Origin of the sequence: Enterobacter sp. RHBSTW-00175 (genome assembly GCF_013927005.1) — a bacterium.
Taxonomy (GTDB): domain Bacteria; phylum Pseudomonadota; class Gammaproteobacteria; order Enterobacterales; family Enterobacteriaceae; genus Enterobacter.
The window spans coordinates 4135449-4189896 of sequence record NZ_CP055930.1; the positions used below are offsets into that span (position 1 = coordinate 4135449).

At 52.0% G+C, this 54448-nt stretch carries 64 protein-coding genes and 2 pseudogenes (2 of these 66 only partly in view); 47 read left to right on the top strand and 19 right to left on the bottom strand.

Annotated elements, in window-relative coordinates:
• A protein-coding gene (locus HV107_RS19750) for a glycine zipper 2TM domain-containing protein (RefSeq protein WP_182060479.1) crosses the window boundary here: on the top strand, positions 1-157 show its 3' portion. Its footprint begins 383 nt before the window's first position; the window shows 157 of its 540 coding nt (coding positions 384-540); the start codon falls outside the window, past its left edge; it ends in the stop codon at positions 155-157.
• Between the two features lie 62 nt (positions 158-219).
• Here the strand turns inward: HV107_RS19750 and HV107_RS19755 are convergent, their stop codons facing one another.
• Positions 220-2418 carry a TonB-dependent siderophore receptor gene (locus HV107_RS19755; protein ID WP_182060480.1) on the bottom strand — a complete coding sequence of 733 codons (2199 nt, stop codon included), beginning with the start codon at positions 2416-2418 and terminating at the stop codon, positions 220-222.
• Between the two features lie 205 nt (positions 2419-2623).
• On the bottom strand, positions 2624-3259 hold the full coding sequence (locus tag HV107_RS19760) for a TetR/AcrR family transcriptional regulator (protein ID WP_182060481.1): 636 nt from the start codon (positions 3257-3259) through the stop codon (positions 2624-2626).
• Positions 3260-3504: 245 nt separating this feature from the next.
• Between HV107_RS19760 and bhsA the strand changes: the two genes are divergently transcribed.
• Entirely contained in the window at positions 3505-3762 is a 258-nt protein-coding gene (gene bhsA / locus HV107_RS19765) for a multiple stress resistance protein BhsA (RefSeq protein ID WP_182060482.1), read from the top strand.
• A gap of 76 nt (positions 3763-3838) precedes the next feature.
• Here bhsA and HV107_RS19770 read toward each other — a convergent pair whose 3' ends face one another.
• The 3 genes from HV107_RS19770 to HV107_RS19780 all read right to left on the bottom strand — a co-directional run bounded on the left by HV107_RS19770 (position 3839) and on the right by HV107_RS19780 (position 9622).
• On the bottom strand, positions 3839-4804 hold the full coding sequence (locus HV107_RS19770) for a L,D-transpeptidase family protein (protein ID WP_182060483.1): 966 nt from the start codon (positions 4802-4804) through the stop codon (positions 3839-3841).
• Between the two features lie 152 nt (positions 4805-4956).
• Positions 4957-8403 (bottom strand): transcription-repair coupling factor, encoded by a 3447-nt coding sequence (gene mfd / locus HV107_RS19775; protein ID WP_182060484.1) that lies wholly within the window; start codon positions 8401-8403, stop codon positions 4957-4959.
• 145 nt (positions 8404-8548) lie between these two features.
• On the bottom strand, positions 8549-9622 hold the full coding sequence (locus HV107_RS19780) for an acyltransferase family protein (RefSeq protein ID WP_182060485.1): 1074 nt from the start codon (positions 9620-9622) through the stop codon (positions 8549-8551).
• Between the two features lie 257 nt (positions 9623-9879).
• Between HV107_RS19780 and lolC the strand changes: the two genes are divergently transcribed.
• From lolC to cobB, 5 genes are read left to right on the top strand one after another with little or no spacing between them, the layout of a single operon-like run.
• The gene (gene lolC / locus HV107_RS19785) at positions 9880-11079 is read left to right on the top strand and encodes a lipoprotein-releasing ABC transporter permease subunit LolC (protein WP_182060486.1); all 1200 of its coding nucleotides are present in this window, start codon (positions 9880-9882) and stop codon (positions 11077-11079) included.
• On the top strand, positions 11072-11773 hold the full coding sequence (lolD, locus tag HV107_RS19790) for a lipoprotein-releasing ABC transporter ATP-binding protein LolD (protein WP_010429765.1): 702 nt from the start codon (positions 11072-11074) through the stop codon (positions 11771-11773). Before lolC ends, lolD begins: the two co-directional genes overlap by 8 nt.
• A complete protein-coding gene (gene lolE / locus HV107_RS19795; protein WP_166716935.1) occupies positions 11773-13017 on the top strand; it encodes a lipoprotein-releasing ABC transporter permease subunit LolE in 1245 nt (414 codons plus the stop codon). The genes lolD and lolE overlap by 1 nt, the downstream gene beginning before the upstream one ends.
• 54 nt (positions 13018-13071) lie before the next feature.
• Complete coding sequence (nagK, locus tag HV107_RS19800) at positions 13072-13983, top strand: N-acetylglucosamine kinase (protein ID WP_182060487.1); 912 nt, start codon at positions 13072-13074, stop codon at positions 13981-13983.
• 14 nt (positions 13984-13997) lie between these two features.
• Positions 13998-14819 carry a Sir2 family NAD+-dependent deacetylase gene (gene cobB / locus HV107_RS19805; RefSeq protein ID WP_182060488.1) on the top strand — a complete coding sequence of 274 codons (822 nt, stop codon included), beginning with the start codon at positions 13998-14000 and terminating at the stop codon, positions 14817-14819.
• 59 nt (positions 14820-14878) lie between these two features.
• Here cobB and HV107_RS19810 read toward each other — a convergent pair whose 3' ends face one another.
• Entirely contained in the window at positions 14879-16810 is a 1932-nt protein-coding gene (locus tag HV107_RS19810; RefSeq protein WP_182060489.1) for a methyl-accepting chemotaxis protein, read from the bottom strand.
• A gap of 238 nt (positions 16811-17048) precedes the next feature.
• On the opposite strand from HV107_RS19810, the gene HV107_RS19815 reads away from it, so the two are divergent.
• Positions 17049-18278: an EAL and HDOD domain-containing protein gene (locus tag HV107_RS19815; RefSeq protein ID WP_182060490.1), complete on the top strand. Its 1230-nt coding sequence runs from the start codon at positions 17049-17051 to the stop codon at positions 18276-18278.
• A 47-nt stretch (positions 18279-18325) separates the two neighbouring features.
• Here the strand turns inward: HV107_RS19815 and potD are convergent, their stop codons facing one another.
• From potD to HV107_RS19850, 7 genes are all read right to left on the bottom strand, one after another.
• Positions 18326-19366, bottom strand: a complete 1041-nt coding sequence (potD, locus tag HV107_RS19820) for a spermidine/putrescine ABC transporter substrate-binding protein PotD (RefSeq protein WP_182060491.1) — start codon at positions 19364-19366, stop codon at positions 18326-18328.
• On the bottom strand, positions 19363-20154 hold the full coding sequence (gene potC / locus HV107_RS19825; protein ID WP_182060492.1) for a spermidine/putrescine ABC transporter permease PotC: 792 nt from the start codon (positions 20152-20154) through the stop codon (positions 19363-19365). Before potC ends, potD begins: the two co-directional genes overlap by 4 nt.
• A gap of 189 nt (positions 20155-20343) precedes the next feature.
• Complete coding sequence (locus HV107_RS19830) at positions 20344-21462, bottom strand: phage integrase Arm DNA-binding domain-containing protein (protein WP_182060493.1); 1119 nt, start codon at positions 21460-21462, stop codon at positions 20344-20346.
• On the bottom strand, positions 21437-21700 hold the full coding sequence (locus HV107_RS19835) for an excisionase (RefSeq protein ID WP_182060494.1): 264 nt from the start codon (positions 21698-21700) through the stop codon (positions 21437-21439). The genes HV107_RS19830 and HV107_RS19835 overlap by 26 nt, the downstream gene beginning before the upstream one ends.
• 68 nt (positions 21701-21768) lie before the next feature.
• Positions 21769-24213, bottom strand: coding sequence for an exonuclease (locus tag HV107_RS19840; protein WP_182060495.1), 2445 nt, complete (start codon positions 24211-24213; stop codon positions 21769-21771).
• Between the two features lie 437 nt (positions 24214-24650).
• Positions 24651-24917 carry a hypothetical protein gene (locus HV107_RS19845; RefSeq protein ID WP_182060496.1) on the bottom strand — a complete coding sequence of 89 codons (267 nt, stop codon included), beginning with the start codon at positions 24915-24917 and terminating at the stop codon, positions 24651-24653.
• Positions 24918-25240: 323 nt separating this feature from the next.
• Positions 25241-25669 (bottom strand): helix-turn-helix domain-containing protein, encoded by a 429-nt coding sequence (locus HV107_RS19850; RefSeq protein ID WP_182060497.1) that lies wholly within the window; start codon positions 25667-25669, stop codon positions 25241-25243.
• An 89-nt stretch (positions 25670-25758) separates the two neighbouring features.
• On the opposite strand from HV107_RS19850, the gene HV107_RS19855 reads away from it, so the two are divergent.
• From HV107_RS19855 to arsC, 11 genes are all read left to right on the top strand, one after another.
• Positions 25759-25989 carry a YdaS family helix-turn-helix protein gene (locus HV107_RS19855; RefSeq protein ID WP_182060498.1) on the top strand — a complete coding sequence of 77 codons (231 nt, stop codon included), beginning with the start codon at positions 25759-25761 and terminating at the stop codon, positions 25987-25989.
• A gap of 2 nt (positions 25990-25991) precedes the next feature.
• Positions 25992-26546: a toxin YdaT family protein gene (locus HV107_RS19860; RefSeq protein WP_182060499.1), complete on the top strand. Its 555-nt coding sequence runs from the start codon at positions 25992-25994 to the stop codon at positions 26544-26546.
• A 36-nt stretch (positions 26547-26582) separates the two neighbouring features.
• Positions 26583-27641, top strand: a complete 1059-nt coding sequence (locus HV107_RS27355) for a DnaT-like ssDNA-binding domain-containing protein (RefSeq protein ID WP_259349639.1) — start codon at positions 26583-26585, stop codon at positions 27639-27641.
• On the top strand, positions 27553-28098 hold the full coding sequence (locus HV107_RS19865) for a replication protein P (RefSeq protein WP_259349640.1): 546 nt from the start codon (positions 27553-27555) through the stop codon (positions 28096-28098). Before HV107_RS27355 ends, HV107_RS19865 begins: the two co-directional genes overlap by 89 nt.
• A 14-nt stretch (positions 28099-28112) precedes the next feature.
• Positions 28113-28532: a PerC family transcriptional regulator gene (locus HV107_RS19870; protein WP_182060501.1), complete on the top strand. Its 420-nt coding sequence runs from the start codon at positions 28113-28115 to the stop codon at positions 28530-28532.
• A gap of 3 nt (positions 28533-28535) precedes the next feature.
• Positions 28536-28796 carry a DUF977 family protein gene (locus tag HV107_RS19875; RefSeq protein WP_182060502.1) on the top strand — a complete coding sequence of 87 codons (261 nt, stop codon included), beginning with the start codon at positions 28536-28538 and terminating at the stop codon, positions 28794-28796.
• A 168-nt stretch (positions 28797-28964) separates the two neighbouring features.
• Positions 28965-29315 (top strand): As(III)-sensing metalloregulatory transcriptional repressor ArsR, encoded by a 351-nt coding sequence (arsR, locus tag HV107_RS19880; protein ID WP_182060503.1) that lies wholly within the window; start codon positions 28965-28967, stop codon positions 29313-29315.
• A 46-nt stretch (positions 29316-29361) separates the two neighbouring features.
• The gene (gene arsD / locus HV107_RS19885) at positions 29362-29724 is read left to right on the top strand and encodes an arsenite efflux transporter metallochaperone ArsD (protein WP_182060504.1); all 363 of its coding nucleotides are present in this window, start codon (positions 29362-29364) and stop codon (positions 29722-29724) included.
• 17 nt (positions 29725-29741) lie between these two features.
• A complete protein-coding gene (gene arsA / locus HV107_RS19890; RefSeq protein ID WP_182060505.1) occupies positions 29742-31493 on the top strand; it encodes an arsenite efflux transporter ATPase subunit ArsA in 1752 nt (583 codons plus the stop codon).
• 45 nt (positions 31494-31538) lie between these two features.
• Entirely contained in the window at positions 31539-32828 is a 1290-nt protein-coding gene (gene arsB, locus HV107_RS19895; protein WP_182060506.1) for an arsenite efflux transporter membrane subunit ArsB, read from the top strand.
• Positions 32829-32840: 12 nt separating this feature from the next.
• Positions 32841-33266 carry a glutaredoxin-dependent arsenate reductase gene (gene arsC, locus HV107_RS19900; RefSeq protein WP_182060507.1) on the top strand — a complete coding sequence of 142 codons (426 nt, stop codon included), beginning with the start codon at positions 32841-32843 and terminating at the stop codon, positions 33264-33266.
• A gap of 34 nt (positions 33267-33300) precedes the next feature.
• On the opposite strand, the gene HV107_RS19905 is transcribed toward arsC, so the two are convergent.
• The 5 genes and pseudogenes from HV107_RS19905 to HV107_RS19925 form a co-directional block, all read right to left on the bottom strand.
• Positions 33301-33837: a GNAT family N-acetyltransferase gene (locus tag HV107_RS19905; protein ID WP_182060508.1), complete on the bottom strand. Its 537-nt coding sequence runs from the start codon at positions 33835-33837 to the stop codon at positions 33301-33303.
• A 124-nt stretch (positions 33838-33961) separates the two neighbouring features.
• Positions 33962-34375: pseudogene (locus HV107_RS19910) on the bottom strand (ArsA-related P-loop ATPase); the annotation flags it as partial.
• Positions 34375-34713 (bottom strand): annotated as a pseudogene (locus HV107_RS19915) (sigma factor); the annotation flags it as partial. The pseudogenes HV107_RS19910 and HV107_RS19915, both read right to left, overlap by 1 nt.
• An 8-nt stretch (positions 34714-34721) precedes the next feature.
• Positions 34722-35435, bottom strand: coding sequence for an arsenical resistance protein ArsH (arsH, locus tag HV107_RS19920; protein ID WP_182060509.1), 714 nt, complete (start codon positions 35433-35435; stop codon positions 34722-34724).
• Positions 35425-35760, bottom strand: coding sequence for a helix-turn-helix transcriptional regulator (locus HV107_RS19925; RefSeq protein ID WP_182060510.1), 336 nt, complete (start codon positions 35758-35760; stop codon positions 35425-35427). Before HV107_RS19925 ends, arsH begins: the two co-directional genes overlap by 11 nt.
• 208 nt (positions 35761-35968) lie before the next feature.
• Here HV107_RS19925 and HV107_RS19930 point away from each other — a divergent pair, with 208 nt between their 5' ends.
• The 9 genes from HV107_RS19930 (at position 35969) to HV107_RS19965 (ending at position 40787) form a co-directional block, all read left to right on the top strand.
• A complete protein-coding gene (locus HV107_RS19930) occupies positions 35969-36202 on the top strand; it encodes a DinI-like family protein (RefSeq protein WP_182060511.1) in 234 nt (77 codons plus the stop codon).
• 39 nt (positions 36203-36241) lie between these two features.
• Complete coding sequence (locus HV107_RS19935) at positions 36242-36487, top strand: hypothetical protein (RefSeq protein ID WP_182060512.1); 246 nt, start codon at positions 36242-36244, stop codon at positions 36485-36487.
• A 130-nt stretch (positions 36488-36617) separates the two neighbouring features.
• On the top strand, positions 36618-36824 hold the full coding sequence (locus HV107_RS19940; protein ID WP_182060513.1) for a hypothetical protein: 207 nt from the start codon (positions 36618-36620) through the stop codon (positions 36822-36824).
• A complete protein-coding gene (locus HV107_RS19945; RefSeq protein WP_409050230.1) occupies positions 36809-37177 on the top strand; it encodes a RusA family crossover junction endodeoxyribonuclease in 369 nt (122 codons plus the stop codon). Before HV107_RS19940 ends, HV107_RS19945 begins: the two co-directional genes overlap by 16 nt.
• Positions 37177-38196, top strand: a complete 1020-nt coding sequence (locus tag HV107_RS19950; RefSeq protein WP_182060515.1) for a DUF968 domain-containing protein — start codon at positions 37177-37179, stop codon at positions 38194-38196. Before HV107_RS19945 ends, HV107_RS19950 begins: the two co-directional genes overlap by 1 nt.
• Before the next feature lie 12 nt (positions 38197-38208).
• Positions 38209-38814 carry a hypothetical protein gene (locus HV107_RS19955; protein ID WP_182060516.1) on the top strand — a complete coding sequence of 202 codons (606 nt, stop codon included), beginning with the start codon at positions 38209-38211 and terminating at the stop codon, positions 38812-38814.
• A gap of 310 nt (positions 38815-39124) precedes the next feature.
• Positions 39125-39328, top strand: coding sequence for a hypothetical protein (locus HV107_RS19960; protein ID WP_182063553.1), 204 nt, complete (start codon positions 39125-39127; stop codon positions 39326-39328).
• A gap of 67 nt (positions 39329-39395) precedes the next feature.
• The gene (locus HV107_RS27360) at positions 39396-39587 is read left to right on the top strand and encodes a TrmB family transcriptional regulator (RefSeq protein WP_259349641.1); all 192 of its coding nucleotides are present in this window, start codon (positions 39396-39398) and stop codon (positions 39585-39587) included.
• Between the two features lie 147 nt (positions 39588-39734).
• Positions 39735-40787, top strand: coding sequence for a site-specific DNA-methyltransferase (locus HV107_RS19965; protein WP_182060517.1), 1053 nt, complete (start codon positions 39735-39737; stop codon positions 40785-40787).
• Positions 40788-41108: 321 nt separating this feature from the next.
• Here the strand turns inward: HV107_RS19965 and uspF are convergent, their stop codons facing one another.
• Positions 41109-41543 carry a universal stress protein UspF gene (gene uspF / locus HV107_RS19970; protein ID WP_182060518.1) on the bottom strand — a complete coding sequence of 145 codons (435 nt, stop codon included), beginning with the start codon at positions 41541-41543 and terminating at the stop codon, positions 41109-41111.
• A 645-nt stretch (positions 41544-42188) separates the two neighbouring features.
• Here uspF and HV107_RS19975 point away from each other — a divergent pair.
• The 19 genes from HV107_RS19975 to HV107_RS20060 all read left to right on the top strand — a co-directional run.
• Positions 42189-42530: a phage holin, lambda family gene (locus HV107_RS19975; protein ID WP_014071190.1), complete on the top strand. Its 342-nt coding sequence runs from the start codon at positions 42189-42191 to the stop codon at positions 42528-42530.
• Positions 42514-42957 carry a lysozyme gene (locus HV107_RS19980; RefSeq protein WP_182060519.1) on the top strand — a complete coding sequence of 148 codons (444 nt, stop codon included), beginning with the start codon at positions 42514-42516 and terminating at the stop codon, positions 42955-42957. Before HV107_RS19975 ends, HV107_RS19980 begins: the two co-directional genes overlap by 17 nt.
• A 14-nt stretch (positions 42958-42971) precedes the next feature.
• Positions 42972-43499 (top strand): hypothetical protein, encoded by a 528-nt coding sequence (locus HV107_RS19985; protein ID WP_182060520.1) that lies wholly within the window; start codon positions 42972-42974, stop codon positions 43497-43499.
• A 225-nt stretch (positions 43500-43724) separates the two neighbouring features.
• A complete protein-coding gene (locus HV107_RS27120; protein ID WP_220458414.1) occupies positions 43725-43889 on the top strand; it encodes a YnfU family zinc-binding protein in 165 nt (54 codons plus the stop codon).
• 379 nt (positions 43890-44268) lie between these two features.
• The gene (locus tag HV107_RS19990) at positions 44269-44631 is read left to right on the top strand and encodes an HNH endonuclease (RefSeq protein WP_182063554.1); all 363 of its coding nucleotides are present in this window, start codon (positions 44269-44271) and stop codon (positions 44629-44631) included.
• Positions 44632-44976: 345 nt separating this feature from the next.
• A complete protein-coding gene (locus HV107_RS19995) occupies positions 44977-45411 on the top strand; it encodes a P27 family phage terminase small subunit (protein WP_182060521.1) in 435 nt (144 codons plus the stop codon).
• A gap of 33 nt (positions 45412-45444) precedes the next feature.
• Entirely contained in the window at positions 45445-47160 is a 1716-nt protein-coding gene (locus HV107_RS20000) for a terminase large subunit (RefSeq protein ID WP_182060522.1), read from the top strand.
• Entirely contained in the window at positions 47154-47333 is a 180-nt protein-coding gene (locus HV107_RS20005; RefSeq protein ID WP_182060523.1) for a hypothetical protein, read from the top strand. Before HV107_RS20000 ends, HV107_RS20005 begins: the two co-directional genes overlap by 7 nt.
• Positions 47333-48592, top strand: coding sequence for a phage portal protein (locus HV107_RS20010; protein WP_182060524.1), 1260 nt, complete (start codon positions 47333-47335; stop codon positions 48590-48592). Before HV107_RS20005 ends, HV107_RS20010 begins: the two co-directional genes overlap by 1 nt.
• 32 nt (positions 48593-48624) lie before the next feature.
• Positions 48625-49542 carry a S49 family peptidase gene (locus HV107_RS20015; RefSeq protein ID WP_182060525.1) on the top strand — a complete coding sequence of 306 codons (918 nt, stop codon included), beginning with the start codon at positions 48625-48627 and terminating at the stop codon, positions 49540-49542.
• Between the two features lie 68 nt (positions 49543-49610).
• On the top strand, positions 49611-50906 hold the full coding sequence (locus tag HV107_RS20020; RefSeq protein WP_182060526.1) for a phage major capsid protein: 1296 nt from the start codon (positions 49611-49613) through the stop codon (positions 50904-50906).
• 57 nt (positions 50907-50963) lie between these two features.
• A complete protein-coding gene (locus HV107_RS20025) occupies positions 50964-51416 on the top strand; it encodes a hypothetical protein (protein ID WP_182060527.1) in 453 nt (150 codons plus the stop codon).
• Complete coding sequence (locus HV107_RS20030) at positions 51397-51720, top strand: head-tail connector protein (protein ID WP_182060528.1); 324 nt, start codon at positions 51397-51399, stop codon at positions 51718-51720. Before HV107_RS20025 ends, HV107_RS20030 begins: the two co-directional genes overlap by 20 nt.
• Positions 51717-52058 carry a head-tail adaptor protein gene (locus tag HV107_RS20035; RefSeq protein WP_182060529.1) on the top strand — a complete coding sequence of 114 codons (342 nt, stop codon included), beginning with the start codon at positions 51717-51719 and terminating at the stop codon, positions 52056-52058. The genes HV107_RS20030 and HV107_RS20035 overlap by 4 nt, the downstream gene beginning before the upstream one ends.
• Positions 52039-52419, top strand: a complete 381-nt coding sequence (locus tag HV107_RS20040) for a hypothetical protein (RefSeq protein ID WP_182060530.1) — start codon at positions 52039-52041, stop codon at positions 52417-52419. The genes HV107_RS20035 and HV107_RS20040 overlap by 20 nt, the downstream gene beginning before the upstream one ends.
• 5 nt (positions 52420-52424) lie before the next feature.
• Positions 52425-52835, top strand: coding sequence for an HK97-gp10 family putative phage morphogenesis protein (locus HV107_RS20045; protein WP_259349642.1), 411 nt, complete (start codon positions 52425-52427; stop codon positions 52833-52835).
• Between the two features lie 17 nt (positions 52836-52852).
• The gene (locus tag HV107_RS20050; RefSeq protein WP_182060531.1) at positions 52853-53326 is read left to right on the top strand and encodes a phage tail protein; all 474 of its coding nucleotides are present in this window, start codon (positions 52853-52855) and stop codon (positions 53324-53326) included.
• A 57-nt stretch (positions 53327-53383) separates the two neighbouring features.
• A complete protein-coding gene (locus HV107_RS20055; protein WP_182060532.1) occupies positions 53384-53728 on the top strand; it encodes a phage tail protein in 345 nt (114 codons plus the stop codon).
• A gap of 228 nt (positions 53729-53956) precedes the next feature.
• Positions 53957-54448, top strand: the start of a protein-coding gene (locus HV107_RS20060) for a phage tail tape measure C-terminal domain-containing protein (RefSeq protein ID WP_182060533.1). The gene runs 2481 nt beyond the window's last position; only the first 492 of its 2973 coding nucleotides appear in the window; its start codon is at positions 53957-53959; the stop codon falls past the right edge of the window.

Genomic DNA, 54448 nt, shown 5'->3' on the forward strand with positions numbered 1-54448 from the left:
CTGCAAAACCGTCTATGACAAGTCAGAAAAAATGCTGGGTTATGACGTGACGTACAAAATTGGTGACCAGCAGGGCAAAATCCGTATGGATAAAGACCCTGGCAGCCAAATTCCGCTGGACGGAAATGGTCAGCTGGTCCTGAATAACAAAGTGTAAAAAAGACGTTCTCTGAATTTAGCTCCTCAAGCGCTCAGGCTGAGGAGCTTTTTTTTTGGCAATCAGAAGGTCAGAGCATAGTTAAGCCCAAAGGTACGACCGCGCCCTTTGTACTCGTACAATGCGGCATTGCCGTAAGTTGGGCTGTAGAGCAACGGTGCACGCTGGCCCCAGACGGTGGTGTACTGTTTATCCAGCAGGTTTTCGATGCTGAACGACAGTTTACCCAGCGGCAACTGATAGCTGCTGAGGAAATCGACGGTGTTATAACCCTCAATTTCATTGCCTGCGGCGTCCGTCAGGTCAAAAGTTTGCTGAGTCTGAACACGCAGTGACCAGGGTTCAGGCGCCCAGCCTACATAGGCCGTAGCTTTCGACGGCGAGGCCTGAGTCACATCCCATTTTTCCCATGAACCGTTAGTTTTTATCTCTGATTTCAGGATGTTGAAATTACCACCCACGCTCCAGACGCTATCAGGGATAACGTAATCCACCGCACCTTCCACGCCATAGATCCGGCGTTCCTGCGGGTTAACGTCAATGGTCATGTCGCTACGGTTGATGTCGATGGATTTATCCGAGAGAGAGTAATAGGCCGCAATTTGCGTGCGCAGGTTATCTCCGGTATAGCGCCAGCCCAGCTCATAGGAATCGACTTTGATCCCTTCAAGCTTCGCGTCATTCGGGTTAACGCTTTTCAGCAGCGCCAGGTGGCCTTGTGCATCGGCTTTTGCGTACGCGCCGTTCCCGTAATATTTGCCCGGATCCGGCAGTTCAACACCCTGAGAGAAGTTAAACCAGAGCTGCTGGCGTGCCGTAATGTGTGCAAGAATGCCGGCGTTAAACAGCAGGTTATCGTAATCCGTTTTACCGCCCGGGATTGCATCTGCTGAGGTAGCTTTGCCATTCGCAATCGCCTGCTGCTGCGAATAGCCAATAAAGTCATCAACGCGGTTCTCAGTCCATTGATAGCGAACCCCGCCACTTAAGGTGAAGATGTCATTGATGTCATAGCTGTTTTGCAGGAAGGGCGCGAAGTTGGTAATGCTGTAACCCGGATAACGACCAGTGGTGTAGGCAGAGTGGTTATTCATCCCGCCTGATGGCACTGACTTCGCCAGGTCAAAGAACATCTGGTTGGAATCGAATGTTTCATGGTCGGCATCGATACCCCAGGTCACCTGCCAGCTGTCGAGCAGCCTGCTGTTCAGGGTCAGTTTTGCGCCGTACTGATCGGTGTTTTGCTCAGAAGCCGCGAAGCTAGTGATGGTTTTGGTTTTTTGATCCACAGTCGGGAAGGGATAGAAACGCAAGGATTCATCACGGTAGTAAATTTGCCCTACCAGCTCTTGCCCCCAGAAGTCGGAATCGGAATATTGCAGGCTGATGAGATGGCGCTCTGTACCCGGAATACGATCAGAACTGAACCCGCTACGGGTCCGGGCGGTGCCACTTCCGGTCACGGCACTCATGTTTTTATCGAGATAAAGCCCGTAATCATCGTCACCCTGGCTTTTGTAATACTGCGTCACCACCTGCAACTGACGGGTATCGCTGATGTCGATTGTGCCTGTACCCATCACATCCAGACGATCAGAATGTTGTAATCCTGTCTGGGTGTTATCGAAGGTGAGGGCATCCCCGTTGCCGTCATACCAGCCGCCAAAACGTTGATAGGCCACCGAGAGGCGACCCGATGCATGGTCATTCCCTCCGCTGACGGCTGTTGCCACGCGCTCGTCATGGTCGTTGCTGTTGTTAAAGCCTGTCTTGCTGCCAAGCTCCAGATCAACCTGCGTTTCTGGCTGACCTTTTTTGGTCACGATATTAATCAGACCACCGGTGCTGCCGCCGCCGTACAGGGCCGTAGAGCCAGAAATAACTTCAATATGTTCGATGTTAAAAGGATCAATCGAATCAAGCTGGCGGCTGTCGGTACGCGAAGAGTTAAGACGCACGCCATCAATTAACACCACAATGGCACGGCCACGCATGTTCATGCCGTAGTTTGTTCGTCCCTGGCTGCTGACATCCATACCGGGGATCAATTGCCCGAGAATATCCTTGAATTCCTTGCCACCCTGGACCTGTTGTTCAATTTCATGTCCTTCGATAATCCACGTGGTTTGCGCCATTTCTGCCACGGTACGATGGCTGCGGCTGGCACTGACAATCAGGTTTTCTTCATTGGTTTGTTCGGCGTAAAGCGGCATCGCGATGGCCAGCAATACAGGATTTAGCACCCAGAGACTGTTCTTCATCATCATTCCTTGTTGAGCGTTCGCTCTTTTTTATAGGCAGGTCAACACCACAATTTTGCATTGTGTAACAAATGTAAAAAATGCAAATGCGAATACTGCCGATAAAGAGTCTCATTATCAACCCATCAAAAAAGAGGATAAGCACAGCGAGGAACAAAAAAGGGGGGAAGGGAAGAGAGGGCGGCAAGGGAGGCCGCCCAGGGGGTCAGACTTTAAGCAGTTCAGGCCACAGGCGTAGCGTGGTCTGGGTGATGCTTTGCAGTTTTTCCAGGCTTGCGCCTTCACGGGCGCTTATCGACATACCCTGCAAAATACAGCTCAGGTATTGCGACAGCACCTGTGGATGGCAATGGGCAGGAAGCTCACCGCGCCGCTGGCGCTCGGTCAGAAATGTACACAGCGTCTCCTCCTGCATCGCATGGCGCGATTTCACCGTGTTGGCAATCTCTTTAGAGGAGGCCGCAAGGGTGGCGGAGGTATTGATCATAAAGCAACCTGCCGGCGTATCTTTGCTGGTAAAGCAGGTGGCGACGGCGGTGAAATAGTCCTGCAGCGCCTGCTCAACCGTTTTTTCTTCACAGAAAAGCTGCGCTTCGTGTTTCGCCGCAAAGCGGGAAATGTATCTGTCCAGAACCGCCCTGAACAGACCCTCTTTATTCGTAAATTCCGCATACAGCGTAGGTGCTTTGGCGCCTGTGGCTTCCACAAGATCGGAGAGCGAGGTGGCTTCATACCCGTGCTGCCAGAAGAGTGTCATGGCCTTATCGAGCGCCGCTTCCCTGTCGAACACTTTTGGTCGGCCACGGCTTTTCTTTGCGCAACTCGTTACATCGGTTGTCATTTGCCGCGGATCCTCTGTTGGTTTGTTGAATGACCATTATAAAAATATTCGCAGCCCGCGACCAGCGCTGATTCAGCAAAAATAAATTATTCATATGGGTATGAAAAATAACGAAATTAAAATTAATGTAACGATCGTTATAAAAATATGTTGACGCGTGATGTAGATCACACTTATGATTTACCTATCGATCGTTAAGTAAATAACTAACGACCTCCAAATTCATCTGCCTAAAGGTAAACATCATGAAAAACGTAAAAACCCTGATCGCTGCCGCTGTACTGAGTTCTCTGTCATTCGCAAGCTTTGCGGCTGTTGAAGTGCAATCTACTCCGGCTGACCAGCATAAAGCCGGTACGATTTCTGCGACAGCAGGTACTAACCTGGGTTCTCTGGAAGAGCAACTGGCACAAAAAGCAGAAGCGATGGGTGCTAAATCCTTCCGCATCACCTCTGTGACCGGTCCTAACACCCTTCACGGTACTGCGGTAATTTACAAATAAGTTTTGCAGAACCCTCATACTTGCCACTGCAAAAAAAATGCCCTGCATATGCAGGGCGTTTTGCTTTTTTGCGCTTTTACAGCGTCTGCTGGGGAATATCCTGATGACGTGTAACGTCAACCGGCATCCCCGCGCGCGCCTCCATTGCTCGCTCTATTACCGTATCGTCAGTATCGACGCTGGTTTTGAAACGATACATCTCTGCATTGAGGGGGATCGGCAGCGTTTGTGGATCATCACCGATGTTCTTCGATAAAGGCTGATGGATCTCCACCAGGCGTTTGCCGCCAGGCTCTTCAGACACCTTGATCGGCGTGTTGATGATGTTCACTTTTGTTCCTGGCGCTATCACGCTGTACAGGGTCTTGATATCGTCATCACGCAGGCGAATACAGCCGGAGCTAACCCGCATTCCGATACCAAAATCAGCATTGGTTCCATGCAGAAGATAGACGCCACCGTAAGCGGCAAGGCGGATAGCATGGTGGCCCATCGGGTTATCCGGGCCAGCAGGAACCACCGCCGGTAAATCTATCCCCTGAGCCTTATAGCGTGCGCGAATATTGGCGGTCGGCGTCCAGGTCGGATTGGCGCGTTTATCCGACACTGTGGTCACCATGGTTGGGGTGAGCGTATCGCCGCCCAGTTGACCAATGCCAATAGGGTAGACGGTCACTTCATTTTTACCCGGTGGGTAGTAATAGAGGCGCAATTCGGCGAGGTTAATCACAATCCCTTCGCGCGGCGCATCAGGCAGCAACGTTTGCAGAGGAATGGTTAACACGCTCCCGGCGCGCGGCACATACGGGTCAACGCCCGGGTTAGCCTGTAACAGCGCCAGGAAGCCCACGTTATATTTTTTTGCAATCGCCTCAAGTGAACCGCCATTGTTTTCAACCACATGAAAGCGGTTTTCACCCACCACACGGCTACCGGCAGGGGGAAGAGGCCAGGTGTTAGCCCGGGCAGGAAGCGCTATTGCCACCGCCGCAGCCAGCGCAAACAACGTTATCCAGCGAGTCATACGCGAAGAGGTCATCATCACCATAATCCATATAAATGATAAGGTTATTGTTATTCAAGAAGTTAATGATAATTATGACGAATGGATGTGTCGGGAAATCCAGGGGGTTTGCAAAGAGTTTGTAAATTGTCTCCCCGGCAGCGTTCATACTGCCGGGGAGTGAGGGCAAGTTATGCGATCGCGTTTTCTTCCAGCTGGCGCATAAAGTTACGCACCCAGTCCATGCGGGCTTTACGTTCAGCCAACTCCTGGGTGAATTTCAGACGCGTTGGCCCGTCCAGGCGGAAATGCTGCGGCTGTTTTTGCAGTAAACCAATCAGCCACACCGGATTGACGTGATTCTTCTCGGCAAACTCAATCACGCCACCTTTTTCATTACCTTCCAGCTTACGAATGCCCAGTTTCTGTGCCTGCTGACGCAGTCGGGCAATATCCAGCAGGTTTCGCGCGGCATCTGGCAGCAGGCCAAAGCGGTCAATAAGCTCAACTTTGATCTCCTCCAGTTCGTTTTCACTTTTCGCACTGGCAATGCGTTTGTAGAACGAAAGGCGAGTGTTCACATCCGGAATAAAATCGTCCGGCAGCAGGGACGGCATCCGCAGCTCGACTTCCGTTTGCTGGCTGGTCAAATCTTCCAGTGACGGTTCACGCCCGGCTTTTAGCGCATCAACGGCGTTTTCCAGCAGCTCCATATACAGCGAGAAGCCTATGGTTTCCATGGAACCACTCTGGTCTTCACCCAGTAATTCACCGGCACCGCGGATCTCCAGGTCGTGCGTTGCCAGGGCAAACCCTGCCCCCAGATCTTCGAGCGAGGCGATGGCTTCCAGACGCTTTTGTGCATCAGTGGTCATCGATTTCGGATGCGGCGTCAGTAGCCAGGCGTAGGCCTGGTGGTGCGAACGCCCAACGCGGCCACGCAACTGGTGCAACTGCGCCAGACCAAAGTGATCCGCGCGTTCAATGATGATGGTATTTGCCGTTGGGATGTCGATACCGGTTTCAATAATGGTGGTACAGACCAGCACGTTAAAACGCTGGTGGTGGAAATCGTTCATCACCCGTTCCAGCTCGCGTTCACGCATCTGCCCGTGCCCAATGGCGATACGTGCTTCAGGAACCAGCTCCGCCAGTTTATCTGCCGCTTTCTGGATGTTTTCGACATCGTTAAAGAGATAGTAAACCTGCCCGCCGCGCAGCACCTCACGCAGAATGGCTTCGCGTACGACCAGTCTATCGTACTCGCGTACGAAGGTTTTTACCGCCAGGCGGCGTGCCGGTGGTGTGGCGATAATCGACAGATCGCGCATTCCACTCATGGCCATATTCAGGGTTCGCGGAATTGGCGTGGCGGTTAAGGTCAGGATGTCGACATCGGAGCGCATCGCTTTGATACGCTCTTTATGACGCACGCCGAAACGGTGCTCTTCATCGACAATCAGCAGCCCTAAATCTTTCCACTTCACATCGCTTTGCAGAAGTTTGTGGGTGCCGATAAGAATATCGATTTTGCCTTCGCTTGCCTGCTCCAGAATTTGCGTCTGCTCTTTGGCGCTGCGAAAACGGGAAAGCATCTCGATACGTACCGGCCAGTTGGCAAAGCGGTCGCGGAAGTTGTCATAATGCTGCTGGGCAAGAAGCGTGGTCGGCACCAGTACGGCGACCTGCTTGTTGTTCTCCACGGCCAGAAACGCTGCGCGCATCGCCACTTCGGTTTTCCCAAAGCCTACGTCTCCGCAGACCAGCCTGTCCATTGCCAGCGGCTGACACATATCACTCAGTACCGCGTTGATGGCCTGGGCCTGATCCGGCGTGGTTTCAAACGGGAAGCTGTCGCAGAACAGCTGATACTGCTCTTTATCATGCTTAAAGGCATAACCTTCTTTTGCTGCGCGCTGGGCGTAAATGTCCAGCAGCTCAGCGGCCACATCACGCACTTTCTCGGCGGCTTTCTGGCGCGCGCGGGCCCAGGCATCACCGCCCAGTTTATGCAGCGGTGCGTTATCTTCGGCACCCCCGGCATAACGGCTAATCAGATGCAGTGACGAAACTGGTACGTAAAGTTTGGCGTCGTTGGCGTAGGTCAGCATCAGGTATTCACCCTTAATGCCGCCCGCCTCAAGGGTGGTCATCCCCTGATAACGACCAACACCGTGCTCAAGGTGAACAATGGGCTGGCCCGGGTGCAATTCCGCCAGGTTGCGGATAAGCGTATCCGGGTTAATGGTGCGGCGGCTATCCTGGCGGCGGCGTGCCACACGTTCGCCAAGCAGGTCACTTTCGCAGATCAGTGCCAGATTATTGAGCGTATCGATAAAACCATGCTCGGCGGCGCCGATCATCAGGTAACGCCCGTTAGCGTTGGCTTCATCAAGACGGAATATACGTTTAGGGGCGACTTTAATGCGCCCGAGCAGTTCACCTAATGCTTCGCGGCGGCCTTCACTTTCTACCGAGAAAATCACTGGCCCGGTAAAGGCCTCAAGGAATTTTCGCAGGCTATCCAGTGGCGATTTTTGCTGCGCCTGTACGGCCAAATCAGGCAGTTTCTGGAAGGCGAGGTTGGTGTTCGCGGCTTTATCGGCAAGGGTGTCCGTTTTGAGCTGCACACGCGGCCAGCGCTTAAGTTCTGCATTTAACTCATCGGTACGCAGCCACAGCTGTTCGGGTGGCAGCAGTGGGCGCATCGGGTCAACCCCACGGCTCTCATAACGGGCGCGGGTTTCACCTTCAAAACGGCTGGCGCTGGCGTCGACATCTCCGGTGTTAACAATCAGCGTATTGGCCGGGAAATAGCTAAACAGCGCAGGCAATGGCTCGTTAAAGAACAGGGGCTGCCAGTATTCGATCCCGGTAGGTAGCGTGCCTTTGCTGACCTGCTGATAGATATGCTCCGCATCGCGCTTCACGTCGAACTTGTCGCGCCACTGGCTGCGGAAAAGCTCGATGGCGGTTTTGTCGGTCGGGAATTCGTGAGCAGGCAGCAGGTTGATGGATTCAACTTCTTCCAGCGTACGCTGAGTGTCGGCATCAAAGACGCGCAGGCTGTCGATTTCGTCGTCAAAAAAGTCCAGACGGTAAGGCTGGTCGCTGCCCATCGGGTACAGATCCAGCAGGGCGCCGCGCGTGGCGTATTCGCCGTGTTCCATTACCTGATCAACATGGCGGTATCCGGCGCTTTCAAGCTGCGCGCGTAGGGCATCGCGCGACAGACGCTGGCCTTTTTTCATCACCAGCGCATGACCATGCAAATAGCTGTGCGGACAGACGCGCTGCATCAGGGTATTTACCGGCACAATCAGCACGCCGCGCTGCATGGACGGTAACTGGTAGAGCGTGGACAGGCGTGAGGAGATGATCTCCTGGTGCGGGGAGAAGCTGTCATACGGCAGCGTTTCCCAGTCAGCCAGGCTGAAGATCAGGTTATCGGTGAACTGGCGGATTTCGTCATGCAGGCGTAATGCATTTTGCATATCCGGGGCGACAAGTACGACCGGACCGGGATGCCGCTCTGCGATTTCTGCCACCAGTGTGGCGCACGCCGCGCCCGTGAGTTCACCCAGCTGGCGTTGGTCGCCCGCTTTGCCGGGCAAGGAATAACGGTAGTGTTCAGGCATGGCTATGTCAGAGTCTCTTATGGGTATACCCGGTATTGGGGCATATCACTGATACGCAATGTCTTTATTATCCTCGATCGTTTTGCATAAGCAAACTGGAACCGCACAGGCGGTAAACTCGCCCTGAATCAGGGCGAGTTGGACGTTAGCGGGCGGCTGACGCCAGAGAAAGACGAGCAGGTGGGGAAAAGAACAGGTCGCCAAACAGCGCGGTAGAAAGCTTGCGTGCACCAAGACCGAAAAGTGTACAGATCAACAGGCTGGCAAACGGATAGATGAGCAGCAGCGCCAGCTCCGCCCAGACAGGCCAGGACGCGCCATTCATTTCGCCAATGAGGAACAGGCTAAATGCCTCGATTAAAATGCGATGCGTGGTGTAAATGGCAATCGTGTTTGAGCCAATCACATTAAGCAGATTATTGGGATGTACAGCGTAGCGTTGTTCAACGCTATAGAAGAGTTTCATGATAAGCAGTACGGACAGCAGGGAGAGCAATAGAGGGGCATTGGCAAACCACAGCACAACAGATACCGCACCGAACGCGGCAATGGGCAGCCAGGCGCGGCGCAGTGACAGCCCTTTCATCCATGCCATGAGCTGAGCGCCATACCATGCGCCCATGCTGTAGTAGACCATATTGCGCACCACACTGTTCATCCCCCACCACGGCAGCGGCAGGAAGTTTATCGCGATGCTCGCCAGCGCCAGAAGCCCCAGCACCGGCAGTTTCCAGCGGCTTAAGAGCTTACACAGCGTGAAGTAGACCACCAGGGCGTACAGATACCACAGGCTGGTGCTGGCGGTGAGCATCGCCAGAATAAACGCCGGGACCGAATCCGCGTAGGCGGCGTTGGATGAGGTGGCTAATTCGCGCTCCGGGGCCAGCCAGGCATTCAGGTGGCTCAGCGCCTGCCATTGCAGGACACCCCACAGAGCCAGCACCCAGACAATGCTCCAGATGCGCTTATCGAGGCTGGTTCGCCAGCCCACTTCATCGATATACCGGCGTATCAAATAGCCTGAAATAAAGAAAAATACCGGCATCCGAAACGGTGCGAGGTAGAGATTAAAATAGACCCAGCATTTGGCGAGGAGGCCGGACAGAGGATGTTGTAGCCCGCTGAGATGTGGATAAAAGGTGATAACCGAGTGATAAATCACCACCAGGCAGATGCACAGCCCTTTTATCTGGTTAATCCATAATGCTTTTTGTTTCATCGGGAAACGGTACCTGTATTGCCATAAACGAACCGTTTATCCTGGGTGAAGGGGCAGGGGATGTAATCAGTAACAGTCTGTATCAGTACGTTTTTCGGAAAAGGTGGAGGGCGCAGTATCTACGTTCAGCGAGTAGCACTATGATTTATCTGATTTTTTCGGAAAAATGATTACCAAAGCTTACGGTTTCAGTCATTTACGCTTAACGGATTCGCTTATATACTCGTGGGTCTGCTATCAGCAAACAGACGGATTTCATGTACCAACCTGTCGCACTCTTCATAGGCTTACGTTACATGCGTGGGCGCGCCGCGGACCGATTCGGTCGCTTTGTCTCCTGGCTTTCCACTATTGGTATCACGCTTGGCGTGATGGCACTGGTGACGGTTCTCTCCGTGATGAATGGCTTCGAGCGCGAGCTGCAAAACAACATCCTGGGGCTAATGCCACAGGCCGTACTCTCTTCTTCAAACGGTTCCGTTAACCCGCAACAGCTGCCGGAAAGTGCCGCGAAATTGCAGGGTGTGACGCGCGTTGCGCCGCTCACAACCGGTGACGTGGTGCTGCAAAGCGCCCGCAGCGTGGCGGTTGGAGTGATGCTGGGGATCGACCCGGCACAGGACGATCCGCTCACGCCGTATCTGGTTAACGTGAAGCAAACCGATCTCGTGGCGGGGCAATACAACGTGATCCTTGGCGAGCAGCTTGCCGGGCAACTTGGCGTTAACCGTGGCGATCAACTGCGTGTGATGGTGCCGTCAGCCAGCCAGTTCACGCCGATGGGTCGTCTGCCAAGCCAGCGTCTGTTCAACATTATTGGTACCTTTGCCGCCAACAGCGAAGTCGATGGCTATCAGATGCTGGTGAACATTCAGGATGCATCGCGCCTGATGCGCTATCCGGCGGGTAATATCACCGGCTGGCGTCTGTGGCTTGATGCGCCGTTAAAAGTGGATGTTCTCAGCCAGCAAAAGCTGCCGGAAGGGACAAAATGGCAGGACTGGCGTGAACGCAAAGGCGAGCTGTTCCAGGCCGTGCGCATGGAAAAAAACATGATGGGGCTGCTTCTGAGCCTGATCGTGGCGGTTGCCGCGTTTAACATCATCACCTCACTTGGGCTGATGGTGATGGAAAAACAGGGCGAAGTCGCCATTCTGCAAACCCAAGGGCTAACGCCGCGTCAGATCATGGCCGTGTTTATGGTTCAGGGTGCCAGCGCCGGGATTATCGGCGCGCTGTTAGGTGCAGTGCTGGGCGCATTGCTGGCCAGTCAGCTCAATAATTTAATGCCAATTATCGGTGCACTTCTCGATGGCGCGGCGCTGCCAGTCGCTATTGAGCCGTTGCAGGTGATTGGCATTGCACTGGCCGCGATGGCCATTGCGTTGCTTTCCACGCTTTATCCTTCATGGCGCGCTGCCGCCACTCAACCCGCTGAGGCTTTACGTTATGAATAAGATCCTGTTGCAATGCGACAACCTGTCCAAACGCTATCAGGAAGGCACTGTACAGACTGATGTCCTGCACAATGTGAGCTTTAGCGTGGGTGAAGGCGAGATGATGGCGATTGTCGGCAGCTCCGGCTCCGGTAAAAGTACTTTGCTGCACCTGCTGGGCGGGCTGGATACGCCGACGGAGGGCGACGTGATTTTCTCCGGCCAGCCGATGAGTAAAATGTCTTCTGCGGCGAAAGCTGAATTGCGTAACCGAGAGCTGGGCTTTATCTACCAGTTCCACCACCTGCTGCCGGATTTCACGGCGCTGGAAAACGTGGCGATGCCGCTGCTGATTGGCAAAAAGAAACCGGCAGAAATTAACGCCCGCGCCAGCGATATGTTGAAAGCAGTGGGGCTTGGGCATCGCGGTAATCACCGACCGTCTGAGCTGTCTGGCGGCGAGCGTCAGCGTGTGGCGATTGCCCGTGCGCTGGTGAACAACCCGCGCCTGGTGCTGGCAGATGAACCAACCGGTAACCTGGATGCGCGTAATGCAGACAGCATTTTCCAGCTACTGGGCGAACTTAACGCGTCCCAGGGAACCGCATTTCTGGTGGTGACCCACGATCTGCAACTGGCTAAACGCATGGGCCGTCAGCTTGAGATGCGCGATGGTCATCTGAACGCCGAGCTGACCCTGATGGGAGCGGAGTAATGGCTTCACCGTTATCGTTACTCATCGGTTTACGCTTTAGCCGTGGTCGCCGTCGCGGCGGCATGGTGTCGCTTATCTCGGTGATTTCCACCGTGGGGATTGCGTTGGGTGTTGCCGTGCTGATTGTGGGGCTGAGCGCCATGAACGGCTTTGAGCGCGAGCTCAACAACCGCATTCTGGCGGTGGTGCCTCACGGCGAAATCGAGCCGGTTAACCAACCCTGGACGAACTGGAGTGATGCGCTCAATAAAGTGGAAAAAGTGCCGGGCATTGCTGCTGCTGCGCCGTATATCAACTTTACCGGGCTGGTGGAAAGCGGGGTAAACCTGCGAGCCATTCAGGTTAAAGGGGTAAACCCGCAGCAGGAAGAGCGTTTAAGCGCATTACCGAAATATGTTCAGAATGGCGCGTGGGCGAACTTTAAGCCCGGCGAGCAGCAAATCATTATGGGTAAAGGCGTGGCTGACGCGCTGAAAGTGAAGCAGGGTGACTGGGTTTCCATCATGATTCCCAATGCCAGTGCGGACCATAAATTACAGCAGCCAAAACGCGTGCGTCTGCACGTCACGGGTATTCTCCAGCTGAGCGGCCAGCTCGATCACAGCTTTGCAATGGTGCCGATGGAAGATGCTCGTCAGTATCTGGACATGGGTGACAGCGTGACGGGCATTGCCATTAAGGTCAACGACGTCTTTAACGCCAATAAGCTGGTCCGTGATGCGGGTGGGGTCACCAATAATTACGTCTACATCAAGAGCTGGATTGGCACGTACGGCTATATGTACCGTGATATTCAGATGATCCGCGCCATTATGTACCTGGCCATGGTGCTGGTGATTGGCGTAGCCTGCTTTAATATCGTGTCGACCCTGGTGATGGCCGTTAAAGACAAGAGCGGTGACATCGCCGTGCTGCGTACCCTGGGGGCGAAAGACGGTCTTATTCGCGCCATTTTTGTCTGGTATGGTTTACTGGCTGGGCTGTTTGGCAGCCTCTGCGGTGTGGTGATTGGCGTGGTGGTTTCTCTCCAGCTGACGCCGATTATTAACTTGATTGAAAAGCTTATCGGCCACCAGTTCCTGTCAGGTGATATCTATTTTATTGACTTCCTGCCGTCTGAATTGCACTGGCTGGACGTTATTTATGTGCTGGTTACAGCACTTTTACTGAGTCTGCTGGCAAGCTGGTATCCGGCGCGTCGCGCAAGCCGAATTGATCCGGCGAGGGTATTAAGTGGCCAGTAATTTCGTCATGATTTAGCGGCTATTGGGTCGCCAAATCAGAAAGAGGAATGCGTTATGTATTATGGATTTGATATTGGCGGCACCAAAATTGCGCTGGGCGTATTTGATGAAAACCTCAAATTGCAGTGGGAAACCCGCGTTCCCACGCCGCGCGAAAGCTACGATGAATTCTTAACCGCTATTGCCGCGCTGGTGGCGCAAGCCGACGCGCGTTTTGGCGTGAAAGGCACGGTGGGCATTGGTATTCCGGGGATGCCCGAAACCGACGACGGCACGCTGTATGCCGCCAACGTGCCTGCGGCCAGCGGCAAACCGCTGCGTGCCGACCTTTCCGCTCTCCTTGAACGCGACGTGCGTTTAGACAACGATGCCAACTGTTTTGCCCTTTCCGAAGCCTGGGATGACGAGTTTCGACAGTATCCGCTGGTGATGGGGCTTATCCTCGGCACGGGCGTCGGCGGGGGAATTGTTGTCAACGGTAAGCCTATTACCGGGCGCAGTTACATCACCGGTGAGTTTGGCCATATTCGCCTGCCAGTGGATGCGCTGGAGGTCGTGGGGCGTGATTTTCCGCTCACCCGATGCGGATGCGGCCAGCATGGCTGCATCGAGAACTATCTCTCCGGGGGTGGGTTTGCATGGCTATACGAACACTTCTATCATCAGAAAATTGATGCCCCACACATCATTACGTTGTGGGAACAGGGTAATGAACAGGCGCGTGAACATGTTGAACGCTACCTGGATTTGCTGGCGGTGTGTCTGGGGAATATCCTGACCATCGTCGACCCCGATCTGCTGGTGATTGGCGGCGGGTTATCAAACTTTACCGCGATAACAGAACAGTTGTCCGGGCGTTTGCCCCGACATTTATTGCCCGTTGCCCGTGTGCCGCGTATTGAACGTGCGCGCCACGGGGACGCAGGAGGAATGCGCGGAGCCGCTTTCCTTCATCTCTCCGATTAGTCTACGAGGTTACTATGCTGTCGCGTCGGTTAGGTCGACTCAGCCGTTTTCGTAAAAATAAACGTCGTTTGCGTGAGCGCTTACGCCAGCGGATCTTTTTCAGAGACAGGATGATGCCAGAAGCGATGGATAAACCCAGAGTGGTGGTACTGACCGGCGCGGGGATCTCTGCCGAGTCCGGCATTCGCACGTTTCGTGCGGCTGACGGGCTGTGGGAAGAGCATCGTGTAGAGGATGTGGCAACCCCGGAAGGCTTCGCCAGGGATCCCGATTTAGTCCAGGGGTTCTATAACGCGCGCCGTCGGCAGCTTCAGCAACCTGAGGTGGCCCCGAACGCGGCTCATCTGGCGCTGGCCCGGCTGGAAGATACGCTGGGTGACCGTTTTCTGCTGATAACCCAGAACATCGACAATCTGCACGAGCGTGCCGGTAACCGCAATATCATCCATATGCACGGCGAACTGCTGAAGGTGCGCTGCGCCTGGAGCGGACAGGTGCTCGACTGGACAGATGATGTGCAGCCCGATGACCGTTGCCATTGCTGCCAGTTCCCTTCGCGCCTGCGCCCGCATGTGGTCTGGTTCGGTGAGATGCCGCTGGGAATGGATGAAATCTATAGCGCGCTGGCCATGGCGGATGTGTTTATCGCCATCGGCACCTCAGGCCATGTCTATCCGGCGGCAGGGTTTGTTCATGAAGCCCGGTTACAGGGGGCGCATACCGTTGAGCTTAATCTGGAACCGAGTCAGGTCGGTAGCGAGTTTGAAGAGAAGCACTACGGGCTGGCAAGTCAGGTTGTACCGGATTTTGTCGATAAGCTGCTGAAAGGGCTGTAATTGCGCATGGTGTCCTGGCGAGGCCGGGTGTGCGAAAAGCTACCCGGCCTTGTTTTTGGTTATGAATTAAAGAACGCCAGCGTCTTCTCCAGCGATTTGGCCTGTTCGTCCAGCGACATGGCCGCCGCAGAGATCTGCTGAACCAACGACGCATTCTGCTGGGTCGTGCTGTCCATCTGATTGACTGCTGTGCTGACCTGGCTAATGCCCCGGTTCTGCTCGTCCAGCGCCTGCACAATCTCGTTAATCACCAGATGAACATGTGAAACGGCCTCAATGATCTGTTTCATCATTCCACCGGTTTCGTTAACCAGCTCAACCCCTTTACTGACACGACCCGAAGACTCGGCAATCAGTTGTGAGATCTCTTTGGCCGCACTGGCGCTGCGCTGGGCAAGGTTACGTACTTCACCTGCCACCACGGCAAAACCGCGTCCCTGTTCGCCTGCCCGGGCTGCTTCCACGGCGGCATTCAGCGCGAGGATATTGGTCTGGAAGGCGATACCGTCCACGATGCTGTTGATCTCACCAATCTTACGTGCGCTCTCGTCGATTTCGCCGATAACCTCCACCACTTCATTCACCAGCATTTCACCGTGACCGGCAATGGTAGCCGCCTGGTCGGTGAGGCGCGTCGCCTTATGGGCATTGTCGGCGTTGTTTTTCACCGTGACAGAAATTTCCTCCATGCTGGCCGCGGTTTCCACAATGGCGGCTGCTTGTTCTTCGGTGCGGGACGCCAGGTCGAGATTACCGGCCGCAATTTCGCTGGTACCGCCATGCACAGAATGGCTGGCTTCATTGATGTTATCGACGATGCGTTTAAGCTGCATCTGCATGGTGTGCAGTGCGTAAAAAATGCTGCTGGTATCGCCCGCCCGCACAGGAATGGCGTTGTTCAAGTCTCCTCGGGCAACCGCAAGGGCGATCCCTGCGGCCGCTAAAGGCTCTCCACCAACCGGCCGATCCACTTTGCGGGTAAAGATTTGCGCCATCACCAGGCTCACCACCACGATGCTTAACACCATCAGAATAATGGCTTTCAGCAAAAACTGGCGCGCTTCGGACATCACTTCACTCACCGGCGTCACGATGGCCAGCTTCCACGGCGTCTGGCTGTTGCCGATGTTAATTGTCTGCCAGGTAATAAACGCCTCTTCTTTCAGCAGCGGGTCGTCGGCGCGTGAAACCTCGCGGCCTGTCACTTTACCGGAGTAAGGTTTACCCACTGCGTCTTTATCAGGGCTGGAGACCACGTTATTGCCAGCCGAAAGGAGCAGGGCGTAGCCTGTGCCGTTCCAGGGTTTAATGGCCCCAATCATTTTTTGCAGCGTGGCGAGCGAGAAATCAGACGTCACCGACCCCAGAAACTGCCCATTGTGCATGACAGGTGCCGCAATCGAGGTGAGCATCACATCCACGCCGTTATAGGGGTAGATATAGGGCTCGATGATGACATCTTTCTGGCGCTGCTTTGGCAGCAGATAGTAGTCGCCGCTGCCCGGCGTTTCGAAGTCGGTCAACAGGTGTAAAGCCGGTTTACCTGTGGCATCTCGGTCGACGTAACGAGCGTAGCGGCCTGCCGCATCCTCACCGCTCTGACCGGCAAAGCTGGCATCTTTGTCGTCAAAAGCGTTGGGTTCAAAAGCCATCGACATAGACAGAAAATTGGGGTGAGCCGCAAGATAATGAACCAGCAACTGGTTTAGTCCCTGGCGCTCGGGGATCCCCGCGTCACGTAGCGCCAGCGCGCTGTTGCCAATATCATGGGCGGCAGCTAGCGCGGAATCCATCTGCTTGCTGACCTGTAACGACTGAACCTGGGCAATTTGCTGGACGTGTTTTTTAGCCAGCTGTTCCTGCTGATCCATCCATTGCCACATCATAAAACCAATCGTTGCCGTAAAACCCACCGTCACGGTGACGAAAATAGATAACAGCATCAACGTCTTGACTCTTATTCTTTGCTTCTGGACCATGGCGTTTTTCATTCTCTTCTCCCGTAAAGTTGTACCTGGCAGGCAGGCACAGATCATTTATCGGATATATCGCCATTTTTCTGTATAGCGGAGAGTTTATTTAATTTAAATTTTACAAATCATAAAACCCTTGGGTTAGTATGGTTGATATTAATTTGTGCAATAAATCAAAATAGCGCTCGATAATGGTCGATCTACTCGTGTAGAAAGAGGATGCTTATAACAATAAGGCCGATAAGGAGGGCGGTATATGTACGCATTTATCGCAAGACAACCCATTTTTAATACGGACATGAATACCATTGCGTATGAATTGTTGTTCAGAGATGGGATGAATAACTGCTTCCCAGATGTGTCGGCGGAATATGCCACATCCCGGATGATTTCTGACCAATTTTTATGTGTTCCGTCCCAGCGGATCGCAGGAGCACTGACGTCGTTTATTAATTTCCCGTCACACATGGTCATTAATCGCAGCGGGGAAGCGCTGGATAAAAATAACGTGGTCATTGAGATCCTTGAAGACGCCATACCCGGAGAGGAACTTCTTCAGGCAGTCAAAGAGATGAATGCTAATGGTTATCGTTTTGCGCTGGATGATTTTACTCTGGCGGCGGAATGGGATGCTTTTTTACCCTATATTTCGATACTGAAATTTGATGTAAGGAATAATACCTTAGCGCAAATTGAAAATTATTTGCAACAACGTAAAAAACTGACCGGACATATTAAGTATCTTGCTGAAAAAGTTGAGACTAAAGAGGAATTCGAAAAATATCGTGAGGCAGGATTTTCGCTTTTTCAGGGATACTTTTTTTGCCGCCCGGAGATCATTAAATATAAACGCTTATCGCAAAACCAGCTGGCGATTTTCCGGCTTCAGGCGGAAGTGGGACGCAATAAACCCGATTTCAGGATAATTGAGTCGTTGATTAAAACTGACCTCACGTTGTCCTATAAGATCATGCGGTATATGAAACACACGGCATTTAAATATGCGGGTGCCTGTAATTTCAGCAAGTTAACCCTGAGCGAAGTGCTCATGTATCTGGGTGAAAACCAGCTCAAACGGTTTGTGGCGGTCGTGGTGCTGGCCAGTGCAGGCACTGACACCGTCAACGAACTTTACCCTCTGAGCATGATGCGGGGCAAATTCTGCGAGCTGGTGTCAGCGAAAATGGATGAGCCGCTGCTGGCAGAAAATGCGTTTATCTGCGGCTTGTTCTCGTTACTCGATACCATCCTTGAGTTGCCGATGACGGAGCTGATGAAGCAAATTGCGGTGCCGCAAAGTGTGAGCAATGCGCTGTGTCATCAGGAAGGCGTATTGGCCGAAATGGTATCGCTTTGTCGTTTGTACGAACAGCAGAAGTGGAGTGATGCGGCCAAAATGTGCAATGCGCTGGGGCTGTCAGAGGAAGAGGTTATCGAGGCCATGCGAATGGCAACGCTCTGGGCCGGGGAGAATGCGGTTAATTAATTCTTCCTCACTCCGTGCAGACGGAGTGAGGAAGAACGTGACGCCGATTAGCGGCCAGCTTTTAGCTTCTGGTAATAGTCTTCGTAAAGGCGGCTCGCGTCGCCAACATCATTCTGCCATTCGCCTTTACTGATTGTGTCGGCATCCGGATACAGGGACTTATCGTTTGCGACTTCCGGGCTTAGCAGTTTACGCGCGGCCAGGTTTGGCGTGGGATAACCGATGGTTTCGGCAACCTGTTTTGCCACGTCCGGGCGCAGCAGGAAGTTGATAAGCTTAAGTGCACCCTCAACGTTTTTGGCGTTAGACGGAATAGAGAGACTGTCCATCCAGAAGATCCCGCCCTCTTTTGGCCAGACCACTGTCAGCGGCGTACCGGCCTGACGCGCAACCCAGGCGGAGCCATTCCAGACCATCCCGAGGTTCACTTCACCTTCCATATACGGGTTAGCCGGGTTATCTGAGTTGAACGCCGCCACATTTGGCATCAGTTTTTTCAGCTCGTTATAGGCAGCTTCAATCTCTTTCGGATCGGTGGTGTTACCGGAATACCCCAGCTTACGCAGTGCTATCTGGAACACTTCGCGCGCATCGTCGGTTAACAGCAGGCTGCTTTTATACTCAGGCTTCCACAGATCTGCCCAACTGGTGACGGTTTTCGGGTCAATGGCGTCACTGTTGATCCCAATGGCCGTTGCACCCCAGATATATGGAATGGAGTAGTCGTTATTTGGGTCGAACGGCTTGTTAAGCATCTGTGGATCAAGATTATTGAAGTGGGACAACTTCGTTTTATCGATCTTCTGGATCATGCCCTCTTTGCGCATTTTGTCGACGAAATAGGTCGATGGAACCACCAGGTCGTACGCGCCATCTTTGTACGTTTTGAGCTTGGCGTACATGGTTTCATTCGACTCATAGGTGGAATAGATAACCTTGATGCCGGTCTCTTTGGTGAACTGTTCCAGTAGACCAGGCGGCACGTACTCGGTCCAGTTGTAGAAGTAGAGTGTCTTGCTGTCATCAGCGTGCGCCGTGCTCATACCCAGCACCAGCACCAGCGCCGCAGCGGCAAACATTTTTTTCATTTCGATGTCCCCAGAGATTTTGTTTTATCACGCGCAACAAGCTGGCTGGCAATAACCATAACCAGCGATAACACCAACAGAATAGTCGCCAGCGCGTTCACCTCAGGCGAAACGCCAACTTTCACCATCGAGTAAATCTTCAACGGCAGAATTTCATAGCCAGGCCCGGTCACGAAAGAGGAGACCACAACGTCATCCATCGACAAGGTAAAGCTCAGCAGCCACCCGGCGGCAACGGCAGGCATTGCCAGCGGTAGTATGATTTTGCGCAGGATAGTCATCTCGCTGGCACCCAGATCCTTCGCCGCTTCAAGCATCCTGACATCAAACCCTTTCAGACGCGAGTAGACGGTGACCACCACAAACGGCAGGCAGAAGGTGATATGGGAAAACAGTAACGACCAGAAGCCAAGCTGTATGCCCAGCAGCATAAACAGCACCAGCAGTGAAATCGCCATCACGATATCTGGCGACATCATCACCACAAACAGCATCCCACTGACGAACGGCTTTCCGCGAAAACGATAGCGATAAAGCGCCACGGCAGTCAGGGAGCCAATAAGTGTGGCAAAGGTTGCGGAGAAGATAGCCATCGTCAGAGAGTGCTGAGCCGCCTGTAACAGGCTGTCGTTGTTCATCAACAGGCTGTACCAGTTGGTCGTGAAGCCTTGCCAGTTGATCCCGAAACGCGAGCTGTTAAACGAGTTCACGATCAAAATGATAATCGGGATATATAAGTAGGCATAAATGGCGGTCATAAAACCGCCGCGAAGCAGTCGACCGATCATTCGAATTCTACCTTCTTGTTCATAAGGCGGGATGCTTTTAGAGTATTGAAAATGTTCAACTTTTTCTCTTCTCCAAAATTTCTCCAAAACTTTTCACCAAAACAAATGACGGCAAATAAAACGCTTATCCATCATCGATGGCCGCGAATTTTACAATAATTTTTCTTTCGATCGGGAAAAAACGGCCATTTAAATGACCAGCTTGACCCACTCCTGGCCGCGAGTGTCGTTGTAACGATCGGTAGTGGCCTGCACTTTGTGCCCAAGCAGTGTTTTGGTATCGATCCCCTGCGCACGATACAGCCGCTCCGAAAGAGATCGTTGTTCGTGAAAAGTGGTTGGGGTTTTTCCTTCCGGAGGATTTATGCCGGCAAGGTCTCTCGCATCAGCAAAATAATCACTCAGGTTGTCTTTACTCATTGGCTGGCCTTTTTTCTGACGGCGACTATGGACCATATACGGGCTCAGAATTCGATCCCGGCAACCATCAATCACCTCTTTCAACGTCATCCCCACTGCGTCACACCGTAATGTCAAAGGGAGTGCAAGACGCATCCCAGTTTTTCCCTGCGTGACATGCAAATACCCATCCCATACATCCGTGAATTTCATGTTGCGGATATCATCCCGCCGCTGGCCAGTGACTAGCGCCAGCAGCATGGCATTACGCAGGTAATGTCCCTTCTCGGTAACAGCGAAAATTTTCTGCCAGTCATTCAAAGTAAGTCTTGCCCGGGTAACTTTCGGTACCGGCTTGCGCGTCGCCTCCGGAGGATTCCAGCCTGGCGGAACTTCGCCCGCATGTTGCGCTTCTTTAAAAATATCAATCCACAACCCGCGATTAACCTGCGCTGTACTGACCATGTCTCTGTCCAGCCATTCATCCATAATTAGCGCAAAGTCACGTACTTCCAGTTCGCGGATTGGGTGATTGCCCAAACGCGCCACAAGGAAGCTAGCCATTCGATTCTTTTCTTTGAAAGTAGCCTCGGCAATGCTGCCATTCTTCAGGCGAACCGCCTGGATCTTTAGATATCGTTCCACCCAGGCACTCAAACGAACCCCGCGTTGTTTAGTTGCTGATGGGTTCTCATTAATTTTTTTCATGAAAAAATCAGTTTCAGCCGCTGCCAAGCGTTGATTGGCGGTAATAGCGACCTTTTCTGCTTTTGCTTTATCTGTACCAAGCCCATGAAACTTTCCGGTGACAGGGTTTTTGTACTGGTAATAAGTTTTGTCTGTGCGGCGATCAAACCGGGCGTAGAGCCCGGGAATAGAGATGCTATTTTTTCGTGGCCTCGGTGACATGATTAAGGATCTCCTTTAGCACATCGTCATCATCGTCGTGAATTTCTGGAGCTACACCTACTGCGCTTGGGCCGACATAGATTGCACTGCGGTCAACGCACCATATCCCACGCACTTTTTCGGGTTTAGGATTGATATAGCCAAGCTTTCCGTACTTAACCAGCGTAGTGTTTGTGATTTCAAAACCAAACCTTCCGGACTTCCACTCAGCCAGCGGTATCAGATATTGCTCACTCATAGCCATCACCCTCAATGGCCTGACCACAATGATAGTGGGCAGGCTGTTTCGGTTTAGAAAATTAAAAATCAGTTTGAAATCAGACGTTGCCAGATCGCAGATACGTATTTCACCTGGTGTCGGGCGTCTGAGATTGCTTTATGTGGTTCGCCAACAAACGGGATCTCATAACGAGGCGTGTAGCCGACAGCTTTACCAAGTTCGACGATGGTTCTCACATCTCGGTTATTCCAGAACTTCCACGGGCACGGGATACCGGTGCGACCATATGATTCAGCCAACAGAACGTTGTCATAAGTAGCGCCGTTACCCCAGACCTGAACAGATTCAGCACCATCTACCGCATTCTCGGTTATGAACTCATTTAGCTGGAGTAAAGCGTCATCGAGAGGAATGGCATCATCCATTACCAACTCAGAACGAGCCTCAGGTGATGCTCTTAGCCAGTAGATAATGGTGGAAGCATCCGGAATACCTCCCCAGGCCATCGACGACTCAAGGCTGATAATCTTATAAAACTCAGAACCTGTATTACCTGTTGCTGGGTCGAAGAAAACCGCTCCGATCGAAACGACAGGGGAGTCCGGTTTTTTGCCGAACGCTTCAATATCCACCATCAAATGCGTGTAAAGCCTTTCTACAGAGTAACTTTCATTCAAATCGGATTGAGTTCTTTCGGCAACTGAGCTGCAATCAGTTTCAGTAGAGCTTGTGCTTGCGATAATTTCCGCCGAGCCCTTTGATAACGGAGCACTGTCCGGGGTTTCATTACTGCCAGTTTTTTCAATCTGCACATCGCTGGTGGTCTCCTCATTAACCGGTGAACGGTCATCGTTTTCTGGTTGTTTTTCGTTCATCAGACCGTCAATGGAGAACACACCGCCGCCGAGATTTTCAACTTGCGGTTCGTTGGCTGCACCTTGGGTGCTGCCGCCATAGGCTACCTCCGCTTTTTCGGCAGCGACTTGTTGGTTAATTTCATTTTCCCAACTGACTTCTGGTGCGTGCCGCGCCGCAACCAGAGTCTCTTCTTTCGGATTTTCATGGTTACTTTCTGTAAGGTTCGCATTTATGTATCCGCTGAGACGTGCGGCATTGAGGTAATACGAAGGATGAGCATTCCTGATGAGCGCGAAGATAGCGGCGCGTGAATAGTCCAGAATGCCGGGGACGTTACGTAGGGCCGCAGACCACTCTTTAAACGGACTATCTTTAGCGGATACGATGTCTTTCGCAAGACGATACGGGGCTCCGGGAATATCGTAGATATTAAAATCACCTGAAAGGGTAGCCAGGGCTATTTCCAAATCCAGAGCGTCGAGATCATGTTTCAGTTCTGGATTGCGATCTGTCTTATTTCCGCCGCCTGCATTGGTACCGGAATCAGTGCGCTGAACATTGCTAATGCGATTGCCAGCAGCCCATTCGCGAATAAGAATGCCGCGATCAATGTGCTCCGTGCTGAACCAGATCCTGATGAACCGCATAACAAGAGACAGTTCAGTCCGTTTCCCTTCAACCGGGAAGACGGTTTTCAGAGCGGCTACAACCCGGAAGATGTCTATCTCAGAAGCATTCTTAAAAAACTCCACGTTTTCAGCAGCCAGCAACAGGTTCTGCACATAGCTGTTATCAACATCCATTTCGAGTTCCTGGATGGCTTTCTTCTGTTCTGCATCGACGTGGTATGCATATTCATCAGAAATGAACTGGGCAAGAATGCGCTGGCGCAGGGGGAGGGTTGCCACGGTAATAAGCACTGGTGTGGTTGTGGAGGGGATGCTTTCATCCTTAACAACAACCTCAGGTTCTTTATCAAAAAGCCATTTGTGAACGGTGGTGGTTCTGGTTTCAGGCGCGCTGACCCATTCAGTCATAAACTCTTCGAGTGAACCGACGGTATAAACCTGGTCACGCTGGAACACTTGTTTTATTGCACTCACAAGGTTCCACTCAACATGGGCAGAAAGCTCCTTGATATCGGGAACTTTAGCTGCTGCCAGTAACAGATTCTGCACGTACTGGTTGCTATCATCGTTTTCCATCTGCCCGATCTGGATGTGCCGCTCTTCGCTGATTTCCTTTTCTTCAGTGTCATTAATCAGGTGCGCGATGAGGCGTTGCGGGAGACGCAAGCGCGATACAGGGCGGAGTAATGCTGGTTTTTCCGTGGAGGAATTGCCCGCCCCGGAATGTAAATTATTAGCCTGCTTGTTCTCGCCCTCAGGTTCAGACTTGATGATCGGATACCAGGTACGGTTGTCTTCTCCAAGCTCGTAGCGTTTGCACCATTCGAAATCAATGATGCTTTCCTCTGGCAGGTCATTGAATACCGGGAAATCAGTACGAACCGGCTTGAGGTAATCATGTCCGCGCCCGGTTTCGATTTCAGCATCTTCGAGAGCGACGTCGAGTGCGAGACTGGCGCGCGCTTCGGTTTTTTGGGATTGCCAGAAAATAGCGTCAGGCTTGCCTGACTTCTGGGTTGCTTTGATTAAATGAAAGAATTCCATATCGGGTCCTAAATTTTGGTTGTAAGATACCCGCAGCTAATGATTGCCGCCTTGGGTAGTGGTCATTGGTCAAAACTCGATTCCGGAAAGCTTTGGTCGGCTGACCGGGTACTTAACCCGCCTTGCGCGGGTTTTGTGCTTTATGAAGCGGAGGGATCGCCTTTTTGAGCGAGGGCGTAGCAAATGCGGCGGACGACTGCCCAAAAATAGGGCAGATGTACGGCCTGGCACCGTGCTGGTTTTCTAGCGAAATCGGTCATAGTTGATCTTCTCCTGTTAATGCCTGCCTTTTAACCACCTCAGTCTCGGTGGTATGCTGAAATCTGAAATCAGCCTGCAAGGACATAAAAATGGCAACCCGTCCAATAAGTGTTTATTGGTTCAAAAACCGCGACCAATATGATTCCTGCATAGAGGTACTGACAGATTCGTGGGTTCTACCTGACGACTACCGGGATTGGCTTATCCGTTTCAATCAGATGATTGATCGTTATGAACGCAGCGGTATCGAGGTTATCAAAGTAGAGATAGAGCCCAACGAGTTCACCAACTGGTGCCTCACCAACGGGTGTGAAATAAGCACCAAGAGCTGCAACGACTTCGCTGTTTTCCATGGCGGTAGCCAGTCGCTCCGCTACAGAAATACTGATGGGGGATATGAGTAAACAAGCTCGCCCTTCAATTCTGAAAATTTCGATATGCATTATTTCCTACCTTGATAGTTAACCCCTGTGTCGAGTGATCCAAGGGGTTCACTCATTTCGCCTTATCGCCGGCTAGCGGAACGTTAAACCTGCTGCGCGATTGTCTTGCCATCTCATCCGGTGTTTCGTATGCCGCCGGCAGCTACTACGTGGGCGTCCTGCCTTGATGACTGATTTGCTAAAATCAGGCTACAAATAAACATACCATAGGTCAAGCTTAAATTGATAAATAACATACCAGTGTCGGTTTGGGTTATCATTTTTAGGGGAGCGCAGACGTGAAAAAGCCGCTTATAGCGGCCTTTGAAGATATGGTTTGGGGGTTATGACTGAGGATCTATTTTTCTTTTACGTAAAAATTCCGCCATGAATGCATCGAGCTCATCAAGGCGGGTTTTGGCTAAGGAAATAAATCTATCCTGCTCGGCTTCCGGAAGTTGGTCAAAAACTTCCAATAGAGCTGATTGGTGGGGGGTTAGAACTGTTTTACTCTGCATTACAGAAGCAATGTGCTGCTCTTCTTCATCAGTCATGAAAAACCAATAAAGAGGCTTTCCAAGGGCTTCAGGCAAGAGAACCAGCTTCTCCTTGCGCGGGAAAATCCCTGAGTTACACCAATGGCTAACGGTTTGCGAGTTGACGCCTATCCGGCGTCCCAGTTCAGATTGAGAAATGCCTGCCTCATCAATTGCTCTTTGCAAACGTTCTTCAAAGTTCATTTTCAGTTCCAAATCTAACCAGTAGTCCAGCATACAAAGTTTCTTTTCAAATGTGGTCAGTTAAATTTCTTGACATTGATAAGTAAATTATCAAGTATGTGGTACGAAATTTAGGAGGCTCAATGAACATAAACATTCAAAAGAAGATTATTTCACTCTGTGGCAGTCAATCAGAGCTGGCTCGTCGCTTAGGTAAAAACTCGCAAACTGTTTCTGTCTGGTTTCGTACTCAGGTGGCCAGCACAGAGGTACTAAACGCATGCAGGGTTTTGGACTGGGAAGTAACCCCGCATGAGTTACGTCCGGACCTCTATCCCAACGCCACCGATGGTTTACCTCAGAAGGAGGCTTAATCATGCAGTCAGCCACATATCAACATCATAACCAACGTCTGGCCGGACAGTTGAAAACTCAAAATCAGTTTATGGCGCATCGGCGAGATAACTTTAAGCACAGTTCAATACAGGCTGCTGTACGGGAGTGGGAGTCCACTTTGCCCGGCCAGGCGCAGGAAAAAATCGCTCAGCTGGTGGCTGAGCAGTGGGCGAAGGAAGGGGGCCGCGGCATCGCGGTCAATAAGCAGAATTTATTCCGCTATCTGAAAAATGAAGGTGGGTCGGAGAAATACACCGCTTACGTAATGCAGCTGTCGAGCGCAATCGTCGCAGCTATGCCTATTGAGATAGCCAGAAAGCATGGCCTCAGTAATGCAAGAACGGAAACCGAGCTGATAGCTAGTTCTATCAAAGAATGCAGTGAGGCGCATCAGGCGAAGTTGCTGGGCGCACCGCTGCAAAAGCTTGAGAAGGAGATCCGCGAAGCGGCAATCGCTTTATTCAACATGTTACCTGCTGACGCGGCGGGACCACTACTGGCGAGTATCAGCGCCGTAGCGCCGCAATTTTTTTAATCGAGTTTTGACCAATGAATTCAACCCGGAGGCTTCATGAGCATTGATGCAATGCGGTGGGCCAAGAAAGTTAAGACCGGAAAATCCTCCAGTAAGGCGATCCTGACCTGGCTGGCTGATATGTGCGGCGCTGACTTGTGCGCTTATCCATCTGTCGCTGCGCTTGCTGAGGCTACGGAGATGGACAGAAAGACGGTGCTTGCAGGCTTACAGCACCTGCAGGAAATCGGTCTGGTAGTCGACACAGGCGAACGACGAGGCAGGACAAAGCAAATTCCTGTGTACAAGTTGGTCGGTGTTGAGGAAAGCATCCCCGATGCCGAACAGACCCAAAACCGGAACTCTTTAAAGGATCCCAAAAACGGGACGGTTAATTTGAACCGTACCGAAAACGGAACTGTTAATACAAACAGTGCCATTAACGGGACTGTTTCAGGTGATAAGGGTACCAAAAAAGGGATTGTTAACAGTTCGGATTTTAACCAAAGAGTACCGTTTTTCCCTTTAAACAGTCCCAAAAACGGGACACGGAATCTACCAAGGAACCATAAAGATCTAAACCCCACACATAGAGAACTGGTCGAACCTGTCATTCCTGATTATCCGGATCAGCCAGGTATCGGAATTGGGCAACATCACCCATTTGGCAAATTCCGAATGTTTGAAGACTGGAAGCCAACAGCCGACTTTGCACGACAGGCAACCCTGTGGGGCATGCCGGTCAAGGCAGGCATAAATATCGAAGCCGAGCTGAGTAGCTTCATCGCTTACTGGCAGGCCGAAGGGAAAGTGTTTCATCAAATTCAGTGGGAGCAGAAGTTTGCTCGCCACCTGGATCGCGCAAAGGTTCTGAAAGCACCACAAACGGGAGGTACCGAGAATGCAACAGTTCGACCACAACCAGCAGCATCCCGGGCTGTACAGCAAATACAGTCAGCACACGCAGAGTGGCGACGCCGGAACGGACTTGATGGCGACGGAGACGGCATGGCGGTTGTGGCAGGTGATGGGGGAAATCTTCTCGAACCGCTGGACGCAGAAGAATGGGGCAGAACCCACGGCCCTCTGGATAGCTCAGATAGGTTCGATGACTGAAGCACAGATAAAACTGGTCTGTCAGCAATGTATTGAACGTTGCGCAGTTGGGAATACCTGGCCTCCGGATCTCGCTGAGTTTGTTTCGCTGGTTTCCGAAAGCGGGGCTAATCCGTTCGGTCTGACATCTGACCGGGTGATGACTGAGTATCGCCGCTGGCGTAACGAGTCTTACCGTTATTCGGGCAGCGACAAATATCCGTGGCCGCAGTCGGTGCTGTATCACATATGCATCGAAATGCGCAGAACTGGCGTAGAGCGTCAGATGACTGAGGGGGAACTTAAAAAACTTGCTGAGAAGTTATTAACCAAATGGACGAAGCACGTAAGTAACGGGCTGTCGGTTCCACCAATTCGTCGCCAGCTTGCTGCACCGCAGCATCCGGCAGGGCCAACTCCGGCACAGCTGCTGATGGAAGAATATAAGCGCCGTAAAGCGGCAGGTTTAACCAACTAATCGAGTATTGACCAATGACCAAACAATTCGCACAAAAACAGCAGGTAGCCGTGTTTGTGCGCTACCAACCTAACTGCGCTGTAGGCGATGTTGCAGAGGCACTGGATATGTCAGGTGCAACAGCTGGCAAATTGCTTCGTGACTTAAGCGATGAAGGCGTGATCGTTCGTTCCCGGAATAGTGTTCAGTACACATACGAGGCGGTACCACACGCGGATATTCCAGACGCGATCCTCCCCTGCATGTTGGAAAACAGCGACCCGGTCAGGATGCAGGCTGCTGAGCAGAAAGCGATGGCGCTTGAGGAGAAGGGACTGTGGCGAAGAGCGGCCGCTGTCTATTCGGACATGTTTGGTATCGCCGGGAGTGCTGTTGAGGTTTCCCGTATTGCCAAGCGCCGGAAAGACTGCCTGCGCCAGGCGGGGAGGTCATAACTGATGGCGAGACCAAAAACGCACAGTGAGCGCACTCAAATCATCACCCGGATCATCGAATTAGTGAAGGAGCACAGACGTATCACGACGAAGGATGTTGTCGCGATATTCGATCTGCATCGCACTACCGCGGAGAAATACATCCGTATTGCTGTTCAACGTGGAGGACTTATCCGTTACGGCCGGTGCGGCATTTTCTGCGATCAGCGTGCCATTATTGATTTTGATATGAAGCGGTACACACACAGCAATAAGCGAGCTTGAGGTCCTGTTCGAACCCAGAATTTACCTCTGGAGAATTTAACTACAACTAATTCTAATGCGTATAAGTTAGTTCAAGTCATGACTTAAACAACACATTCGATTTTTCGTATGTGTTGTTGATTTTATTTCGACTGAGCGTATCCTATTACTTAATGAAAAGGAGGAGTGATGCTGTTAACTGCCCTACAACTATTCAAAATCCTCTCAGATGAAACTCGTCTGGGCATCGTGTTGCTGCTTAGAGAGATGGGAGAGATATGCGTGTGCGATCTATGTACGGCGCTGGAACAGTCTCAGCCCAAGATTTCACGCCATCTGGCAATGCTCCGGGAAAGTGGACTTTTAATGGATCGCAAACAGGGCAAGTGGGTTCACTACCGCCTGTCCCCGCATATTCCTTCCTGGGCCGCTCAGGTGATTGAGCAGGCCTGGTCAAGCCAACAGGACGACGTACAGGTCATCGCCCGTAGGCTGGCATCGGCAAACTGCTCTGGTAGCGGTAAGGCTGTTTGTATCTAAAAATTTACCTGAATATATATGATTTTTCGAATGTGAGGTATTCAGAATGAAAACGTTAACGGTGTTTGACCCGGCAATGTGCTGCAGTACCGGCGTATGTGGCTCAGATGTCGATCAGGTTCTGGTTGATTTTTCTGCTGATGTGCAGTGGCTGAAAGGACGTGGCGTACAGGTTAAACGTTACAACCTGGCGCAGCAGCCCATGAGCTTTGTTCAGAATGAGAAAGCGAAAGCATTCCTCGAAGCATCTGGAGCAGAAGGGCTTCCGTTGTTGTTGCTGGATGGTGAAACAGTGATGGCAGGTCGATATCCAAAACGCGCTGAGCTGGCTCGCTGGTTCGGTATTCCGCTGGAGAAGGTAGGGCTAGCTCCCACCAGCTGCTGTGGTGGTAATACTTCCTGTTGCTGAATATGTCAGGAGGACATATGAAATTCTTACAGAATATCCCGCCTTACCTGTTTTTTACCGGTAAGGGAGGCGTAGGAAAAACGTCCATTTCCTGCGCGACGGCTATCCGCCTTGCAGAACAGGGTAAGCGGGTTTTGCTGGTCAGTACCGATCCTGCCTCAAATGTCGGCCAGGTATTCGATCAGGCTATCGGTAACTCGATTCGTCCTGTGACAGCAGTTCCTGGACTTTCCGCACTGGAGATTGACCCGCAGGAAGCCGCCCAGCAATACCGCGCCAGAATCGTTGATCCCATCAAAGGTCTTCTGCCTGATGACGTTGTTAACAGTATCAGCGAGCAGCTTTCAGGAGCCTGTACGACTGAGATTGCGGCGTTTGATGAGTTCACCGGCTTATTGACTGACGCTTCTCTGCTGACCCGCTTTGATCACATCATTTTTGATACAGCGCCGACGGGCCACACTATTCGCCTTCTCCAGCTTCCCGGTGCCTGGAGTAGCTTCATTGAGAGTAACCCGGATGGTGCTTCCTGTCTTGGCCCAATGGCCGGGCTGGAAAAGCAGCGTGAGCAGTATGCTCATGCTGTAGAGGCATTATCCGATCCTGAACGTACCCGCCTGGTTCTGGTTGCACGACTGCAAAAATCAACGCTGCAGGAAGTCGCCCGCACCCATGAAGAGCTGGCTACAATTGGCCTGAAAAACCAGTACCTGGTTATTAATGGTGTGCTGCCCGCAGCCGAAGCTGAACATGACGCCCTGGCCGCTGCGATATGGCGACGGGAGCAGGAAGCTCTGGCAAATCTTCCTGCCGGTTTATCTGAGCTACCGACAGATACCTTATTACTACAGCCAGTCAACATGGTTGGCGTATCTGCATTGAAGGGACTGCTGGACACCCGCTCCGAGAGATTACACCTCCCTACAACGAACGTCCTGTGCACGCCTGAAAACTTATCGCTCTCTGGCCTGGTTGATGATATCGCTCGCAGTGAACATGGCCTGATTATGCTGATGGGCAAAGGTGGCGTAGGTAAAACCACAATGGCTGCGGCTATCGCCGTCAGGCTGGCAGACATGGAATTTGACGTGCATCTCACGACCTCTGATCCTGCTGCGCACCTGAGTACAACGCTGAACGGCAGCCTCAAAAACCTGCAGGTCAGCCGAATCAACCCTCACGATGAAACTGAACGCTATCGTCAGCACGTTCTTGAGACGAAAGGCAGGGATCTGGATGAGGCGGGGAAACGGCTGCTCGAAGAGGATTTACGTTCACCTTGCACAGAAGAGATTGCGGTGTTTCAGGCGTTCTCACGCGTTATCCGTGAAGCAGGCAAACGGTTTGTGGTCATGGATACTGCACCAACCGGACATACGCTATTACTGCTTGATGCTACCGGAGCTTATCATCGTGAGATTGCTAAGAAGATGGGAGATAAAGGTCATTTTACTACCCCGATGATGCAGCTTCAGGACCCGGAACGTACCAAAGTTCTGCTGGTCACTCTGCCTGAAACCACACCTGTGCTGGAAGCCGCAAATTTGCAGTCCGATCTGGAACGTGCGGGAATTCATCCCTGGGGCTGGATTATCAATAACAGCCTTTCTATTGCAGAAACGCATTCACCACTTCTTTGCCAGCGCGCCCAGCAGGAACTGCCTCAGATTGAGGCTGTTAAGAATCAGCACGCTGACCATTTAGCGCTCGTTCCGGTACTGGCTTCCGAGCCAGCCGGTATTGAAAAACTTAGAGAGTTGGCGAGTTAATTTTTCGTTTATACAGGGCGGCGAGCCGCCCTGTCAGGAGGATGTATGTTACTGGCAGGTGCTATTTTTGTCCTGACCATTGTTTTGGTTATCTGGCAACCGAAGGGATTAGGGATCGGCTGGAGTGCAATGCTGGGAGCGGGACTGGCTCTGATATCAGGCGTTGTGCATGTGGGCGATATTCCGGTGGTGTGGAATATCGTCTGGAACGCGACGGCGACCTTTATTGCCGTAATTATTATCAGCCTGCTGCTTGATGAGTCCGGTTTTTTCGAATGGGCAGCGCTGCACGTTTCCCGCTGGGGTAACGGTCGTGGACGTTTGCTCTTTACGTATATCGTTCTGCTCGGTGCGGCGGTGGCGGCACTGTTTGCCAACGATGGTGCGGCACTTATTCTGACGCCGATAGTCATCGCCATGCTGCTTGCATTAGGGTTCAGCAAAGGCACCACGCTGGCATTCGTCATGGCTGCCGGTTTTATTGCCGATACGGCCAGCCTGCCGCTTATCGTGTCGAACCTGGTGAATATAGTCTCGGCGGACTTCTTTGGACTGGGCTTCACTGAGTATGCGTCGGTAATGGTGCCGGTGGATATTGCCGCTATTATCGCCACGCTGGTGATGCTGCATCTGTTCTTCCGCAAAGATATTCCACCGACTTACGACCTGGCTCTCCTGAAAGCACCGGCAAAGGCGATTAAAGATCTGGCAACCTTCAGAACCGGCTGGATAGTTTTAATTCTTCTGCTGGTTGGGTTCTTTGTCCTCGAGCCGCTCGGTATTCCCGTTAGCGCGATTGCGGCTGTTGGAGCTGTGATCCTGTTTGCAGTAGCTAAACGAGGCCATGCCATTAACACCGGCAAAGTGCTGCGCGGTGCGCCATGGCAGATCGTCATCTTCTCATTGGGGATGTACCTGGTGGTCTACGGTCTGCGCAACGCTGGGCTAACCGAATACCTTTCAAGTGCGCTGAACGTACTGGCGGATAAAGGACTGTGGGCCGCGACACTGGGTACTGGCTTCCTGACGGCTTTCCTGTCTTCCATCATGAACAACATGCCTACCGTGCTGGTTGGCGCTCTTTCTATCGATGGAAGCACTGCAACTGGCGTTATTAAAGAGGCGATGATCTACGCCAACGTGATTGGCTGCGATCTGGGCCCGAAAATTACACCTATTGGTAGCCTGGCAACGCTGCTCTGGCTACATGTACTTTCACAGAAGAACATGACCATCACATGGGGATATTATTTCCGCACCGGGATCATCATGACTCTGCCTGTACTGTTTGTAACGCTGGCGGCGCTGGCGCTACGTCTCTCTTTCACTTTGTAATGAGATACTGATATGAGCAACATCACTATTTATCACAATCCGGCCTGCGGCACATCGCGTAATACGCTGGAGATGATCCGCAACAGTGGTAATGAACCGACCATTATTCATTACCTTGACAATCCACCGTCTCGCGATGAGCTGGTCAAACTTATTGCGGATATGGGGATTACAGTACGGGCGCTGCTGCGTAAAAATGTCGAGCCTTATGAAGAACTGGGGCTTGCCGAAGATAAGTTTACTGACGATCAGTTAATCGACTATATGCTGCAGCATCCGATCCTGATTAACCGTCCGATTGTGGTTACACTGTTGGGAACGCGTCTATGCCGTCCTTCCGAAGTGGTACTGGATATTCTTCCGGATGTGCAAAAAGGCGCATTTGCGAAGGAAGACGGCGAGAAAGTCGTTGATGAAACAGGTAAGAGATTGAAATAAATATAAAGGGGGCTGATGCCCCCTTATTCCTGCCTCAGAGCATAAGATCTGAATCATTTGGCAGAGTTCTATTCCCTTCACCAAGTTTCATTTGCAGCAAAACCGTGTCAAGCCAGCGGCCATGTTTGAAACCAATGTCCTTTAATGTGCCTATTTCAGTAAATCCTGCGCGGATATGCAGCGCAACAGAAGCGACGTTAGCGCTGTCACCCACAACAGCAATCATCTGACGATATCCCTGAGACTCGGCCCATTTTAATGCATGATCGAGCAGTGCTTTTCCGACGCCTTGTCGCTGATAAGCCGGATCAATATATATCGAATTTTCGACCGTAAACCGATAGGCATGGCGTTCGCGGTAACGGGAAATATAACAGTAGCCGATGACCGTATCGCTCTGCAGGGCGATATACCATGGGAATCCCCGAGACTGAATGCTCCTCAGCCGGTTAAGCATTTCCTGCGTATCCGGAGGTTCGGTTTCGAAGCTACCTGTACCATGCAGAACATGGTGAGCATAGATATTGCGTATCGCGGTAATGTGCTGTTCTTCAGCTTTAATAATGTGCATCGAATTGCTCCAGTAATGGTGTTTTACAAACTACCGGAATTCGCGAAAGCAGGTTAAGCACTTAAACTTATAATCTGTATAAGCAAAAGTTTGGCGACAGAAGATGGGGCCGCAGCCCCATCTATTAGCCTGCCATTTTTGCCAGCAGAGCCGCACCCACTGGTTCCTCGTTCTGCAGTGGTGTTAATGCAATACGCTTTGCAAACTGATCTGTAACGTCATTTATCAGCGGCAGTTCGCAACTGGCTCGGATTACGAGGAACGGTGAGGACGGTTTCGCAGCAGCCAGACTACTATTAATTACCCATGCCCATGGTTCAATTCCGGCCCGGCGCAAATCCTGCTGCAGGTTTGCCGCTTCCAGTACAGGGGGCGTTTCGGCAAGCGTCACGATAATCACCTTTGTCTTCTCCGGGTTCTGCAATTGCATCATTGGCGTCAACACATGGCCATGCGTTTGCCTCATCTGGCGCACCATTTCCTGATGGTAGGCTCCGGTCGCATCAAGCAGTAGAAGCGTGTGACCGGTCGGTGCTGTAAAGCCTGTAATGTTTCAGGCAGGCAAATATCCAGCGTTGAAATTGCATCAGGGGATGCGTCTGTTAATGGGGCATCTTCTTCCAGCTCAACAAACTCCCTGGTGGTGCGGTAATCATCAATCAGCAGATTCCTCGCCGCCCGATACAGCCAGGCTCGTGGATTCTCCATCTCGCAGAAACTGTCTGAATGAGCGCGGGCACGCAGGAATAGCTCTTGCAGAAGGTCTGCTGTTTTTTCGCTATCACCTGTCTTCGATGTCAGAAAGCGAGAGAGTTCGGCTTCATGTTGCCGCCAGAACACGCTCATGCAGTTGTTGAATGCCGTTACATCACTCATACCAGCCCTCAAATTTTGCTCTGATTAACTCGCCGGGAAAGTTCTTCTGCCGACTCTTTTCGTTCGCTGTAGCGATCAACGAGATAGGCTGAGTTACCTCGGGTCAGCAGAGTAAATTTCACCAGTTCTTCCATTACATCCACGATGCGGTCGTAATAAGACGATGGTTTCATTCGTCCATCTTCATCAAACTCCTGCCAGGCTTTTGCCACAGAGGACTGATTCGGGATGGTGATCATCCGCATCCAGCGGCCAAGAATGCGCATCTGGTTTACGGCATTGAAAGACTGAGAGCCACCGCAGACTTGCATAACGGCCAGTGTTTTACCCTGCGAAGGGCGAACAGCGCCTTCTGAAAGTGGTATCCAATCAATCTGGGCCTTCATGATGCCGGTCATCGCACCATGGCGTTCAGGAGAACACCACACCATCCCTTCGGACCAACGAACCAGCTCACGCAACTCCATGACTTTGGGATGAGAATCTGGTGCATCGTCAGGAAGAGGCAAGCCTGAGGGATTGAAGATCCGCACCTCTGCGCCCATGGCAGTAAGCAATCTTGCTGCTTCTTCCGTTGCCAGTCGGCTGTAAGAGCGTTCACGTACAGAGCCGTATAGCATGATGATTCGCGGCGGATGAGGGACTGTAGGAACACCGAATCTTGCCTCTGTGATTGAGGTGTCGAACAGTTTTTCTTCAACATTTTTTAATTCATTGGGCATTTTGTTCTCCGAAATCACTATTAATACATTGCTGTTCGACTGACTCTGCACAGCACTCTTCTGTCAAAAAGGAAATCAGTGCTCCAAGATTTTCATAGCAGGCGTGGCAATACAGTATTCTTCCCTGTCGCTCCTGACGAACCAGTGATACTGATATCAAGGAAGATAGATGGTGACTCAATGTGGATGCAGGGATCTCAAGTTGCTTTTGTAGTTCCCCTACTGCCATCCCCTGGGGACCAGCTTTGATCAATTTTTTGTATATCCCGAGCCTTGTCGCATGTCCAAGCTCTTTCAGCACAGTTGCCGCAAAGTTCAGTTCCATACGTCTCCTTAGAATTAATTCTATATTTCCAGAATAATGGAAATATTGTCTTGCTTCAATACTATCTTCTGTAGTTGCGAGAATCCGAAGAGGATATCGCCTTCCTTCCACTTACGTCTGCCTATAGCATTTCGTGCTGTTAAGTCGTTGATCTAATTTACACATAGGTGTACTGTATAAATATACAGTTAAAGCGGCGGAGGCATTTATGAAAGTTGAGTTAACCATTGATCGTACTAAAGAACTTCCAAAGGGCGCAGTCCCGGCGCTGGAAAAAGTACTATTAAAACGACTCCAGAATCAGTTCGAAGATTGCAGCCTGGTTATACGACGGGCAGGTTCGGATGGGTTAAGTGTTTCCGGTGGTGAAAAGGAAGTTAAGAAGAAAGTTGAGGAAATCCTCCAGCAGACCTGGGAAAGCGTAGACGACTGGTTTTATTGATACAGTATTCAATAACTTTCCAGTGTGGAGGGGGGATTGGTGAAACAAAAAGAAGAATTACCGAAAAAGGGCTATGCAGTAATCAGGTGTCACGATGGTGTAATCGTTGCACGACTGCAATCATTTCCAGACAGTGGGCGCGCGATTATGTACAGACGTGGTGATGAGGTTTCATTTATGCCGTTGCAGGAAGATGAGGTGGTAGGAACACCGACACTCTTTACGCAGATGCTTGAGCGGGCTGGTTATCGCGTTTCCAAGAATTCTGTTACACTCCCGTCATAGGCCTGAACACCCTATACCTGCTGCGCCACTGGAGAGATACCATGGCGCAAAAACCAAACAAGAATAAATCTTTACTGACCCCTCAAAGGGCCAGCGGTTTTCTTTTGATGCCACTCCTGCAGGAGGTGGCATGAAGAAAAGCTGGTTCACTCACACCGGGCTTACAACGGAAGAAGCCAGTGAGCTGGTGGAACGCTATAAATCCAAAGGCGTTCCCGTTGAAAAGAGCCTCGATATTGACCCTCGGCTTTGGATAGTTAGCGCTCTTCTGCCGCAGCAAGAATCCTCACCTAAGACACAGCAAAGCTTGCGTTCCCGGGCATGGGGGCGAGTGTGACAGTCTACAACATAATCCCTGTGGGTAAGCCGCGTATGACGCGTGCAGACAAGTGGAAGAAGCGCCCAGAAGTAATGCGTTACTGGGCTTACTGCGACCATGTCCGGCTCCTGGGTGTCACTATGCCCGAATCCAATTCACACATCACCTTCATCATTCCAATGCCAAAAAGCTGGAGTAAGAAGAAGCGCCAGCAGTTTGATGGTAAGCCACACCAGAGTAAACCTGACTTCGATAACCTGGTTAAAGCACTCTCCGATGCCATTTATGAAGATGACGCTCATATATGGGATGCTCGGATTACGAAGCTATGGGGTGAAATCGGTCAGATCATTATCAGGAATATCGACTGATGCGCGCGCTCCTTCAACCTGTAATCGTCAGAGAGCTTGGTGTTGTGCTGTTGAAGCCCGGCAGCGAACTTATGAGTTTATTTGGCGGCGGTAGGGTGCTGATTGAGCGGCAACCAGAGAGTATGGCAAATCTGGAAACCGGTCGCGTTCCTGATGCCCGGCAGCCTCTCGGCGATGATACAGCGCTTCGATCTTTTTTTCTGAATGACAAAGTGATTCATGCCGCTGGTGGGATTAGTGGTCTGGATTATTGGTTGCTTCGGTACGCTGGTGGACGTTGCCAGTACGAGCATAGTGATTATCACTATCACGAAATGACCGTCATGCACCATGAGCCCGGTTCAATTCTGCTTTGCGGTTACTGTGACAACCTGCTGCGTGGCCAGCATACGGAAGCTCTGGCGTCGCTGGCCCGCCAAAATGTAATCTCCTGGGTTCTGAACTCCATTCGCGTGGCTCTCAGTATAGATAATGCCCGGGAAATATCGCTTGCTGAATTGAGCTGGTGGGCAGTTCGCTACGGCGTGACGGATGCCCTGCCAGAATCAGCCGTGCGTAATGCGTTACGCCTGCCTGATGAGGGTAAAATTGGCCGCGAAAGTGACATAACACCTAGCGTGCCTGCCACCAGCATCCTCGCTGAAAAAGTGTCGAAAGTAACCCTGCCAGAACCACTACCAAAACCTATCGTTGGAGTTTTGGTCGATCCAGAACCGCCTCAGTCATTTATGCGCCGACCTAAACGCCTGCGCTGGCAATGTCGAGAGTATCTGGCATGGGTAAAAACTCAGCCCTGTGAATGCTGCCACCAGCCATCAGACGATCCGCACCACTTAATTGGCTGGGGGCAGGGTGGTATGGGTACAAAAGCCCATGACATCTTTGCAATCCCGCTTTGCCGCAAACATCACACCGAACTACATAACGACCGGCTGGCATTCGAGCGCAAATATGGCTCGCAGCTGGAGATGATCATTAAAGTGCTGGACCGGGCCTACGCGCTCGGCGTTCTGGCGTAAGGAGCGAACAGGATGACACCACGTCAACGCCGTAATCATATTGAAGCGCTGGGTAAAGCAGCGACTGCGCCGCGTAAAAGCTGGCTGGGTAAAAGCATGCTTCTGACAGGTATTCAGGCGGCATGGATTAAGTCATTGCTTACAACATGGGGAGAGGGTGTAAGCGGAGGAGCAGCCCCACGTCTACCCCGTGCACATGCCTGCTGGGATGTCCTTAAGGGCGGGCGATGGTCAGACAAGGCATTGTCTCGCTTTACGGTTGCACTCGAACAAGCTCGGGGTGAAGGATTCAGAGGGCCGCAGGCGCTTAATCGTGCCCACGCAATCCTTTGGCCACAGCCAGCCACCAGCATCATTGATGAAGCCATGCACGATGATGACGTTGATTTTGTCGAGCAGTCAGTGCTGCAGGCGCTTGATGTAAATGACCCGGTTTATATCGTCGGCCTGCAGTATTACACCACACGCAAAAAAATCTCAGACATTACGCGGGAACTACAGTCGATCGCACCGTGGCTAACGGATTGGGAGGCCAGAAAACGAGTTCGATGGTGCCTGGAAATTTTCAGGGCTAAGGTCTTTTTGTCTACGCGGAAACTCCTGGCTGAGCAGAGCTGAATTAGTGTCTTTTAGCTTTTCGTGCTTTATTTTTATTTAGGCATTGAAAACGAGCCATAAATTTAGATAATCCATTCATGCTTGGCAGAGCTGCGCCGCGATGGCAGCGAACTTAAGCGACAATTTGAAAATAACGAGAGCCCCGCCAGTCGGGGCTTTTGCTTTAAGGCGATACGACAGGGGTATTCGCGAGGTGCATTGCATCAGTACCCCTGTCATATCGCCGTACTTCATTTAACTTTCAGTATTTCTAACGCCAGTTGGATTTAAAAAGATCTACACTTCCATAAAGTGATGGAGGTTCATGGATATGAAAGAAGGTTATTACTGGATTCAACACAACGGTGTCGTTCAGGTTGCTTTTTACTCCGAGGGGGTTACTGAAGACCTGGAAACTGGAAACGTCATTCATGGGATATGGCATCTCACCATTGGCGATGATATTTGTAACAATGGTGAAGCCGAGATATTAGAAGGCCCCTTGAAATCACCGGTTCAAAATAAACTTTGGTAAGGAAAACTTGCTGTTATCAGCGACCAGAGTTATCTGTGTGTCACGCCCTTAAAAACAGGTAAAAGACATGCAAAATCAACCGTATATGACCGCAGAAGCAAAGGCGGTTTTTAACGAATTAAGCACGTCACCAGCTACCGCTGGAGAAATTGCACAGAATACCCACCTTAGCTGTGAAAAATGCCAGTTCATACTTACGCAACTGGTTATAGCGGGGCTATCAGATTATCAATTCGGATGTTACAAGCGCCTCCAGTGATGGGGGCTTTTTTTGTGGAATGGGCGGCTGGTGGGTGTTGTAGCACCCGGCCAGCCATTTGCTCATGTTGAAGGTCACAAGCGAACCAAGGCCCACCGCTTTAGCGCTAAAGCATGTTGAGCCTATCAGAGACCCGCTGACTGATCTATGAAAAATACTGTAAAAATATCCAGTGCAAAATTAGTGAACGCCGATTGTCTTCAGTACCTTGCGCAACTTCCCGATGACTCTATTGACCTCATTGTTACTGACCCACCTTATTTCAAGGTTAAGCCGAATGGCTGGGATAACCAGTGGAAAGGGGATGAGGATTATCTCCGCTGGCTCGATATGTGCTTGGCACAGTTCTGGCGAGTGCTTAAACCTGCCGGCAGCCTTTATCTCTTCTCCGGCCACCGCCTGGCGTCAGACATTGAGATCATGATGCGTAATCGGTTCAACATCCTGAACCATATCATCTGGGCGAAGCCTTCAGGCCGCTGGAATGGATGCAATAAGGAGAGCCTTCGCTCTTACTTCCCTGCGACGGAACGCATTCTTTTCGCTGAGCATTACCAGGGACCATATAAGCCGAAAAGCGATGGATTCAGTGAGAAAAGCAACGAGGTTAAACAACACGTCATGGCCCCGTTAATTTCTTACTTTCGCGATGCCAGAACTGAGCTGGGGGTTACTTCCAGGCAAATTGCAGACGCCACTGGAAAGAAAAACATGGTGTCCCACTGGTTCGGGGCCAGCCAGTGGCAATTACCAAACGAGCAGGATTACAAAAAGCTGCAGGAATTGTTCACTCAGATAGCAATTGAGAAACACCGCGCTTCTGAACTACAAGCACCTCACCACCAGCTAGTGGCCACGTGGCATTCGTTGAACCGGAAATACCTTGATCTGCTGGAAGAGTATAAATCTCTTCGGCGGCATTTCTCTGTGACAGTAGCCGTGCCATATACCGACATCTGGACCCATAAACCCGTCCAGTTCTACCCAGGTAAACACCCGTGCGAAAAGCCCGCTGATATGCTGCGGCAAATCATCAACGCCAGCAGCAGGCCCGGCGATGTTGTGGCCGATTTCTTCATGGGTTCGGGATCAACTGTTAAAGCAGCGATTGAACTGGGCCGCCAGGCTATTGGCGTAGAACTGGAAGAGGACCGATTTGACCAGACGGTAAGTGAGGTAAGGAAGCTGGTAGAAGAATAAACGTATGGTCGCGGAAGCGGCCTTTTTTTTCCCCTCATATTTTCTGAGAGGATTAACCGCAATAAGAGGGGGCTAAATGTCCGATCCTGTATCTGGTACTACGGTAGCAGCTGGTGGCCTCACGGGGGCTGTATGTTTATCTTGGTTACTGGTTTAAATTGCGTTATAGCATCACTTTTCCTAGGGATACGACAGGGGATTCGAATTTGCACTACATCAGTCCACCCCTGGCGTATCGCCTGACCTCCGTAAACCTGAGTTTATATAATTTTACTCAGGAGTAATAACTTTCCTTGCCAGCATGTTGCGGAATTCAGATTGCTACCTAACGACCAGAACAGGGCATTTTGCGTGCCGAACAACATCAGCAGCGTTTGAACCTAAAAGATAGGTCGTTATGTTAGGGCGATGAGAAGCAATAATAATTAAATCTGCACCAATTTTATGCGCGAATTTGAGAATTTGGTCTTTAGGTGATCCGTCGGCAATGTGAGTCTCAATTTTTTCTACAGGTAACCTGAATTGTTTAACAATTTCATTGAGTTTTGATAAAGCACTTTGTCGTATTTCATTAATGCTTGGCATTTCAGCTGAATATGCCAAACCTAATGACGTATAAAATGAATGGAAAGGAACAACTGCAAGAAAATGGACTTTGGTTGTATTAAGTACTGCATGTGTCTGAACGTAAGGAATAACCATGTTTGTCAGGTCTTCCTCGGCAATGTCAATTGGAACCAAAATAGAGCTGTACATTTGACCCTCCTGCGCGTTTTTTGTTCTCTTAGAGAATAGTACATCCATTTCAGGAAAGCAGAGAACTAGCGGACAAAATAGCAGAGGCAAGGATTCGCCGGCTTAAAAAATAATGAGTTACATGGTTTTACAGGGATGTTCTTGCGATTTAGTGAACGGCGAAAGCATTAATGCATGTACATTTCTGATTGTAATCAATGAGATGCGTCGAGAGTGTAGGATATCTTGATTATCTAAAAAATGCGGAGAACGACATCATCCTTCTCCGCAAAAGTAATGATACTGCTTTACCCAATTATCTGTCTTATACCTGCGGAAGTCAGCGGACATAAATTAAATTATATAGTAACAAATGGCAACTATATTAATGTTTAATTATTCTTAAGGGTTGAAGTGTTGCTATAAAAGAAACTTATATAGATTTAAAATGTAGTTGTCGATATTGTGGGTTTAGCTGTCTAAGATTCAAGGTCCTTTACTGTTCTCATGAATGAATTTAGTTTAGCGATTCTGAATTTGAAGAACTATATATGGATAAAATACGTCACTAATCTGGTGTTCTTGCACCAAAAGAATGAAGGTCGCCGTCGGGCGACCTTTTTTATTTCAAAACACAGCACCCGCAACCTGGCGAGGTGAGAGACTATGAAAATGCATAACGATCCCCACTCCTGGACGGAGTTTATCGAATTACTCCACAGCTGGTGGCGCGGTGAAACGCCGATGGGTGCCGTATTGCTATCGGTGGTCATGGCTGCCATGAGAATTGCCTACGGCGGCGGCGGCTGGAAAAAAATGATTCTTGAGGGCTCCATTTGCGGAGCGCTAACTCTTACAGCTGTATCAGCTCTTGATTACTTTAACCTTCCCCAGTCTCTGTCAATTGCTATTGGCGGAGCGCTGGGGTTTGTTGGCGTTGAACAAGTTAAAGCTGTAGCTGGCAGGGTGTTTAGTTCTCGATTCGGAGGCGGTGATGCAAACCAGTGACAAAGGGATTGCTCTAATCAAAGAGTTCGAAGGATGCAAACTTACCGCTTACCAGGACAGTGTAGGGGTATGGACGATCGGATATGGCTGGACTCAGCCTGTCGATGGGAAACCAATCCGCGCTGGGATGACCATTAAGCAGGATACCGCCGAGCGCCTGTTGAAAACTGGTCTGGTGAGTTACGAAAGCGACGTCTCTCGTCTGGTTAAAGTTGGGCTGACACAGGGTCAGTTCGATGCGCTGGCGGCATTTACGTATAACCTCGGAGTTCGCTCGTTGTCGACTTCTACACTGTTGCGGAAACTCAACGCTGGTGATTCCGCTGGCGCTGCTGACGAGTTCCTGCGCTGGAATAAAGCTGGTGGAAAAGTCCTGAATGGGCTGATTCGTCGGCGTGAGGCGGAGCGTGCTCTGTTCCTGTCGTGATTACTCTGGCGGATATGAAAGCTGCATGGCGTTCGATATTGCTGGTGGCCGTAGTGGTCGTTGTTGCCGTGCTGCTTGTTCTGCTGGCAAACAGCCGAACCGATGTAGCTACGTTGCAGAGTGATAATGACGTTCTGCGTAATGACAACACTTTGCAGGGGACGGTTATCGCAACACAGGCTCTTAACTTCAACCGTTTTAACCAGGTAGCCGAACACGCAAACCGACTTTACTCGCTGATTGATGCCAGCACCGATAACACTGTTATCGAATACCGGGAGATACTCCGCCGTGAAAAAACCTGTGATCTGCCTGTTCCTGCTGATGTTGCTGGTGGGTTGCTCGAATACGCGCACCGTTTACGTGCCAGCGCAATGCGCCCCGATACCAGCAACGCTGACGCAACCAATGATAGCGCCACTGCCCCCGGCTCAATAACTTACTGTCAGGCCGTCCTCTGGATTAAGCCGCTGTTGGCTGTGATTGAGAAAGGCAACAATAACTTGGCTGGCATACGTCAAATTGAGCAAGAACGTCAGTGACGCTTAAACAAAGCGTGTGAGACGAAATGTCAGAAAAAAATAGAAATTCGAAAATGAGGTCTTTGATTTTCAAAAGGAGTGTTCATTGAATTGATTAGTGTTGCGATTAATTTGAATCTGGGAATAGAGCATTGGCTAAGTGATTAAGTGCTATGAGTAATGTCTTTGTGCTTAAAAAGTAATCAACTGTGATAAGATAACCCTTACTCTTATAGGGGGTAAATTATGTCATTCTTCGATTATGCACTTAAACGTGTTGAAGCAGCGACCAAAACAACAGTGACTTGTCCGATATGCGGACATAACTCTAATCATCCGACAACAAAGGTACGGCGGGAACAGCCCTTGCTCTGTCCTCGATGTAAATCATTGTTTGTAATTCATCGATAATATTCTGAGCTGCTGAATATAACCGTCTCGTGGCGGTTTTTTGTTGCCATCACCATGGGCTACCACATAGTGATGGCAATATCCCCTCTAAGGGATAAAACACTAAATATCCCTTGTATGGGATAAATCGGCCTCGCAACCTGCGGGGCTTTTTTATGCGCATCGCACGCACACATCTAAGAAAGTCTTTCAGCTGTGAGCCTGTCCGCGCAGGCTCTCGTTATTTATGAGTTTTGAAGGCAAGCTCTGCTTCCTTTCTTCTTGTGACTTTGTCTTATCCCTTACTGGGGATAACTCAGCAATTATCCCCACCAGCGGATAAAGCTAATCTCTGAAGTCGGAAAAATGAACAAGCTTAAACATAAGGTTGGTCGTAGGTATGCCCCCACGTATCAAAAGGCCATGCAGACACAAAGGCTGTGCTGAGCTTACAAATGACTCAAGCGGCTATTGCGTCCGGCATCGGCAGCAGCATGTTGGAGAAGGATGGCGCAACTACCAGAACGGTAAAAGCCGGCAAGAGCGTGGTTACGGGCGTCCCTGGGAAGTTAGGCGCGCACGTATTCTTCAGCGAGATAAGCATGTATGCCAGGAGTGTCGACGTGTTGGTATAGCAACACGTGCGAGTACCGTCGATCATATCATCGCTAAGGCGCACGGTGGAACGGATAATGATGACAACCTGGAGTCACTGTGCTGGCCATGCCATAGGACGAAGACCGGGAAGGAGCGTATCCGATGAGCTATACCCGTTGCACCTATTGCGGTTCACATCTGCACACGGGCGCTAACTGCCCTAATACGTGGGGCGGTTCATCACGGCGTGTTAGCCTGCGCTGCAGCTATTGTGGGAAGTCCGGGCACAACTCAAAGGCTTGTCCTCACAACGCGAGCAGCGGGCGTAGGCGCAGCCTGAGCGACGACTTCCACCTCGATTGAGGCGGGGGCAGCAGCGCGGCGCTGGCGACAGGGGGTAGGGGGGGCTAAATCCCCAACCCCTTTCGCTTTTAAGGACTGCCGCTTCCGGTAGTTTTTTGCGTGTGAGAAATAAGAATTTTTTTTTTGATGATATTTGAGGTGTTTCGCTATGAGTACCGGAGTGAGATCGCCGGGTGGAGGTCGTAAGCCGAAGAAGACCGGATCGCAGTTAAGTTCTCTGACTCGTGCAGTTTCACCGCCAGATGAACTGTTGGGTGAGATGGCGATCGATGCCTGGAAACGAACCTGCAAAATTCTCATTAATCATGGTTCGTTCGAAATGGAGGACTGCTATTTGCTGATGGAATATTGCAACACGGTGCAGCTCCTTTTCGACGCGAACCAGGAAATAAAAGCTGATGGGATTGGGGATGAAACTGCTGCCGGTGGGCAGAAAATGGGGGCCGCAGTAAAGGCGCGGGATAAGTATATCTCACAGCTTATCCGTCTTAGCGTGGTCCTGAAACTTGATCCTAACAGCAGAGCCAGAAAACGCACGCCGGGCGAAGAAAGTAAATCCGGCAATGAATTTGACGAATTTTGATTGGGGCAATGGTCCCAATTTTAGGGACTTATTATGGCCGCGTACCCGAGCGTCAATATGGCGAACCAGTATGCGCGGGATGTGCTGAACGGGAAAATACTCGCCTGCAAGACCATCCAGCTGGCATGCCAGCGCCATTTTAATGATCTGAAAATTTCTCTCGATAAGGATTATCCCTACCGTTTCGACCGTGAACTGGCGGAACGCGCCTGCCGTTTCGTTCAGCTATTACCACACTCCAGCGGCGATTTGGCTGGTCAAAAACTGAAGCTGGAACCCTGGCAGGCGTTTGCATTTGGCTCGATTTTTGGCTGGGTCACGAAAAAGACCAAAAAACGCCGATTTCGCGAAGCGTATATCCGGGTGGCCAGGAAAAACGGGAAATCGTTTTTCGCGGCAGGTATAGGCACGTACATGTTCTGCGCTGACGGTGAAAACAGCGCCGAAGTGTACTGCGGGGCCACCACGATGGCGCAGGCGAAAAAGGTCTTCACCCCAGCCAGGCAGATGGCAGATCGCCTTCCGTCGCTTCGCTCAAAATTCAGTATTTCGGTCTGGGTTGACAGCCTGACCCGTCCGGACGGTTCTCTGTTCGCGCCTATCGCCGGGAAGCCTGGCGACGGTGACAGCCCTCACTGCGCGATCATTGATGAATATCATGAGCACGATACGGATCACATGTATGAAGCCATGACGCTGGGTATGGGCGCACGTTCGCAGCCGCTGACGCTCATCATTACCACAGCGGGTACGTCGCTGGAATCGCCATGCTATGACAAGGATAAACAGGTCAAGGAGATGCTTAACGGGCATGTCCCTAACGAACGCCTGTTTGGCCTGATTTATGATCTCGATGAAGGGGATGAATGGACCGACCCGACCAACTTCATTAAAGCGAACCCTAACCTCGACGTGTCGATATCGTATGACGATCTGCTGGCGGAGATGGAGGTCGCTAAACAGGTTCCGCGTAAGGTCAACGCCTTTAAAACGAAGCGCCTGAATATCTGGGTATCCGGTAAAGCCGCGTTCTACAACATGACGCAGTGGCATGCTGCCGCCGATAAATCCCTGCGCTACGAGGACTTTGCCGGCGAGGATTATTACCTCGGTCTGGACCTTGCCCAGCGGCTGGATCTTAACGCCGGTGTTGGCGTTTTCGTCCGCGAAATTGAGGGTAAGAAACACTACTACTGCATCAGGCCGAAATTCTGGGTACCGGAGGACACGGTCCGGAGCACGGATCCGAAAATTGCCAAAACTGCAGACCGATATGTGAAGTTTGTCGAAATGGGGGCGCTTGAAGCGACAGATGGAGCAGAAGCGGACTATCGCGAAATTCTGGCCAGCATCATCGACCTCCAGGAGATTAATAAGGTCCGCATCAGCGAGATTCCCATCGACCCCAGCGGTGCCACGGCACTCAGCCACGAGCTGCAGGACCACGGGTTTGAACCCATTTCTATCCGGCAGGACTACACCAACATGTCGCCGCCTATGAAGGAGCTGGAAGCGGCGCTCGCTGGCGGGCGGTTCCACCATGACGGAAACCCCATCCTGTCATGGTGTATCAGCAACGTTATTGGAAAAAATGTCCCCGGTAGCGACGATATAGTCCGGCCTACGAAAGGCGACAAACAGTCAAAAATTGACGGCGCGACAGCGCTGTTTATGGCAATAGGCCGCGCAATGCTGAACGGTCGGGCCAGCAATCAATCCGTTTATGATGAGGAAGACGTCGCATGTTAACGGCAATTATTACCTTTATGATCGGCCTTCTTGGCGCGGCGCTTATCTCGGTTGGCGCGTGGATGGTTTTTCCGCCTGCAGGCGTTATTGCTGCAGGCGTGTTTTGCCTGCTGGCATCCTATTTTGCAGCCAGAGCCGCTGCACCAGCGAATGATTTACCGGGGGGTAACTGATGTTCATTCCTCAGTTCTTCCGGGGCAGGTCGCGTCCGGGAGGGAGTAACTGGACAACGGTTCTCGGGAGCGTCAGTGCCAGCAAGAGCTCATCGGGCATGCTGGTGACGCCGGAAACGGCAATGGGGATCGGGGCCATTCGCGCCTGTGTGACGCTCCTTGCAGAATCCATCGCCCAGCTGCCCTGTGAGCTTTACCAGCGCGACGAAAAAGGCGGTCGACGCAGGGCAACGGATCACCCCCTGTACGATGTGATCCATTCGCAGCCGAACAGAAAGGACACCAGCTTTGAGTATTACGAACAGCAGCAGGGCGTGCTGGGGCTTGAGGGGAACAGCTATTCCCTGATTGACCGGCACGGCAACGGCGATATCGCTGAATTGATACCGATTAACCCTAAAAAGGTCATCGTCCTGAAAGGGCCGGACGGGATGCCGTATTACGAGCTGCCTGAGCTGGGTGAAACGGTACCGATGCGCATGATGCATCACATCAAGTATTTCTCGCTCGACGGGTACATCGGCACCTCGCCGATTCAGACGAACGCGGACGTTCTCGGGCTGGGCATGGCGGTTGAGCAGCATGCTGCGCAGGTGTTCGCCCGTGGCACCACGATGTCCGGCGTGATTGAACGCCCCAAAGAGGCCGGAGCCATCAAGAGCCAGGCGTCAATTGATAAGCTTCTGGCCAAATGGACGGACCGCTATTCCGGCGTGAGAAACGCCTTCAGTGTGGCGTTGCTGCAGGAGGGAATGAGCTATAAGCAGCTGTCTCAGGACAATGAAAAAGCGCAGCTGCTGCAATCGCGCCAGTGGACGGTAAACGAGGTGTGCAGGCTTTACAAAATCCCGCCACACATGATTCAGCTTCTCGACAAATCGACCAACAACAACATCGAGCACCAGGGTCTTCAGTACGTGATGTACACGCTACTGGCCTGGCTGAAGCGCCATGAAGCGGCAATGATGCGCGATTTGTTGTTACCCAGCGAGCGTCGAGACTTTTACATCGAGTTTAACGTCTCGTCGCTGCTGCGCGGCGATCAGAAATCGCGTTACGAGTCCTACGCGCTGGGCCGTCAGTGGGGCTGGCTGTCGGTCAACGATATCCGGCGCATGGAGAACATAGCCCCGGTAGAGGGCGGTGACACGTATCTGACGCCGCTGAACATGGTTGATACCAGTACCGTTCACGGGCTGGATAAAGCGACTCCCGCGCAGTTAAGCGAAATCAGCGCAATCCTGCAGCGAACTGCATAAACCTGATTATCAGGCTCTCACAGGTATACACAATGTCGAAATTAATCAACCTGCCGCACCTGGCTGACCAGGTGTTCGGGGTGCCTCATTACGCCACGCGGCAAATCATGGATTCGGTGAAGTCGATCCTGGTTCCCCGCCTGCAGGGCATGAATGCGGCCCCGATGGAAATGGCCCTAGGGCCGAATGATTCACAGGAAACGAACGAACCGCAGCAAGGTGGTGTCGGCGTGGGTGTTATTCCCGTCCACGGCATCCTTGTCCCCCGGCGTGGCCAGATTGTGAATATGTGTACGGAGCTGAACAGCTACGAGCGTATTCGCGGCCAGCTGACCACGCTGCTGAACGACCCGGGTATCAAAGAAATCGTGCTTGATATTAACTCGGGCGGCGGCGCGGTATCGGGCTGTAAGGAGCTGGCGGACTATATCTACCAGTCGCGCAACGCGAAGCCCATCACGGCCATCGTGAACTTCAGCGCGTTCTCTGCGGCGTACTTTATCGCGTCAGCCTGCAGCAAAATCATCGTCAGCGAAACTAGCGGCGTGGGCTCCATCGGCGTCATTCTGGAGCATATGGAGTTGTCGAAATGGGAGGAGAGTGTGGGGCTGAAATTTACCACGTTCTCGCGCGGCGATAACAAGAACAACGGCTCCCCACATGAACCGCTGACGGAGCTGGCCACGTCCCAGATACAGGCGATGATCGACGGCGCGTACCAGACGTTCACGTCCTCCGTCTCGCAGTATCGCGGCATAGATATCGACGCCGTTATTGGCACCCAGGCCGCGCTGTATTTCGGGCAGAACGCCGTCGCTGCAGGGCTGGCAGATGAGATGTCCGATCCTCAGTCAGCCATCAACGCGATTGCCGCGAAATACAAACCCTCGTCCCAGCAATCCAGTATCCAGTTACGTGCCGCTGCAATGGATCAGCAGGCCCGTATGTAACCCGACGCGAAGCGTCACCGTAAGCAGCCAGATGGCTGCTTTTTTTATGCGTAAAAGAGAGAAAAACGATGAACAAAATCGAAGAACTGCGTCGCCAGCGTGCGGGTATTAACACTCAGGTTCAGGCCCTGGCACAGATTGAAATGAATGGCGGCACGTTGAGCGCGGAGCAACTGGAGCAATTCACTGGCCTGCAGGCTCAGTTTGATGAGCTTTCGGCGTCCATTCAGCGTCTGGAAGCGGCAGAACGCCTAGCCGCCACCACGGCGATTCCGGTGAAGGCTGCGCAGAACGGTCGTAACGCACCGTCTGTGCAGGTCAAAGCCGAACCGGCACAGTACAAAGGCGCAGGCATGACCCGCATGGTGATGGCCATCGCGGCAGGTAAGGGAGACCTGCAGCAGGCCGCTGCGTTCGCTGCGGAAGACCTGAACGATCAGGGGCTGTCGATGGCGATCACCACTGCTGCCGATTCCGGCGGCGCGCTCGTTCCTCAGAACATGCAGAACGAGGTGATTGAGCTCCTGCGCGACCGCACCATCGTGCGTAAACTCGGGGCACGAAGCATTCCGCTGCCGAACGGTAACCTGGCGATCCCGCGACTGGCCAGCGGCTCAACGGCAAGCTATGTCGGTGAAGGCAAGGATGTGAAGGCGAGCGGTGCGACCTTCGATGACGTCAAACTGAACGCCAAAACGCTGATCACCATGGTGCCGCTTTCCAACCAGCTGATTGGTCGCGCCGGGTTCAACGTTGAGCAGCTGGTGCTGGGCGATATCATCAGCGGCATCTCCACCCGCGAAGATAAGGCGTTCCTCCGCGATGACGGCACCAACGACACCCCGAAAGGGATGAAGGCCGTGGCCACGGCGGGTAGCCGCACGCTTCCATGGGTTGCGGATGAAGACGTGAACCTGCAGACCATCGATACCTACCTTGATGCGCTGATCCTGATGGCGATGGACGGTAACAGCAACATGCTGAAGTGCGGCTGGGGTATGTCCAACCGCACCTACATGAAGCTGTTTGGCCTGCGCGACGGGAACGGCAACAAGGTTTATCCGGAAATGGCAGTGGGTAACCTGAAAGGCTATCCGATTGAGCGCACCTCAACTATTCCAGCGAACCTGGGCACGGGCGGCAAGGAGTCTGAGATTTACTTTGCTGACTTCAACGATGTTCTGATTGGTGAAGACGGCGCAATGGTGGTCGATTTCTCCCGCGAGGCGACCTACATCGATGCAGAGGGGAACACCGTTTCCGCGTTCGCGCGTAACCAGTCCCTGATCCGCGTCATCATGGAGCACGATATCGGCTTCCGCCATATCGAAGGCCTGGCGCTGGGTACCGGCGTTACCTGGTAAAACTCCGACAATCGTGATTAACAGCCCGCTGTGCGGGCTTTTTTACAGGTGAACATCATGGCTCTTAAAACCAAAAACACTCAGAAAGAAGATACCGCCAACGACACCAACGCCGAGCCTGCGGTAACGACCGCAGCGGCGGCTGATACTTCGGCACCGGCAGCAGACGTTAACACCGGTTCTGCAGGCGATGCCGGTGGTGACGGTGATGGTACCGAACCAGGTCCGGACGGCGACGATACGGATTCAGGTAGTGATGCGAAACAGGACGAAACCCCAGAGGAACGTATGTCAAAACTGACTGGAAAAGTCGCTTCGGTACAAAACGGGCGCGTTGCGGTGACTTTCCTTGGACCGTTCAGCCGCTACAGCCGTGGCGATGTGGCCTGCTTTGACAGCGCCGTCGCTCAGGACATGGTGGACCGAAATATCGCCGTCTGGGCAAAAGATGCAGAACGCGCCCTTCAACCGAATAAGGACGATGACGCGCATGATACTGACATTGGCTGAAGCCAAAACCCAGCTGCGCCTCGAGCTGGATTTTGATGAACACGACAGCCTGCTGACCAGCCTGATTGACGCGGCTCAGCGCAGTATAGAGCGCAGCTACTACTGCAAGCTGGTAGAGAGCCAGGCGCAGCTTGACGCACTGCCTGACGGTGAGACGGGTTACATCATTGATGAAGATATCAAGCTGGCCGCGAAGATGATGGTCTCGCAATGGTATCTGAATCCCACCGGCACGGCAGAAGGTTCGCCGTCCGATTTGGGCGTTGAGTACCTGCTGTTCCCGCTAATGGAGCATACCGTATGAGTGCCCCCCTGCGCCCCGGCGAGCTGAACTGCCGGATAACACTCAGCTACATGGAAACAGAACGCGGCGAGCTCGGCGAGACGCTTCCGGCCCGTGAGGTGAGCGCCGGAAAGGCCTGGTCCAAAAAGGAGCTGGTCTCCGGGCGGAAGGTCCGGACGCTGGACCAGCAGCAGGTCGTCGAAACGTGCCTTTTCACGCTGTACCTGCGTAAGGTTGACGTGGACTGGAAGGTATCGACAGCGGACCGGGTATATACCGTTCGTAACGTCGAGCGCCTGACGGATCGGATAATTATCACCGGAGAGGCGGATTCACGGCATGATCGAGCCAGCAATTAAAACCGCCGTCGAGCGGATCACCGGGCTGGATACGTACCCGCTGCTGCTTCCGGATACGGTACAGGAAGGCGCGACGTTCCAGCGTATTTCCGACCCGCAGGTCGGTGACGGACTGAGGCGGACCGGGTTGTCCGAGGTACGGATACAGATTTCGCTTTATGTTGTCGACCGGTACACGTCGCTGCTTCAGTTCGACGGGGCGCTCTGGGCTGAATGGAAGGGAATTGTTCATGGCCAACTGGAGGGGCAGCCCGTCCAGTACGTTGAGCGCGGAGGCATACAGCAGGGGAAAACCACGTTTCCCAACAATCGCATCCAGTATCGGCTGGTTCGCGACTTCATCTTCACCGTTCCGGAGTAAACACCATGCAGATGGACATTAAGTTCCCCTCCGGGAAGGAGTTTGACCGGCTGCTGGAAAGCATCGACAAAAAAGTCGGGGTGAAACTCCTGCGCGATGCCGGACGCGCTGCGCTTGCGGTCGTTGAGCAGGATATGCGGCAGCACGCCGGTTTTGATGAGGAAAGCATCGGGTCGCACATGCGTGACTCCATCAAAATCCGCAGCACCAACGTGGCAGAGACCTCGCGCTATAACACTATCGTTACGCTGCGCGTCGGTCCCAGCAAAATTCACCACATGAAAGCGCTGGCGCAGGAGTTCGGCACCGTCAAACAGGTTGCCGCCCCCTTCATTCGTCCGGCGATGGACTACAACGTTCAAAAAATACTTATAGTGCTGGCCGCAGAAATCCGGCTGGGCCTCGAAGGGCGTTAGCAATCAGGAGAGAGTAAATGGCAGATCCAGAAATCAAATCCCCGTCAGAGTACGCGGTACTCCCTGCGGGTACCGAGGTTCGCTACGGTCAGAAGGGCGCAACCATTACCACCGCAGCGCTTCTGCAGAGCGCTATGGGGATTGGTGCCACGGGGAAAAAAGGCACCTTCCTCGAAGTGACGCGCCTCATCGACACGGAGCCGAAATACATGGCCGACATGGGCGAGGGCGAGGATAAAACGCTCGTCTTCATTGACGATCCATCCGATACCGTGCAGGAAGCGCTGCTGAGCGACGCCGATGCGAAAAAAACGGTGGTCTTCTTCATGAAGTTCCCAAACAAGCGCATTTCAGAAGTCGAACTGGTGCTGGCTGGCTGGAGCCTGCAGGCCGTTGACACGCCGAAAGGCAAAGTGCTGCAGGTTGAGGTCTACGGCAAGCAGAACAGCGTTAAATGGTCCGTTGAGCAGCCATCCGGTGGTGGCGAGTAACCTTCTATTTCCCCGCGTCGGTAGCGGGGTTTTTACTAATGAAACAGGATAAAAACCATGAACTACAAATCTCTCGTTAATCCGCTTAATACCACCGTTGAACAAACGCTCCTGGGCCAGAAAGTGTATCTTCGTCGTCTGACCAGCGCCGAGCTGGATGACTATAACGACAAAGTTGAAGTCGGGCGTCAGGCCAAACTTCCGTCGCGAGAACTGTCCGCGATGGGGGTAAACCTGTTTCTGGCGGCGCTGGTCAATGAAGACGGCAGCAAGCCAAAAGCCAGCGAACTGCCCACCGCCGACCAGCTGATGGCCGCGCACTCGAACACCGATCTTCTCGACGCGGTCACGCTCGTTCAGCGCCATTCTTACGGCACGCTGGAGGAAGCCACAAAAAACTAACCGACTCGCCCCATCTCAGGTTGCTGTTCACGCTGGCGGACCGATGGGACGAGAAGGACCCCCGCAAAATAGCCGAGCTTCCGGCGAACATACTGACCCACTGGCAGGCCTATTTCGATCTCCTGAAAACGGAGGCCGAAACGCCAGCGCCGGTTAACTCCCCTTCGGTGACTGCTGCGCAATCTGAAAGCGACCAGCAGTTCGCTGACTGCTTCAGGATATTAGGACATGGCTGCTGACGTTGCGTCGTTGGCTGTCGCGCTGCATCTCAACTCCGCCAGCTTTAAATCACAGTTTGCTGATGCTATGCGAACGGCGGACAGCAGCGCCCAGCAATTTAACAGGAAAGTCCAGACGGACAATCAGAAAACCCGGCAGTCGTTTGAAGGGCTGGGCAAGGGGATTACCGGGCTGGACGCCGACTTTAACAAGCTTGGCAAAACGGTCGACAAACGGCTGACCGGGCTGGATGAAATGCGAGGTCTGCTGGCCAACATTTCAGCTGGCAGCAACGTTGCCGGAAGTTCTATCACTACGGCGCTGGTTTCGGCCCTCAGCGAGGGTATGAGCACCGCGCTGGATAACAGCATTACGGGCCTGAAATCCCAGCGGCAGGCTCAAATTGAGTTTACCCAGGCGCAGATAAGTGCCGCGCAGGGCTCGGTTGAAAGCGCCAGGCAGCTGCGTGCTGAAGCTATTGAGAAGCAGAACATCGCGGTA

Excerpts from the sequence above, each read along its gene's own strand:
- HV107_RS19950 (WP_182060515.1), top strand. The coding sequence starts at position 37,177 with ATGCGCGCGCTCCTTCAACCTGTAATCGTCAGAGAGCTTGGTGTTGTG.
- HV107_RS19835 (WP_182060494.1), bottom strand. The coding sequence starts at position 21,700 with ATGAGTGAGCAATATCTGATACCGCTGGCTGAGTGGAAGTCCGGAAGG.
- HV107_RS27360 (WP_259349641.1), top strand. The coding sequence starts at position 39,396 with ATGCAAAATCAACCGTATATGACCGCAGAAGCAAAGGCGGTTTTTAAC.
- HV107_RS20030 (WP_182060528.1), top strand. The coding sequence starts at position 51,397 with ATGATACTGACATTGGCTGAAGCCAAAACCCAGCTGCGCCTCGAGCTG.
- HV107_RS19845 (WP_182060496.1), bottom strand. The coding sequence starts at position 24,917 with ATGCATATCGAAATTTTCAGAATTGAAGGGCGAGCTTGTTTACTCATA.
- lolD (WP_010429765.1), top strand. The coding sequence starts at position 11,072 with ATGAATAAGATCCTGTTGCAATGCGACAACCTGTCCAAACGCTATCAG.
- HV107_RS19815 (WP_182060490.1), top strand. The coding sequence starts at position 17,049 with ATGTACGCATTTATCGCAAGACAACCCATTTTTAATACGGACATGAAT.
- HV107_RS19925 (WP_182060510.1), bottom strand. The coding sequence starts at position 35,760 with ATGGAACTGAACTTTGCGGCAACTGTGCTGAAAGAGCTTGGACATGCG.
- HV107_RS27120 (WP_220458414.1), top strand. The coding sequence starts at position 43,725 with ATGTCATTCTTCGATTATGCACTTAAACGTGTTGAAGCAGCGACCAAA.
- potD (WP_182060491.1), bottom strand. The coding sequence starts at position 19,366 with ATGAAAAAAATGTTTGCCGCTGCGGCGCTGGTGCTGGTGCTGGGTATG.
- potC (WP_182060492.1), bottom strand. The coding sequence starts at position 20,154 with ATGATCGGTCGACTGCTTCGCGGCGGTTTTATGACCGCCATTTATGCC.
- HV107_RS19830 (WP_182060493.1), bottom strand. The coding sequence starts at position 21,462 with ATGTCACCGAGGCCACGAAAAAATAGCATCTCTATTCCCGGGCTCTAC.
- HV107_RS20035 (WP_182060529.1), top strand. The coding sequence starts at position 51,717 with ATGAGTGCCCCCCTGCGCCCCGGCGAGCTGAACTGCCGGATAACACTC.
- HV107_RS20055 (WP_182060532.1), top strand. The coding sequence starts at position 53,384 with ATGAACTACAAATCTCTCGTTAATCCGCTTAATACCACCGTTGAACAA.
- HV107_RS20045 (WP_259349642.1), top strand. The coding sequence starts at position 52,425 with ATGCAGATGGACATTAAGTTCCCCTCCGGGAAGGAGTTTGACCGGCTG.
- arsA (WP_182060505.1), top strand. The coding sequence starts at position 29,742 with ATGAAATTCTTACAGAATATCCCGCCTTACCTGTTTTTTACCGGTAAG.
- HV107_RS19905 (WP_182060508.1), bottom strand. The coding sequence starts at position 33,837 with ATGCACATTATTAAAGCTGAAGAACAGCACATTACCGCGATACGCAAT.
- HV107_RS19940 (WP_182060513.1), top strand. The coding sequence starts at position 36,618 with ATGAAGAAAAGCTGGTTCACTCACACCGGGCTTACAACGGAAGAAGCC.
- HV107_RS19780 (WP_182060485.1), bottom strand. The coding sequence starts at position 9,622 with ATGAAACAAAAAGCATTATGGATTAACCAGATAAAAGGGCTGTGCATC.
- arsB (WP_182060506.1), top strand. The coding sequence starts at position 31,539 with ATGTTACTGGCAGGTGCTATTTTTGTCCTGACCATTGTTTTGGTTATC.
- nagK (WP_182060487.1), top strand. The coding sequence starts at position 13,072 with ATGTATTATGGATTTGATATTGGCGGCACCAAAATTGCGCTGGGCGTA.
- arsH (WP_182060509.1), bottom strand. The coding sequence starts at position 35,435 with ATGCCCAATGAATTAAAAAATGTTGAAGAAAAACTGTTCGACACCTCA.
- HV107_RS19840 (WP_182060495.1), bottom strand. The coding sequence starts at position 24,213 with ATGGAATTCTTTCATTTAATCAAAGCAACCCAGAAGTCAGGCAAGCCT.
- HV107_RS19760 (WP_182060481.1), bottom strand. The coding sequence starts at position 3,259 with ATGACAACCGATGTAACGAGTTGCGCAAAGAAAAGCCGTGGCCGACCA.
- HV107_RS19930 (WP_182060511.1), top strand. The coding sequence starts at position 35,969 with ATGAAAGTTGAGTTAACCATTGATCGTACTAAAGAACTTCCAAAGGGC.
- HV107_RS20020 (WP_182060526.1), top strand. The coding sequence starts at position 49,611 with ATGAACAAAATCGAAGAACTGCGTCGCCAGCGTGCGGGTATTAACACT.
- arsR (WP_182060503.1), top strand. The coding sequence starts at position 28,965 with ATGCTGTTAACTGCCCTACAACTATTCAAAATCCTCTCAGATGAAACT.
- HV107_RS19990 (WP_182063554.1), top strand. The coding sequence starts at position 44,269 with ATGCCCCCACGTATCAAAAGGCCATGCAGACACAAAGGCTGTGCTGAG.
- HV107_RS20015 (WP_182060525.1), top strand. The coding sequence starts at position 48,625 with ATGTCGAAATTAATCAACCTGCCGCACCTGGCTGACCAGGTGTTCGGG.
- HV107_RS19770 (WP_182060483.1), bottom strand. The coding sequence starts at position 4,804 with ATGATGACCTCTTCGCGTATGACTCGCTGGATAACGTTGTTTGCGCTG.
- HV107_RS20000 (WP_182060522.1), top strand. The coding sequence starts at position 45,445 with ATGGCCGCGTACCCGAGCGTCAATATGGCGAACCAGTATGCGCGGGAT.
- HV107_RS20005 (WP_182060523.1), top strand. The coding sequence starts at position 47,154 with ATGTTAACGGCAATTATTACCTTTATGATCGGCCTTCTTGGCGCGGCG.
- bhsA (WP_182060482.1), top strand. The coding sequence starts at position 3,505 with ATGAAAAACGTAAAAACCCTGATCGCTGCCGCTGTACTGAGTTCTCTG.
- HV107_RS19855 (WP_182060498.1), top strand. The coding sequence starts at position 25,759 with ATGAACATAAACATTCAAAAGAAGATTATTTCACTCTGTGGCAGTCAA.
- HV107_RS19960 (WP_182063553.1), top strand. The coding sequence starts at position 39,125 with ATGAAAGAAGGTTATTACTGGATTCAACACAACGGTGTCGTTCAGGTT.
- HV107_RS19965 (WP_182060517.1), top strand. The coding sequence starts at position 39,735 with ATGAAAAATACTGTAAAAATATCCAGTGCAAAATTAGTGAACGCCGAT.
- HV107_RS19995 (WP_182060521.1), top strand. The coding sequence starts at position 44,977 with ATGAGTACCGGAGTGAGATCGCCGGGTGGAGGTCGTAAGCCGAAGAAG.
- HV107_RS20040 (WP_182060530.1), top strand. The coding sequence starts at position 52,039 with ATGATCGAGCCAGCAATTAAAACCGCCGTCGAGCGGATCACCGGGCTG.
- HV107_RS19875 (WP_182060502.1), top strand. The coding sequence starts at position 28,536 with ATGGCGAGACCAAAAACGCACAGTGAGCGCACTCAAATCATCACCCGG.
- arsD (WP_182060504.1), top strand. The coding sequence starts at position 29,362 with ATGAAAACGTTAACGGTGTTTGACCCGGCAATGTGCTGCAGTACCGGC.
- lolE (WP_166716935.1), top strand. The coding sequence starts at position 11,773 with ATGGCTTCACCGTTATCGTTACTCATCGGTTTACGCTTTAGCCGTGGT.
- HV107_RS19945 (WP_409050230.1), top strand. The coding sequence starts at position 36,809 with ATGGGGGCGAGTGTGACAGTCTACAACATAATCCCTGTGGGTAAGCCG.
- mfd (WP_182060484.1), bottom strand. The coding sequence starts at position 8,403 with ATGCCTGAACACTACCGTTATTCCTTGCCCGGCAAAGCGGGCGACCAA.
- HV107_RS19975 (WP_014071190.1), top strand. The coding sequence starts at position 42,189 with ATGAAAATGCATAACGATCCCCACTCCTGGACGGAGTTTATCGAATTA.
- arsC (WP_182060507.1), top strand. The coding sequence starts at position 32,841 with ATGAGCAACATCACTATTTATCACAATCCGGCCTGCGGCACATCGCGT.
- lolC (WP_182060486.1), top strand. The coding sequence starts at position 9,880 with ATGTACCAACCTGTCGCACTCTTCATAGGCTTACGTTACATGCGTGGG.
- HV107_RS19870 (WP_182060501.1), top strand. The coding sequence starts at position 28,113 with ATGACCAAACAATTCGCACAAAAACAGCAGGTAGCCGTGTTTGTGCGC.
- HV107_RS19755 (WP_182060480.1), bottom strand. The coding sequence starts at position 2,418 with ATGAAGAACAGTCTCTGGGTGCTAAATCCTGTATTGCTGGCCATCGCG.
- HV107_RS20050 (WP_182060531.1), top strand. The coding sequence starts at position 52,853 with ATGGCAGATCCAGAAATCAAATCCCCGTCAGAGTACGCGGTACTCCCT.
- HV107_RS19955 (WP_182060516.1), top strand. The coding sequence starts at position 38,209 with ATGACACCACGTCAACGCCGTAATCATATTGAAGCGCTGGGTAAAGCA.
- HV107_RS19865 (WP_259349640.1), top strand. The coding sequence starts at position 27,553 with ATGGGGGAAATCTTCTCGAACCGCTGGACGCAGAAGAATGGGGCAGAA.
- HV107_RS20025 (WP_182060527.1), top strand. The coding sequence starts at position 50,964 with ATGGCTCTTAAAACCAAAAACACTCAGAAAGAAGATACCGCCAACGAC.
- HV107_RS19810 (WP_182060489.1), bottom strand. The coding sequence starts at position 16,810 with ATGAAAAACGCCATGGTCCAGAAGCAAAGAATAAGAGTCAAGACGTTG.
- HV107_RS19850 (WP_182060497.1), bottom strand. The coding sequence starts at position 25,669 with ATGCTGGACTACTGGTTAGATTTGGAACTGAAAATGAACTTTGAAGAA.
- HV107_RS19860 (WP_182060499.1), top strand. The coding sequence starts at position 25,992 with ATGCAGTCAGCCACATATCAACATCATAACCAACGTCTGGCCGGACAG.
- HV107_RS20010 (WP_182060524.1), top strand. The coding sequence starts at position 47,333 with ATGTTCATTCCTCAGTTCTTCCGGGGCAGGTCGCGTCCGGGAGGGAGT.
- HV107_RS19985 (WP_182060520.1), top strand. The coding sequence starts at position 42,972 with ATGAAAGCTGCATGGCGTTCGATATTGCTGGTGGCCGTAGTGGTCGTT.
- uspF (WP_182060518.1), bottom strand. The coding sequence starts at position 41,543 with ATGTACAGCTCTATTTTGGTTCCAATTGACATTGCCGAGGAAGACCTG.
- cobB (WP_182060488.1), top strand. The coding sequence starts at position 13,998 with ATGCTGTCGCGTCGGTTAGGTCGACTCAGCCGTTTTCGTAAAAATAAA.
- HV107_RS27355 (WP_259349639.1), top strand. The coding sequence starts at position 26,583 with ATGAGCATTGATGCAATGCGGTGGGCCAAGAAAGTTAAGACCGGAAAA.